This window comes from Stenotrophomonas geniculata ATCC 19374 = JCM 13324, from assembly GCF_001431625.1.
Taxonomy (GTDB): Bacteria; Pseudomonadota; Gammaproteobacteria; order Xanthomonadales; family Xanthomonadaceae; genus Stenotrophomonas; species Stenotrophomonas geniculata.
This window is the reverse complement of record NZ_LLXT01000035.1, coordinates 1-55,457: the sequence shown is the minus strand read 5'-3', so window position 1 is coordinate 55,457 and position 55,457 is coordinate 1. Positions and strand designations below refer to the sequence as shown.

The 55,457-nt window shown below is 67.2% G+C and carries 54 protein-coding genes and 1 pseudogene (1 of these 55 running past the window's edge); 33 read left to right on the top strand and 22 right to left on the bottom strand.

The window, feature by feature from the left end; all coding sequences use genetic code 11:
• The 7 genes from ARC63_RS02280 to ARC63_RS02250 form a co-directional block, all read left to right on the top strand.
• On the top strand, positions 1-723 hold the final stretch of the coding sequence (locus ARC63_RS02280) for an NADP-dependent isocitrate dehydrogenase (protein ID WP_057502419.1). It extends 1,500 nt beyond the left edge of the window; 723 of the gene's 2,223 nt are visible here — the last part of the coding sequence; its start codon lies off the left edge, out of view; its stop codon occupies positions 721-723.
• 278 nt (positions 724-1,001) lie between these two features.
• On the top strand, positions 1,002-1,967 hold the full coding sequence (locus tag ARC63_RS02275) for a hypothetical protein (protein ID WP_057502418.1): 966 nt from the start codon (positions 1,002-1,004) through the stop codon (positions 1,965-1,967).
• Positions 1,960-2,508, top strand: a complete 549-nt coding sequence (locus ARC63_RS02270) for a GTP-binding protein (RefSeq protein WP_010481027.1) — start codon at positions 1,960-1,962, stop codon at positions 2,506-2,508. Before ARC63_RS02275 ends, ARC63_RS02270 begins: the two co-directional genes overlap by 8 nt.
• Positions 2,501-2,917, top strand: coding sequence for a roadblock/LC7 domain-containing protein (locus ARC63_RS02265; protein ID WP_057502417.1), 417 nt, complete (start codon positions 2,501-2,503; stop codon positions 2,915-2,917). Before ARC63_RS02270 ends, ARC63_RS02265 begins: the two co-directional genes overlap by 8 nt.
• A gap of 53 nt (positions 2,918-2,970) precedes the next feature.
• The gene (locus ARC63_RS02260) at positions 2,971-3,330 is read left to right on the top strand and encodes a hypothetical protein (RefSeq protein ID WP_005419760.1); all 360 of its coding nucleotides are present in this window, start codon (positions 2,971-2,973) and stop codon (positions 3,328-3,330) included.
• Positions 3,331-3,494: 164 nt separating this feature from the next.
• Complete coding sequence (gene aceK / locus ARC63_RS02255; RefSeq protein ID WP_057502416.1) at positions 3,495-5,225, top strand: bifunctional isocitrate dehydrogenase kinase/phosphatase; 1,731 nt, start codon at positions 3,495-3,497, stop codon at positions 5,223-5,225.
• A 61-nt stretch (positions 5,226-5,286) separates the two neighbouring features.
• Positions 5,287-6,177 carry an energy transducer TonB gene (locus ARC63_RS02250; protein WP_029379722.1) on the top strand — a complete coding sequence of 297 codons (891 nt, stop codon included), beginning with the start codon at positions 5,287-5,289 and terminating at the stop codon, positions 6,175-6,177.
• Positions 6,178-6,211: 34 nt separating this feature from the next.
• Here the strand turns inward: ARC63_RS02250 and ARC63_RS02245 are convergent, their stop codons facing one another.
• The 3 genes from ARC63_RS02245 to trxA form a co-directional block, all read right to left on the bottom strand.
• Positions 6,212-7,786 carry a sensor domain-containing diguanylate cyclase gene (locus ARC63_RS02245; RefSeq protein ID WP_057502415.1) on the bottom strand — a complete coding sequence of 525 codons (1,575 nt, stop codon included), beginning with the start codon at positions 7,784-7,786 and terminating at the stop codon, positions 6,212-6,214.
• Positions 7,787-7,993: 207 nt separating this feature from the next.
• The gene (gene rho / locus ARC63_RS02240) at positions 7,994-9,736 is read right to left on the bottom strand and encodes a transcription termination factor Rho (protein ID WP_029379723.1); all 1,743 of its coding nucleotides are present in this window, start codon (positions 9,734-9,736) and stop codon (positions 7,994-7,996) included.
• 229 nt (positions 9,737-9,965) lie between these two features.
• Positions 9,966-10,295 (bottom strand): thioredoxin, encoded by a 330-nt coding sequence (trxA, locus tag ARC63_RS02235; protein WP_005411275.1) that lies wholly within the window; start codon positions 10,293-10,295, stop codon positions 9,966-9,968.
• A 510-nt stretch (positions 10,296-10,805) separates the two neighbouring features.
• Between trxA and rhlB the strand changes: the two genes are divergently transcribed.
• From rhlB to ARC63_RS02200, 8 genes are all read left to right on the top strand, one after another.
• The gene (gene rhlB / locus ARC63_RS02230) at positions 10,806-12,527 is read left to right on the top strand and encodes an ATP-dependent RNA helicase RhlB (protein ID WP_010481045.1); all 1,722 of its coding nucleotides are present in this window, start codon (positions 10,806-10,808) and stop codon (positions 12,525-12,527) included.
• Between the two features lie 169 nt (positions 12,528-12,696).
• Entirely contained in the window at positions 12,697-13,383 is a 687-nt protein-coding gene (gene ftsE / locus ARC63_RS02225; protein WP_005419728.1) for a cell division ATP-binding protein FtsE, read from the top strand.
• A gap of 3 nt (positions 13,384-13,386) precedes the next feature.
• Positions 13,387-14,334 carry a permease-like cell division protein FtsX gene (ftsX, locus tag ARC63_RS02220; protein WP_010481047.1) on the top strand — a complete coding sequence of 316 codons (948 nt, stop codon included), beginning with the start codon at positions 13,387-13,389 and terminating at the stop codon, positions 14,332-14,334.
• Positions 14,335-14,341: 7 nt separating this feature from the next.
• On the top strand, positions 14,342-15,184 hold the full coding sequence (locus tag ARC63_RS02215) for a response regulator (RefSeq protein ID WP_019338974.1): 843 nt from the start codon (positions 14,342-14,344) through the stop codon (positions 15,182-15,184).
• Positions 15,181-15,894, top strand: coding sequence for a uracil-DNA glycosylase (gene ung, locus ARC63_RS02210; protein WP_019338973.1), 714 nt, complete (start codon positions 15,181-15,183; stop codon positions 15,892-15,894). Before ARC63_RS02215 ends, ung begins: the two co-directional genes overlap by 4 nt.
• 279 nt (positions 15,895-16,173) lie before the next feature.
• Positions 16,174-17,049: an RNA polymerase sigma factor RpoH gene (gene rpoH / locus ARC63_RS02205; protein ID WP_006473441.1), complete on the top strand. Its 876-nt coding sequence runs from the start codon at positions 16,174-16,176 to the stop codon at positions 17,047-17,049.
• Positions 17,050-17,366: 317 nt separating this feature from the next.
• Positions 17,367-18,368: an RHS repeat domain-containing protein gene (locus ARC63_RS23540; protein ID WP_228354853.1), complete on the top strand. Its 1,002-nt coding sequence runs from the start codon at positions 17,367-17,369 to the stop codon at positions 18,366-18,368.
• Between the two features lie 59 nt (positions 18,369-18,427).
• Entirely contained in the window at positions 18,428-18,859 is a 432-nt protein-coding gene (locus ARC63_RS02200) for a DUF2247 family protein (protein WP_158003716.1), read from the top strand.
• A 149-nt stretch (positions 18,860-19,008) separates the two neighbouring features.
• Here ARC63_RS02200 and purD read toward each other — a convergent pair whose 3' ends face one another.
• The 3 genes from purD to purH are packed head-to-tail and all read right to left on the bottom strand — an operon-like array spanning position 19,009 to position 22,829.
• Positions 19,009-20,292: a phosphoribosylamine--glycine ligase gene (gene purD, locus ARC63_RS02195; protein WP_057502414.1), complete on the bottom strand. Its 1,284-nt coding sequence runs from the start codon at positions 20,290-20,292 to the stop codon at positions 19,009-19,011.
• 58 nt (positions 20,293-20,350) lie between these two features.
• On the bottom strand, positions 20,351-21,229 hold the full coding sequence (locus ARC63_RS02190; RefSeq protein ID WP_057502413.1) for a hypothetical protein: 879 nt from the start codon (positions 21,227-21,229) through the stop codon (positions 20,351-20,353).
• A 16-nt stretch (positions 21,230-21,245) separates the two neighbouring features.
• The gene (gene purH / locus ARC63_RS02185; RefSeq protein ID WP_057502412.1) at positions 21,246-22,829 is read right to left on the bottom strand and encodes a bifunctional phosphoribosylaminoimidazolecarboxamide formyltransferase/IMP cyclohydrolase; all 1,584 of its coding nucleotides are present in this window, start codon (positions 22,827-22,829) and stop codon (positions 21,246-21,248) included.
• 223 nt (positions 22,830-23,052) lie between these two features.
• Between purH and ARC63_RS02180 the strand changes: the two genes are divergently transcribed.
• Genes ARC63_RS02180 through ARC63_RS02155 form a run of 6 tightly spaced genes read left to right on the top strand, consistent with a single transcriptional unit; the run spans position 23,053 to position 28,853 of the window.
• Positions 23,053-23,670, top strand: a complete 618-nt coding sequence (locus ARC63_RS02180; protein WP_010481057.1) for a CDP-alcohol phosphatidyltransferase family protein — start codon at positions 23,053-23,055, stop codon at positions 23,668-23,670.
• 34 nt (positions 23,671-23,704) lie between these two features.
• Entirely contained in the window at positions 23,705-25,456 is a 1,752-nt protein-coding gene (locus tag ARC63_RS02175; RefSeq protein ID WP_057502411.1) for a bifunctional alpha/beta hydrolase/class I SAM-dependent methyltransferase, read from the top strand.
• On the top strand, positions 25,456-26,784 hold the full coding sequence (locus ARC63_RS02170) for a phosphatase PAP2/dual specificity phosphatase family protein (RefSeq protein WP_057502410.1): 1,329 nt from the start codon (positions 25,456-25,458) through the stop codon (positions 26,782-26,784). The genes ARC63_RS02175 and ARC63_RS02170 overlap by 1 nt, the downstream gene beginning before the upstream one ends.
• Positions 26,781-27,218 (top strand): hypothetical protein, encoded by a 438-nt coding sequence (locus ARC63_RS02165; RefSeq protein WP_057502409.1) that lies wholly within the window; start codon positions 26,781-26,783, stop codon positions 27,216-27,218. Before ARC63_RS02170 ends, ARC63_RS02165 begins: the two co-directional genes overlap by 4 nt.
• Before the next feature lie 13 nt (positions 27,219-27,231).
• Complete coding sequence (locus tag ARC63_RS02160; protein ID WP_010481067.1) at positions 27,232-27,861, top strand: lysophospholipid acyltransferase family protein; 630 nt, start codon at positions 27,232-27,234, stop codon at positions 27,859-27,861.
• Positions 27,858-28,853: a phosphatidate cytidylyltransferase gene (locus tag ARC63_RS02155; RefSeq protein WP_010481069.1), complete on the top strand. Its 996-nt coding sequence runs from the start codon at positions 27,858-27,860 to the stop codon at positions 28,851-28,853. The genes ARC63_RS02160 and ARC63_RS02155 overlap by 4 nt, the downstream gene beginning before the upstream one ends.
• A 148-nt stretch (positions 28,854-29,001) precedes the next feature.
• Here ARC63_RS02155 and fis read toward each other — a convergent pair whose 3' ends face one another.
• From fis to prmA, 3 genes are all read right to left on the bottom strand, one after another.
• Entirely contained in the window at positions 29,002-29,277 is a 276-nt protein-coding gene (fis, locus tag ARC63_RS02150; protein WP_005419706.1) for a DNA-binding transcriptional regulator Fis, read from the bottom strand.
• 113 nt (positions 29,278-29,390) lie between these two features.
• Positions 29,391-30,161: a DUF3426 domain-containing protein gene (locus ARC63_RS02145; protein ID WP_019338964.1), complete on the bottom strand. Its 771-nt coding sequence runs from the start codon at positions 30,159-30,161 to the stop codon at positions 29,391-29,393.
• Between the two features lie 42 nt (positions 30,162-30,203).
• Positions 30,204-31,124 (bottom strand): 50S ribosomal protein L11 methyltransferase, encoded by a 921-nt coding sequence (gene prmA, locus ARC63_RS02140; RefSeq protein ID WP_049452982.1) that lies wholly within the window; start codon positions 31,122-31,124, stop codon positions 30,204-30,206.
• Positions 31,125-31,287: 163 nt separating this feature from the next.
• Here prmA and ARC63_RS02135 point away from each other — a divergent pair, with 163 nt between their 5' ends.
• Positions 31,288-32,253 carry a hypothetical protein gene (locus ARC63_RS02135; RefSeq protein ID WP_010481077.1) on the top strand — a complete coding sequence of 322 codons (966 nt, stop codon included), beginning with the start codon at positions 31,288-31,290 and terminating at the stop codon, positions 32,251-32,253.
• Positions 32,250-32,624, top strand: a complete 375-nt coding sequence (locus ARC63_RS02130) for a hypothetical protein (protein ID WP_010481078.1) — start codon at positions 32,250-32,252, stop codon at positions 32,622-32,624. The genes ARC63_RS02135 and ARC63_RS02130 overlap by 4 nt, the downstream gene beginning before the upstream one ends.
• 128 nt (positions 32,625-32,752) lie before the next feature.
• On the opposite strand, the gene accC is transcribed toward ARC63_RS02130, so the two are convergent.
• The 5 genes from accC to ARC63_RS02105 form a co-directional block, all read right to left on the bottom strand.
• Positions 32,753-34,120, bottom strand: a complete 1,368-nt coding sequence (gene accC / locus ARC63_RS02125; RefSeq protein ID WP_010481079.1) for an acetyl-CoA carboxylase biotin carboxylase subunit — start codon at positions 34,118-34,120, stop codon at positions 32,753-32,755.
• 10 nt (positions 34,121-34,130) lie between these two features.
• Positions 34,131-34,610 (bottom strand): acetyl-CoA carboxylase biotin carboxyl carrier protein, encoded by a 480-nt coding sequence (gene accB, locus ARC63_RS02120; protein ID WP_032129560.1) that lies wholly within the window; start codon positions 34,608-34,610, stop codon positions 34,131-34,133.
• Positions 34,611-34,663: 53 nt separating this feature from the next.
• The gene (locus tag ARC63_RS02115) at positions 34,664-35,089 is read right to left on the bottom strand and encodes a lysozyme inhibitor LprI family protein (protein ID WP_049452977.1); all 426 of its coding nucleotides are present in this window, start codon (positions 35,087-35,089) and stop codon (positions 34,664-34,666) included.
• Positions 35,086-35,535: a type II 3-dehydroquinate dehydratase gene (gene aroQ / locus ARC63_RS02110; RefSeq protein WP_010481082.1), complete on the bottom strand. Its 450-nt coding sequence runs from the start codon at positions 35,533-35,535 to the stop codon at positions 35,086-35,088. The genes ARC63_RS02115 and aroQ overlap by 4 nt, the downstream gene beginning before the upstream one ends.
• A gap of 359 nt (positions 35,536-35,894) precedes the next feature.
• Complete coding sequence (locus ARC63_RS02105; RefSeq protein ID WP_049452973.1) at positions 35,895-36,623, bottom strand: DOPA 4,5-dioxygenase family protein; 729 nt, start codon at positions 36,621-36,623, stop codon at positions 35,895-35,897.
• 168 nt (positions 36,624-36,791) lie between these two features.
• Here ARC63_RS02105 and ARC63_RS02100 point away from each other — a divergent pair, with 168 nt between their 5' ends.
• On the top strand, positions 36,792-37,619 hold the full coding sequence (locus ARC63_RS02100) for an isocitrate lyase/PEP mutase family protein (RefSeq protein ID WP_057502408.1): 828 nt from the start codon (positions 36,792-36,794) through the stop codon (positions 37,617-37,619).
• A 69-nt stretch (positions 37,620-37,688) separates the two neighbouring features.
• Here the strand turns inward: ARC63_RS02100 and ARC63_RS02095 are convergent, their stop codons facing one another.
• Positions 37,689-38,222: a hypothetical protein gene (locus ARC63_RS02095; protein WP_010481085.1), complete on the bottom strand. Its 534-nt coding sequence runs from the start codon at positions 38,220-38,222 to the stop codon at positions 37,689-37,691.
• A gap of 127 nt (positions 38,223-38,349) precedes the next feature.
• Between ARC63_RS02095 and ARC63_RS02090 the strand changes: the two genes are divergently transcribed.
• The gene (locus ARC63_RS02090) at positions 38,350-38,946 is read left to right on the top strand and encodes an NAD(P)H-dependent oxidoreductase (protein WP_057502407.1); all 597 of its coding nucleotides are present in this window, start codon (positions 38,350-38,352) and stop codon (positions 38,944-38,946) included.
• Between the two features lie 16 nt (positions 38,947-38,962).
• Positions 38,963-39,556: a TetR/AcrR family transcriptional regulator gene (locus ARC63_RS02085; RefSeq protein WP_029379726.1), complete on the top strand. Its 594-nt coding sequence runs from the start codon at positions 38,963-38,965 to the stop codon at positions 39,554-39,556.
• A gap of 13 nt (positions 39,557-39,569) precedes the next feature.
• Here the strand turns inward: ARC63_RS02085 and ARC63_RS02080 are convergent, their stop codons facing one another.
• On the bottom strand, positions 39,570-40,364 hold the full coding sequence (locus ARC63_RS02080) for a D-alanyl-D-alanine carboxypeptidase family protein (RefSeq protein ID WP_053443589.1): 795 nt from the start codon (positions 40,362-40,364) through the stop codon (positions 39,570-39,572).
• 120 nt (positions 40,365-40,484) lie between these two features.
• On the opposite strand from ARC63_RS02080, the gene ARC63_RS02075 reads away from it, so the two are divergent.
• Positions 40,485-42,038 carry an alkaline phosphatase gene (locus ARC63_RS02075; protein ID WP_057502406.1) on the top strand — a complete coding sequence of 518 codons (1,554 nt, stop codon included), beginning with the start codon at positions 40,485-40,487 and terminating at the stop codon, positions 42,036-42,038.
• A gap of 42 nt (positions 42,039-42,080) precedes the next feature.
• A complete protein-coding gene (locus ARC63_RS02070; RefSeq protein WP_057502405.1) occupies positions 42,081-42,647 on the top strand; it encodes a GIY-YIG nuclease family protein in 567 nt (188 codons plus the stop codon).
• Positions 42,648-42,654: 7 nt separating this feature from the next.
• On the opposite strand, the gene ARC63_RS23480 is transcribed toward ARC63_RS02070, so the two are convergent.
• Positions 42,655-42,798: a hypothetical protein gene (locus ARC63_RS23480; RefSeq protein ID WP_167345302.1), complete on the bottom strand. Its 144-nt coding sequence runs from the start codon at positions 42,796-42,798 to the stop codon at positions 42,655-42,657.
• Positions 42,799-42,897: 99 nt separating this feature from the next.
• On the opposite strand from ARC63_RS23480, the gene ARC63_RS02065 reads away from it, so the two are divergent.
• Positions 42,898-43,797: a LysR substrate-binding domain-containing protein gene (locus ARC63_RS02065; protein WP_010481100.1), complete on the top strand. Its 900-nt coding sequence runs from the start codon at positions 42,898-42,900 to the stop codon at positions 43,795-43,797.
• A 91-nt stretch (positions 43,798-43,888) separates the two neighbouring features.
• On the opposite strand, the pseudogene ARC63_RS02060 reads toward ARC63_RS02065, so the two are convergent.
• From ARC63_RS02060 to ARC63_RS02050, 3 genes and pseudogenes are all read right to left on the bottom strand, one after another.
• Positions 43,889-44,565, bottom strand: a pseudogene (locus ARC63_RS02060) (transporter substrate-binding domain-containing protein).
• A gap of 62 nt (positions 44,566-44,627) precedes the next feature.
• Positions 44,628-46,151, bottom strand: a complete 1,524-nt coding sequence (locus ARC63_RS02055; RefSeq protein ID WP_057502404.1) for a carotenoid oxygenase family protein — start codon at positions 46,149-46,151, stop codon at positions 44,628-44,630.
• A 25-nt stretch (positions 46,152-46,176) separates the two neighbouring features.
• Complete coding sequence (locus ARC63_RS02050; RefSeq protein ID WP_057502403.1) at positions 46,177-46,599, bottom strand: DUF2141 domain-containing protein; 423 nt, start codon at positions 46,597-46,599, stop codon at positions 46,177-46,179.
• Between the two features lie 156 nt (positions 46,600-46,755).
• Here ARC63_RS02050 and ARC63_RS02045 point away from each other — a divergent pair, with 156 nt between their 5' ends.
• From ARC63_RS02045 to ARC63_RS02035, 3 genes are read left to right on the top strand one after another with little or no spacing between them, the layout of a single operon-like run.
• On the top strand, positions 46,756-47,856 hold the full coding sequence (locus tag ARC63_RS02045) for a sensor histidine kinase (RefSeq protein ID WP_057502402.1): 1,101 nt from the start codon (positions 46,756-46,758) through the stop codon (positions 47,854-47,856).
• Positions 47,853-48,491 carry a response regulator transcription factor gene (locus ARC63_RS02040; protein WP_029550907.1) on the top strand — a complete coding sequence of 213 codons (639 nt, stop codon included), beginning with the start codon at positions 47,853-47,855 and terminating at the stop codon, positions 48,489-48,491. The genes ARC63_RS02045 and ARC63_RS02040 overlap by 4 nt, the downstream gene beginning before the upstream one ends.
• Positions 48,492-48,513: 22 nt before the next feature.
• Entirely contained in the window at positions 48,514-48,885 is a 372-nt protein-coding gene (locus ARC63_RS02035) for a VOC family protein (RefSeq protein WP_019338950.1), read from the top strand.
• A gap of 64 nt (positions 48,886-48,949) precedes the next feature.
• On the opposite strand, the gene ARC63_RS02030 is transcribed toward ARC63_RS02035, so the two are convergent.
• The gene (locus ARC63_RS02030; RefSeq protein ID WP_057502401.1) at positions 48,950-49,789 is read right to left on the bottom strand and encodes an arylamine N-acetyltransferase family protein; all 840 of its coding nucleotides are present in this window, start codon (positions 49,787-49,789) and stop codon (positions 48,950-48,952) included.
• Between the two features lie 202 nt (positions 49,790-49,991).
• Here ARC63_RS02030 and ARC63_RS02025 point away from each other — a divergent pair, with 202 nt between their 5' ends.
• Positions 49,992-52,532, top strand: a complete 2,541-nt coding sequence (locus ARC63_RS02025) for a methyl-accepting chemotaxis protein (RefSeq protein ID WP_057502400.1) — start codon at positions 49,992-49,994, stop codon at positions 52,530-52,532.
• A gap of 121 nt (positions 52,533-52,653) precedes the next feature.
• Here the strand turns inward: ARC63_RS02025 and ARC63_RS02020 are convergent, their stop codons facing one another.
• Complete coding sequence (locus ARC63_RS02020) at positions 52,654-55,176, bottom strand: PepSY domain-containing protein (RefSeq protein WP_057502399.1); 2,523 nt, start codon at positions 55,174-55,176, stop codon at positions 52,654-52,656.
• Between the last annotated feature and the right edge of the window lie 281 nt (positions 55,177-55,457).

The window sequence follows — 55,457 nt, the reverse complement described above, 5'->3', positions numbered from 1 at the left end:
GAGCAGTACCTGAAGAACCACGACACCAACGGCCTGGACATCCGCATTCTGCCACCGGTGGAAGCGACCTCGTTCTCGCTGGCCCGCATCCGCAAGGGCGAGGACACCATCTCGGTGACGGGCAACGTGCTGCGCGACTACCTCACCGACCTGTTCCCGATCATGGAGCTGGGCACCAGCGCCAAGATGCTGTCGATCGTGCCGCTGATGGCCGGTGGTGGCCTGTTCGAGACCGGTGCCGGTGGTTCGGCGCCGAAGCACGTGCAGCAGTTCGTCGAAGAGGACTACCTGCGCTGGGATTCGCTGGGTGAGTTCCTGGCCCTGGCCGCCTCGCTGGAACACCTGGGCAGCCGCTACGACAACGCTGCCGCCCGTGTGCTGGCCAAGGCCCTGGACGAAGCCAACGGCCAGTTCCTGGACAACGACAAGTCGCCGTCGCGCAAGCTGGGTGGCATCGACAACCGTGGCAGCCACTTCTACATCGCGCTGTACTGGGCCCAGGCCCTGGCCGCGCAGGACGAAGATGCTGCACTGAAGGCGCGCTTCGCTCCGCTGGCCAAGGCACTGACCGACAACGAGCAGAAAATCGTTGAAGAGCTGATCGCGGTGCAGGGCAAGGCCGTGGACATCGGCGGCTACTACCGCCCGGACGTGGCCAAGGCCAGCAAGGCGATGCGCCCGAGCGCGACCCTCAACGCCGCGCTGGAGCAGCTGCGCGGCTGATCCGTCGCCGTTCGGTCGTGACCCCGGAACCCGCGCTTCGGCGCGGGTTTCTTTTTGGGCGGCCCCATTCGACCCGCGTCCAGAACCGTGACATCCGTTGGCGGTCGGAATGCCGTCAAAGCGGCATGAAACTTGCCCGCGATGGCTGTCGCAGAACCGATCGGACACCGTCTGCAACCGCTTCCGATCTGAGCAGTCGATCACGACGGCTGCCGCTGGCGATGTCCTAGCCTTGGCGACGCGAGGCCACCGGGGAGGTGGCCGCACGGGGAACACGGATGGCACGCGTGCTGGTAGTGGGAACCGACATCCAGGGCGAGCAGGCCCTGCTGCAGCGGCTACGCGTAGCATCGGCGCTGCCGGACGGCCAGATCCGCCGCAGCCAGGATCTGGACGATTGCGACCTGCTGGTCATCCGCGATACGCCGGCGCTGCGCAACGCGGCCCTGCGCATGCGCCAGCAACGCCCGCGACTGCAGTGCTGGATCGAGGATCTGAGGGGCCAGCTGCGCGACGGCGATGGCCATCAGGACATACTTGATGACGGTGCCATCGGCCGCGCCCTGCGCGGGATGCAGTTGGCAGTGGAGCCCCTGACCATGCACGCACCCGCACCGATCCGTCTTGCCGATGGTGCGCACGCCATCACCCGCCTGCTGCGCGAGCGGCTGCCCCTGCGCCAGGGGCAGGCACTGCTGAGTGACGCGGGTGATCCCGTCCTGCTGATGGACCTCGAGCATGACCAGGCCGTGCTGCTGCAGGAGCCCGCGAGCGTGCTGGTGGAGCGTTTGGCCGATGCCTTCGAACGCCTGCAGCTGGATGCGCTCACGCCGGCTCGCTTGCAGGCCCTGGCCGGCGAGCGGCCACGCCAACCACTGCGGCCGCTGCTGTGGCAGTGGGCGCAATGCAGCCGCCATTGGCAGGCACTGGACGAACGCCTGCGTGGCGCCTCGGTGAAGCTGCTGCGCTGGCCGGATTTCCGCGTGCTGGGTCACGACCACGATGGCTTCCGCCTGTGTTCGCTGCTGCTCAAGCGCGCGTGCACGGTTGAAGAATGCGCGATGCTGCTCGAGTTGCCGGCTGCGGCGGTGCGTGATTTCATCCATGCCGCCTATCTCTGCGGTTACGCACAGTTGCAGAGCGCCCCGGCGGCACCGATGACGGCACTACGCGGCAATGGCACCGACAACGGCCTGCTTGCTCGCCTGTGGCGCCACCTGCGTGGGAGCGAGCGCAATGCGTGAGCACAAGGTGGTCGTGCTCGGTGGCATGGGCAGCGGCAAGTCGACACTCGTGCGCAGCATCGCGGCCGGGGCGGTGATCGACACCGATGTGGCCAACAGTGATCGCCTCGGCGCCGACAAGGCCTCCACCACCGTCGCGCTGGACTACGCAGACATCGACCTGCCCAACGGCGAACGCCTGCGGCTCTACGGGACACCCGGCCAGCAGCGCTTTGATTTCCTGTGGCCGATCCTGCTGCAGGGGGCACGTGGTGCGGTGCTGCTGCTGGACGCGCGCCGTGCCGGGTTGGCCGGCGAGCTGGAGGACTACCTGCAGGTGCTGCAGCCGTTCGCAGCGTCATTGGCGCTGGTGGTGGCGGTCACCCATCTCGACCAGGCGCCGCACGCTGCGCTGGACGACTGGGCTGCACGCGCCAGCCTGGATGATCAACCGCTGCCTTTGCTGGCGGTGGATGCCCGCGACCGCGAACAGGGATTGCTGCTGATGGATGTACTGATGAGCGAAATGGAAGCGCACGCACTGGTGGCCGCGCATGGCTGACGGGCAGATGGCGGTGCTGCCCGATGCCGGCCAGCGTGCGCGCCTGCAGCCGCTGCTGCAGGACCTGCAGCAGCGGGTGGAAGGCGTGCGCACGGTAGTGCTGGCCAGTGTCGATGGCTTTGCCCTGGTCAGCGCTGGTGCCGAAGGGCGCGGCGAACGGCTGGCGGCAATGACCAGCGCGATGCTGGCGCTGGCCGCGGCGGTCGGGCGCGAACTGCTGCTGGGGGATCTGCAGACGCTGATGCTGGAGGCGGCCGGCGGCAAGGTGCTGATGCTGGCGATCCAGGCCGAGGGACGTGCACCGCTGCTGCTGATGGCAGCCTGCGACCAGCGCAGCGTGATCGGCCAGGTGCTGTGGCAGAGCAGGGAATGTGGCCAGGCGATCCTGGCCGAACTCGGCGGATCGTGAGCCCGGCCGCAGGGGAACGAGGGGCTCGAACCAACATCGACAAGGGGTGCGACGTGGCTGGATTGAATGAATCGTTGAACGCACTGATGGGCATCGACGGCGCGCAGGCAGTGGCGCTGGTCGACTACGAAAGCGGCATGCTGCTGGGCGAGGCCGGTGCCGGCATGGACATGGAAGTGGCCGCCGCCGGCAACACCGAAGTGATCCGCGCCAAGATGAAGACCGCCGCGTCGCTGAACCTCAACGACAGCATCGAGGACATCCTGATCTCGCTGGGCAAGGCGTACCACATCATGCGCCCGGTGGCGAAGAAGAAGGGCTTGTTCTTCTACATCGTGCTGGACCGTACCAAGTCCAACCTGGCGCTGGCCCGGCGCAAGGTGCAGGACGTGGAGGCCGAACTGGCGATCTGAGCCATTGGCTTCGGTAGAGTCGAGCCCGCCCGACTGCTCTTTGCAACTGTAGAGCCGAGCCATGCTCGGCTGCTTCTGCCTGGATCAGCCGAGCATGGCTCGACTCTACACAAGCAACCCCACGCCAGCGTATGGTAAAGCCGGTCCTCCCGGGTGAGCCATGCATGTCCAAGCCTGACATCGCTACCGAGCTGGCGCCGCGTATCGCCGGTGCCATCCGCGATGGTTTCGAGCAGTACCATGCCCGCTTCGCGGCGATCACCGCGCGGGCGCGGCAGCGCTTCGAGCAGCGCGACTGGGCCGGTGCGCGACAGGATGCAGTCGAGCGCATCGCCCTCTACGACCTGTGCATCGCCGAGCAGATGGATGCGTTGCGCCGCCTCGCCGGTGACGCGATCGGCGAGCGCGCGCTGTGGCTGCAGGTGCACGCTGGCTACAGCGCGCTGTTGCAGGGCCTGATCGACGCCGAGCTGTACAAGACCTTCTACAACACGCTGTCGCGGCGCCTGTTCGCTACCCGCGGCGTGGACCCGGCGCTGGAATTCATTGCTTTCGACGTCGAGCCTTCCGATGCAATCACCCATCCCGTCGCGCGCCATACCTATGCCGTCTCGCCGACGCGGCCGGTGGAGGCCCTGCAACGCGTATTGGCCGATTATCGTTTCGACATTCCGTACGTGCACCAGCTGCGCTGCGCGGCGGCCATCGCCGTTCGCCTGCAGGACGACCTCGCCCATTGGGGGGACACGCCGGTACGCAGCATCGAACTGCTCGACACCGTGTTCTACCGCGAGCGCCGCGCCTATCTGGTTGGACGTGTATTCGGCGAGCACCGCTTCTCACCCTGCGTGATTGCCCTGGTCAACGACGCGCGCGGCCTGCGTGCCGATGCGGTGCTGACCCGGCGCCGTGATGTTGCCCATCTGTTTGGCGTGTCGCGCAGCTACTTCCAGGCCGATCTGGGTACGGTGGGCGATGCCGTGGTGTTCCTGCGCAGCCTGCTGCCGGGCAAGCCCATCGATGAGATCTACACGGTGCTGGGACGTGCCAAGCAGGGCAAGACCGAGCGCTACCGCACGTTCTTCCGCCACTTCAACGAGCACCCGCAGGAGCGGCTGGTGCATGCCGAAGGCACGCCGGGCATGGTCATGGCGGTGTTCACCCTGCCCAGCTATCCGCTGGTGTTCAAGCTGATCCGCGACCGTTTCGCGTGGCCCAAGGCGATGTCGCGGCAGCAGGTGGAAGAGAAGTACGCGCTGGTGTTCAATCTCGATCGTGTCGGCCGCCTGCTCGATGCGCAGCCCTATCGTCATCTGCGCTTTCCGCGCGCGCGTTTCGCGCCGGCCCTGCTGGACGAACTGCTGCAGCAGTGCGCGCAGAGCGTACGCGTTGATGGCGATGAGGTGGAGATCGCACTGTGCTACGTGCAGCGCCGTTTCCGTCCATTGAACCTGTACCTGCGCGAGCAGGGCGGGGAGGCGGTACGTGCAGCGGTGCTCGACTACGCGCAGGCGATCACCGACATGGCGCGCAACAACATCTTCCCCGGTGACATGCTGCCGAAGAACTTCGGTGTATCACGGCACGGCCGGGCCGTGTTCTACGACTATGACGAGCTGTGCCTGGTCAGCGACTGCGTGTTCCGTGCGTGGCCGCAGCCGCGTACGCCGGAGGAGGCCATGGCCGACGAGCCCTGGTTCCATGTTGGCCCGCGCGATGTGTTTCCCGAGCGCTTCGGTCCATTCATGGGCCTGCCGGCTACGGAGCTGGCAGCCGTGCGCGAGCACTACCGGCACCTGTTCGACCCGGGCTGGTGGCAGGGCCTGCAGGAACGCTTCGCACGAGGGGACTATCCGGATACGCCGCCCTATGCGGGTGCACACCGGCTGGCCTGAGCCGGCTGTCATGGGTATTGGGACTGAGGTACGCTCGCTGTTCATCACCAAGGATCCGGCAATGATGCGTTCTCCACTGTTTCTCGCCCTCGCGCTGGCCGTCGGTGCCGGCGCCCCCCTGCTTGCAGGTGACGCCACTGCGCAGACCGCACGCGCTGTACGTGCGACTGCGGAAATGAGCATGGTGCTGTCCGGTCATATCGAGGTCACGCCGGAGGGCGCGGTCAGTTCGCTGGTGCTGGACCAGAAAGCCATGGTCGCCCCGAGCATCGCCTCCTTCGTCGAAGGCACCATCGGTGGCTGGCGCTTCGAGCCCACGCTGCGTGATGGCCAGGCGGTGGCCACGAGGGCCCCTTTGCGCGTTCGCCTGCGCGGCAAGGCTGCGGCCGACGGCGGTTATGAAATCAGCATGACCAGTGTCGACTTCAGCGAGTACGATCCTGAGGCCACTGGTTCGGTGACCCCGCTGCACATGACACCGCCGCGCTACCCGGAGGCGGCCTACCGTAACGGTGGCCAGGGTGAGGTGCTGCTGCTGGTCAAGGTGGCGCGTGACGGAACAGTGGCCGACGTGGCCGCCGAGCAGGTGAACATGGCTGTGGTCGCGTCCGAGCGGACCCTGGCCAAGATGCGCGACATCCTGGCCAGAGCCAGCGTCAGCACCGCCCGCACCTGGACCTTCAAGCCACCGACCACCGGCGAGGACAGCACCCGGGACAGCTGGACGGTTCGCATCCCGGTGAACTTCGCCCTGAACCATGATCCCAATGCAGAGGCGGAACGCTATGGCCGCTGGCGCGCTTTCATTCCGGGGCCGCGGCAGAGCGTGCCGTGGCACGAGGCCGACCCGGTCGAGCAGGCCGGCAGCGATCTGCTGCCGGAAGGCGGCGTCTACATGGTGGACGGCGCCAAGCGCGGCCTGCGCCTGCTGACCCCGCTGCAACAGAGCTGAGACCCGCTGCGGAGCCGGGCAGCCCGGCTCCGCGTCAGTCGGCGTACGGGTAGACCACCACCCGGTTGCGGCCCTGTTCCTTGGCCATGTACAGCGCCTTGTCGGCCAGCCGCAATGCCTGCTCGGCGTCGACATGGAAGCTGGGGAAGTGGGCCACGCCCAGCGATACGGTGATGGTGCCGACCGGTTCGAACCGATGGTCGGCGATGTGCTGGCGCAGGCGTTCACCGGCCTGACGGGCCGATTCAGTACTGATGCCCGGCAGCAGCAGCAGGAATTCCTCGCCACCAGCGCGGCAGAGGATATCGCTGTCGCGCGAGTAGCGGCGCATCTGGTCGGCGATGTGGACGATGGCGTTGTCGCCGACGTCATGCCCGTAACTGTCGTTGATCGACTTGAAGCGATCGATGTCCAGCGCCAGGATCGCAAACGGAATGCCCTGCACCTGCAGCGCGTCCAGCGCCTGCTGCAGCCCGCGGCGGTTGAGCAGGCCGGTCAGCGGGTCGGTGCGGCTGGCACGGTTGAGCGTGCCGATACGATCCTGCAGGGCATTGAAGCTGTGCAGCACGGCCTGCTTGAGCTGGGCGACCTCGAAGTACCAGGCGCGGATGCCGCTGACATGGTTGATCGCATTGCCGGTGTCCTCGCCGCCCTGCACATTGCGCGCCAGCTGCCACAGCGGCATCGAAATGCGGCGCGCGAACCACCAGGTAACCAGCAGCGACAGCAGGCCGAGCGGAATCGCATTCCAGATCACCGCGGTCATCAACCGTGACAGCGGCTGCAGGGTGGCCTCGGTCGGGCGCTGGGCAATGATGCCCCAGCCAGTGGCCGCCACCGGCGCATAGCCGGCCAGCATCGACACACCACGGTTGTTGCGTACCTGCTGTGCGCCACGCTCCCCGCGCACCACGGCCTTCACCGCCGGGTTGCCGACCACGTAGTCACCCACCCGCTTGCCATCGGCGTGGTACAGCAGGCGGCCATTGCGGTCCACCACGTACAGGTAGGAGCCGTCGCGGTAGTAGTGCTTGCCCAGCAGCGTGTGCAGTGCGCTGCGCTGGCGCAGGTACAGGGTGCCGCTTACATAGCCGCGATAGCGACCCTGGCGGTCGAAGATCGGGTGCGACAGCGACACCAGCAGCTTGCCCGTAGCCGACTGGTAGGGATCGCTGATCATCGGCTGGCGCGCCGCCAGTGCCGCGTTGTTGCCGACACTGTGCAGCACCTCACCCTGCAGCTGCAGGGTCTGCGGCGAGGTGGCGATCACCAGGCCGTCGGCGTCCACCACCAGCGAGGAGTTGAAGCTGCTGGACTGCAGTTGCAGGCGGCTGGCTTCATCCTGGGCCTGCTTCGGATCGAGGTCGTGCTCGCCCAGGCGGGTCGCGGCATAGGCCAGCTGCTGCTGCGCAGCCAGCAGGAAGTTCTGGGTGGTCTCGGCCAGCTTGGTGGCATAGACGCGGTTGGCTTCCAGGGTGTTGCCGACCAGCTGGTCGCGCTGCACCCGGTAGCTGGCCAGCAGGGTGTTGGCCAGGGCGATGATGGCACTGAGCAGGGCCAGGGCGAGGATCAGCTTGCCCAGGTTGAGGCGGGGAGACGGCGTTCGCATGCGTCGACGGATCCGGCAGGAGGCTGGACCCGACCGGTTCTCCGGAAGGGGCGACAGCGGGAATCGGTGGCCAGGCCGTCAGGGCCGGGCAGGGGCCGGCGGATTATCGCCAAAAGTGGGCGGCGGCGAAGTGAAGTGCGTCGCCCTGCAGGCAAAAGAAAACCTGCCGCAGCGAGCGGCAGGTTTCTTCCGATGCAGCGCCGTGGATCAGCGCTTCATCGAACCGAAGAACTCGTCGTTGGACTTGGTGTTCTTCATCTTGTCGAGCAGGAACTCCATCGCGGCCATTTCATCCATCGGATGCAGCAGCTTGCGCAGGATCCAGATCTTCTGCAGCAGTTCCGGCTCGATCAGCAGGTCTTCGCGGCGGGTGCCCGAACGGTTGATGTCGATGGCCGGGAACACGCGCTTTTCAGCGATACGGCGGCTCAGGTGCACTTCGCTGTTGCCGGTGCCCTTGAACTCTTCGTAGATCACCTCGTCCATCTTCGAGCCGGTGTCGACCAGCGCGGTGGCGATGATGGTCAGGCTGCCGCCTTCTTCCACGTTGCGCGCGGCACCGAAGAAGCGCTTCGGGCGGTGCAGGGCGTTGGCGTCCACGCCACCGGTCAGCACCTTGCCCGAGCTCGGCACCACGTTGTTGTAGGCACGGGCCAGGCGGGTGATCGAGTCGAGCAGGATCACCACGTCCTTCTTGTGCTCGACCAGGCGCTTGGCGCGCTCGATGACCATTTCGGCCACCTGCACGTGGCGCGCGGCCGGCTCGTCGAAGGTCGAGCTGATGACCTCGCCGCGCACGGTGCGCTGCATTTCGGTCACTTCTTCCGGGCGCTCGTCGATCAGCAGCACGATCAGGTGCACGTCCGGGTGGTTGGTGGTGATGGCAGTAGCGACCTGCTGCATCATCATGGTCTTGCCGGCCTTCGGCTGCGACACGATGAGCGAGCGCTGGCCCTTGCCCTGCGGGGCCATCAGGTCGAGGATGCGGCCGGTGATGTCTTCCGACGAACCGTTGCCACGCTCCAGGGTGAAGCGGCGGCGCGGGAACAGGGCGGTCAGGTTCTCGAACAGCACCTTGTTCTTCGACGCTTCGATCGGCTCACCGTTGATGGTGTCGACGATGTTCAGCGCGAAGTAGCGCTCGCCGTCCTTCGGGAAGCGGATGCGGCCGGAGATGTGGTCGCCGGTGCGCAGGTTGAAGCGGCGGATCTGGCTGGGCGAGATGTAGGTGTCGTCCGGGCCGGCCAGGTAGCTGGCTTCGGCCGCGCGCAGGAAGCCGAAGCCGTCCGGCAGGATTTCCAGCACGCCGTCGGCGGCGACGCCGTCACCGTGGCGGGTCAGCACCTTCAGCAGGGCGAAGATCACATCCTGCTTGCGGGCGCGGGCCACGCCTTCGGAGATCTGCAGCTGCTCGGCGATTTCCAGCAGCTTCTGTGCCGGCATGCGCTTGAGGTCGCTCAGCGAGTAGACCGGGAAGCCCTCGGGCACGTTGGCGTGCGGGCGCGGCACGAACGGCTGCTGCTCGCCTCCGTCGTTGGGCAGGCCATCGTCGCGGAAGCGGTTGTTGCGGTCACGGTCGCGGCGGTTGCGGAAGCGGTCGCGGCGGTTGCCCTGGCCTTGCCCCTGGCCCTGCTGGCCGTTCTGGTTGTACGGGTTCTGGCCCTGGTTCTGGCCGCCCCCCTGGTGGTTCTGCTGGCGCGGCTGGCCGGATTCGCGACCCTCACCGCCTTCGCCGCCGCCACTGCTGGCAGGGGCCTCGGCGGCGGGCGCGCTCGGTGCGGGGGCAGCAGCCGGTGCCTCGGGCGCGGCGGCCAGCGGCAGGGTCGGCTGCGCCGGAGCGGCGCTGGTTTCGGCGGCTGCCGGGGCGGCGGCCTTGCTCACGCGGGGCTTGCGCACGCGCTTTTCGGCGGGCGCATCGGCGCTGCCGGTTTCGGAAGTGTTATCGGACAAGAGCGTTATTCCTCGCTTGAAGGTGCGAGCGCCCGGCTGGGGCGGCGAACGTTGGGAATGGGTCTGGAGGAAACTGCGTCCAGAGGGTGCGGCACGCGAACGCGGCCGGATATGCCGACACTATCATCGGCCTGCGGCGCCGTGCAAGGGCTGCCGGGAACAGCATTCATCATGGGCGCGGGGCGCCCGCCGGCAGCCGCGGTCGGCGGCTGCCGGAGAACAGCAGGAATCAGGCCAGGGCCTTGTCCAGCAGGCCGGCCAGCTGGGCCTTGCCCACCGCACCGATCTGCTCGCCAACCTTCTCGCCGTCCTTGAACACGACCAGGTACGGAATCGAACGCACGTGGTACTTGGCGGCCAGCGCACGGTTGTGGTCGACGTTGACCTTGGCGATCTTGGCGCGGCCCTGGTAGGCGTCGGCCAGCTCGTCCAGCGCCGGGGCGATCATCTTGCACGGGCCACACCACTCGGCCCAGAAATCGACCAGCACCGGTTCCTTGGAATTCAGCACTGCACTATCAAAGTCGGCGTCGCCGACATGTACAACCTTGTCGCTCATCTTGGTTTCTCGTCTTGGATTGCACCCGGCCATGCCGGAGGTGGGTGAACTGGGCCATGCCCGGTGGCGCGACCCTCGTCGTTGCCTCGCGGCGCACTGCCGCGGTGCGTTCGGCGGGATGCCTGGACGCTCACGGCCGGCAGTGTACCCCTATCGCAGGGCAGGGACAGGCGCCGGCTGGAACCCAGCGTATCGTGATCGCTTCGATACCGGGTATGTGTCGGATTTCACTGTCTTCCTGTACATGGGGCTGGCAGTGGGCGACACCAGCGGGCCTGGCAGGGCCGTTCAAGTCCGGTGTGGCTGGGTGAAGGGCGCCGTCTCTTGACTTTATGAGACAGGTCATTCCGGTTTGCTGGCCCGAGTGCGTTAAACTGGGGCATTGTGCGGCGCACGGACCGGGTGGTCCCAGCCTGCCAACCCGCCGCAGGGGCCGCAGTTTGCGACGGTGCCCCTAGACGCTGAAGTGCCAGCCGCCCCACGGGCCGGCGGCCATACCAAGACGGACTCATGAGCGACAAACCGCTGACCGATTTGACCTTTTCCTCCTTCGAGCTGCACCCGGCCCTGCAGGCCGGTCTTGAAGGAGCCGGATTCACCCGTTGCACCCCGATCCAGGCGCTGACCCTGCCCGTCGCGCTGCCCGGTGGTGATGTTGCCGGCCAGGCTCAGACCGGCACCGGCAAGACCCTGGCCTTCCTGGTCGCTGTCGTGAACCGCCTGCTGACGCGTCCGGCCCTGGCCGACCGCAAGCCGGAAGATCCGCGCGCGCTGATCCTCGCCCCGACCCGCGAACTGGCCATCCAGATCCACAAGGATGCGGTCAAGTTCGGTTCCGATCTGGGCCTGCGTTTCGCGCTGGTCTACGGCGGCGTGGATTACGACAAGCAGCGCGAACTGCTGCAGCAGGGCGTGGACGTGATCATCGCCACCCCGGGCCGCCTGATCGACTACGTGAAACAGCACAAGGTGGTGTCGCTGCACGCCTGCGAGATCTGCGTGCTGGACGAAGCCGACCGCATGTTCGACCTGGGCTTCATCAAGGACATCCGCTTCCTGCTGCGCCGCATGCCCGAGCGCACCACCCGCCAGACCCTGCTGTTCAGTGCCACCCTCAGCCATCGCGTGCTGGAGCTGGCCTACGAGCACATGAACGAGCCGCAGAAGCTGGTGGTCGAAGCCGAGACCATCACCGCCGCGCGCGTGCGCCAGCGCATCTACTTCCCGGCCGACGACGAGAAGATCCCGCTGCTGCTGGGCCTGCTGTCGCGCAGCGAAGGCGCGCGCACCATGGTCTTCGTCAACACCAAGGTGTTCGTCGAGCGTGTGGCGCGTTCGCTGGAAAAGGCCGGCTACCGCGTGGGCGTGCTGTCCGGCGACGTGCCGCAGAAGAAGCGTGAGAGCCTGCTCAACCGCTTCCAGAAGGGCCAGCTGGAAATCCTGGTGGCCACCGACGTGGCTGCGCGCGGCCTGCACATCGACGGCATCAAGTACGTCTACAACTACGACCTGCCGTTCGATGCCGAAGACTACGTGCACCGCATCGGTCGTACCGCGCGCCTGGGTGAAGAGGGAGACGCGATCAGCTTCGCCTGTGAGCGCTATGCAATGGGCCTGCCGGACATCGAGGCCTATATCGAGCAGAAGATTCCGTCCGAGCCGGTGACCAAGGAACTGTTGACCCCGCTGCCGCGCCCGGAACGCCCGGCCCCCGCAGCAGGCGAGGAAGGCGAGGACAACGAAAGCGTCGGCCAGATCTTCCGCGAAGCGCGCGAAGCCCGCGCCGCCGAGGAAGAGCGTCGGGGCGGTGGCCGTAGTGGCGGCCGTTCAGGCGGTGGTGGCCGTGGTGGTCGCGACGGTGAGCGCAGCGGCGAGCGCCGCTCGCGTGGCCCGCGCAAGCCGCGCGTGGAGGGCGAACAAGGCGCTGCCGCCCCGGCCGCCGGTGCCGAAGGCGCCGTTGCCCAGGCCCCGCGTCCGCCGCGCCCGCCGCGCGCCGAAGGCGCACCGGAAGGTGCGGTGGACGGCGAGCACAAGCCGCGCAAGCGCCGTCGTCGTCGCCACGGCCGTCCGGTCGAAGGTGCCGAGGGCGTGCAGAGCGCTGCCGGCAATGGCGCCAGCCCGGTCACCCCGGTGCAGGTGGTGGCCAAGCCGGTGCGTACCGCCGCTGATACCGGTGATTCGTTCCTGACCCGCATTGGCCGCAAGATCCGCCGGATGCTGTCGGGCAACTAAGCCGCCGATGGTGGGTGCGGACCTTGGTCCGCACTGAGCCGAGCATGGGCTCGGCTCTACAGCCCCCATGCCGCCCTGTAGAGCCGAGCCTACGCTCGGCTGCTCCCGCGGCTATCACCAATCGCGCCACCATCTCCACGACGTCGCGCCGGTCCTGCATAATCGGGGCATGAGTGTCCTGCGCTTCGACAATGTCAGCAAACAGTACGCCGGTGGCCACGAGGCACTGACCGATGTCAGCTTCGAGGTCGCGCCGGGCGAGATGCTGTTCGTCACCGGCCATTCCGGTGCGGGCAAAAGCACCCTGCTCAAGTTGATCCACCTGGACGAGCGGCCCAGCCGCGGTGCGGTGGTGTTCGACGAGCGCAACCTGCTGAAGGTGCGTGGCGGCGACGTGCCCCGCCACCGTCGCGCGGTGGGTGCGGTCTACCAGGACCATCGCCTGCTGATGGACCGCTCGATCGCCGAGAACGTGGCGTTGCCGCTGATCCTGCGCGGCACCCGCCGTGGCGACATCAACAAGCGCGTGCGCTCGGTGCTGGAGCGGATGGGCCTGGGCCATCGCGAGAAGGCGCTGCCCTCGCAGCTGTCGGCCGGCGAGCAGCAGCGCGTCGGCATCGCCCGCGCCATCGTCGGCGAACCCAAGCTGCTGGTGGCCGATGAGCCGACCGGCAACCTCGACCCGACCCTGGCCGCGGAGATCATGGCCCTGTTCGCCGAGCTGCCCTCGCGCGGCACCAGCGTGCTGGTGGTCAGCCACGATCTGCCGCTGCTGCGTCGCATGCGCAAGCGCGTGCTGATCCTCGACCACGGCCGGCTGGTGGATGACATCTCGCCGCAGGACCTGGCGGAGTAACGCATGGCGAAGAACGAAAACAGCGAAGCCGCCGCGCCCTCGCGCGTGGGCGTCTGGTTCCAGCACCACGTGCACAGCGTGGTGTTCAGCCTTGGCCGCGCCTGCCGCAAGCCGTGGGCGACCCTGCTGACGGTGATGGTCATGGCGCTGGCACTGGCCCTGCCGCTTGGCCTGTCGATCGCGCTGGACAACCTCAAGCAGTTCGCCGGCAGCGTGCAGCAGTCGCGCGACATCAACGTGTTCCTGAAGGGCAACGTCGATGGTCCCGGCGCACTGCGCCTGGCCGGCCAGCTGCGCGACCGCGACGACGTGGCCGAAGTGAACGTGCGCACGCCCGAGCAGGGCCTGCAGGAACTGCGCGATGCCGGCCTCGGTGAGGCGATCGACGCACTCAACGACAATCCATTGCCCTCGCTGCTGGTGATCACCCCGGGCCAGGGCAAGGACGACGCACGCCTGGCGCGCGCGCTGGAGAGCCTGCCCGAGGCCGACCTGGTGCAGCACGACGCACTGTGGCGCCAGCGTCTGGATGCCTGGCTGGCGTTCGGCGCACGGCTGGTGCAGGTGCTGTCGGTACTGCTCGGCGTGGGCGCCGCGCTGGTGGTCGGCAACACCGTGCGCCTGGATATCCAGGCGCGTCGCGAAGAGATCGGCGTGCTGCAGCTGCTCGGCGCCAGTGATGGCTTCATTCGCCGCCCGTTCCTGTACCTGGGCGCGTGGTATGGACTGGGTGCCGGCGCGGTGGCGCTGGCCCTGATTGCTGCGGCCGGCGCCGCCCTGCGCGTGCCGCTGGCCGAACTCTCGCGCAGCTATGGCAGCCCGTTCGTGCTGCATGGCCTGGACCTGCTGCATGGCAGCCTGGTCCTGCTCGGCACGCTGCTGCTGGGTTGGCTGGGCGCGTGGCTGGTGACCGGCCATTTCCTGCGCCAGACCCGCCCGACCGACACCTGAGACCGGCATGCAACCGCAAGCGCTGAAGCACCTTGAAGGGCCCGCGACGCGGGTGATGGTGGTCGACGGGTCGAAGCTGGTCCGCAAGCTGATCGCCGACGTCCTGCAGCGTGACCTGCCTGGCGTGGAGGTGATCGGCTGCGACAGCATCGAAGACGCGCAGCAGGCGCTGGCGCAGGGCCCGGTCGACCTGGTGACGACCTCGCTGACCCTGCGCGATGGCGACGGCCTGGCGCTGGCGCGGATGGTGCGCGAAGCGGCGGGCCAGGCCTATGTGCCGGTGATCGTGGTCTCCGGCGATGCCCAGCAGCACCTGGAGCAGCGCCGCTTCACCGAGTACGTCACCGACTATTTCGACAAGGCGCTGGGCCACGAGGCACTGGCGACCTTCGTCCGTGGCTATGTGCAGCCGCAGACCATTCCCGGCGCCACCATCCTCTATATCGAGGACAGCCGCGTGGTCGCCGAGGCCACCAAGCGCATGCTTGAGCGACAGCAGTTGAACGTGCTGCACGTGGTCAGCGCCGAAGAGGCGTTCACCCTGCTCACCGCCGAGTCGCTGGGCCGCAGCCGCCATCGCATCGACCTGGTGCTGACCGACGTCACCCTGAAGGGCGAGCTGAGCGGCCGCGACGTGGTGCAGCGCGTGCGCGTGGACTTCGGCTACGGCAAGCGCCGCCTGCCGGTGCTGGTGATGACCGGCGATGGCAACCCGCACAACCAGACCGGGCTGCTGCAGTCCGGCGCCAACGACCTGGTGCTCAAGCCGATTGAAGAACGGCTGCTGGTCACCAAGGTGCTGTTCCAGCTGCGCCTGGCCCGATTGAACGATGGACCCCTGATTCGATGATGGATGAAGTAGCCGGCACCCCGACGATCCAGCTGGAACCGAGCTGGAAACAGCATGTCGGCGATTACCTGATGCAGCCGCAGATGCGTGAGCTGTCCAGCTTCCTGCGCCAGCGCAAGGCCAGTGGTGCGGCGGTGTTCCCGCCCGGTCCGCAGATCTTCGCCGCGTTCGATGCCACGCCATTCGAGCAGGTGAAGGTGGTGATCCTCGGCCAGGACCCGTACCACGGCCGTGGCCAGGCGCATGGCCTGAGTTTCTCGGTGCCGCCGGGCGTGCCGGTGCCGCCGTCGCTGCTGAACATCTACAAGGAAATCGAGAGCGATCTCGGTATCCCGCGCCCGGACCACGGCTGCCTGATCCCGTGGGCGCAGCGCGGCGTGCTGCTGCTCAATGCCGTGCTGACCGTGGAAGAGGGCAAGGCCGGTGCGCACCAGGGCCGTGGCTGGGAGGGCTTCACCGACCACGTGGTGGACGTGCTCAACCGCGAGCGCGAAGGCCTGGTGTTCATGCTCTGGGGCGCCTATGCGCAGCAGAAGGGCAAGGTCATCGATACCCGTCGCCATCGCGTGCTGAAGTCGCCGCACCCGTCGCCGTTGTCGGCCCACCGTGGCTTCCTGGGATGCCGGCATTTCTCGATGGCCAACGAGTACCTGCAGCGTCGCGGCCAGGCCCCGGTCGACTGGTCGCTGCCGCCGCGTTCGGCGCTCTGAGCGGCGGTGCCGGTCCGGGGCTGAACGCCGGGCAACGTTTCCGGCCCTGAATGGGCGTCCGGGGACGGCCTGTTCAGCTAACCTTGACCGGAATCGGCCGGTTTCCGGCAGGTAATTGATTGAATTCCAAGGGATTGTGAATCCCGAAAAGCGCGCTCGCCACTGTCATCAAATCGCGCTACGGTAGGGCTCTGTTTGGGACCAGTGTTGCATCAATAGGATGCTGGAACTTTTTCCTCCTTTAGCAGTCCAAATCCCGGACTGCTAAGATGGGTGCCTATGAGCCAGAACACCTCTACTGCCCTTGTGGCAAACAATCTCCCGATTCCCAGTGCGCTCGGTTCGCTGGACGCCTACATCGGTGCCGTGCACCAGATCCCGGTGCTGTCGGTCGATGACGAACAGGACCTGGCCCGTCGCTTCCGCGACGGCAACGATCTGGACGCCGCCCGCGAGCTGGTGCATTCGCACCTGCGCTTCGTGGTGCACGTGGCCCGCGGCTACAACGGCTACGGTCTTGCACTGGGCGACCTGATCCAGGAAGGCAACATCGGCCTGATGAAGGCGGTCAAGCGCTTCGACCCGGACATGGGCGTGCGCCTGGTCTCCTTCGCCGTGCACTGGATCCGTGCCGAGATGCACGAGTTCATCCTGAAGAACTGGCGCATCGTGAAGGTCGCCACCACCAAGGCGCAGCGCAAGCTGTTCTTCAACCTGCGCAAGTCGAAGACGCGCCTGGGCTGGATGAACGCGGCGGAAGTCAGCGCCGTCGCCAAGGACCTGAACGTGTCCGAGCGCGAGGTCATGGAAATGGAATCGCGCCTGTCCGGTCGCGATATCGGTTTCGATGCACCGACCGACGAGGACAACGAACACGCGCCGCCGTCGCCGGCCGCGTTCCTGGTTGCCAACGACGAAGATCCGTCGATGGCCTACGAACGTGCCGACAGCGAAGACAACCAGATGCAGCTGCTGCGCGAAGGCCTGGCCGAGCTGGATGCGCGTTCGCGCGACATCATCCGCCGCCGCTGGCTGGATGCCGACAGCAAGGTGACGCTGCAGGAACTGGCCGACGAGTACGGCGTGTCGGCTGAGCGTATCCGCCAGGTTGAAGCGAACGCGCTGAAGAAGATGAAGGCGCTGTTCACCGCGTAAGGCATAGATCTTTGGTTCGGTTCCTGTTTCCGGCCCCGTTCTGATGAAAAGCCCCGGCGTTGGTCGGGGCTTTTCGTTTGACCGGCATGGCTGTTGGTAATGCGGGCCGCTGATCGGCTGCTTCAGTAGTACCAGCCCATGGCGGGCAGTCATGCGCTTCCGGTAGCCGTTCAATCCCTCGAGAGGTTTATAGCCAAGGGCCTGGTCCAATTCAGAATGGTCCCTCTGGCCTCAGTCCTGGAGTTGGACTCCGATGACTGCCTTCCTGTGCTATGAATGCCAAGCCTTGCTTCAAGGCTCTTTCATGGATTGGAATGATGCGCAGGTTCGGGGGAACTGCAGGCGGTGTGTCGACCCGCCTCGGGGGATTTGAAGATCGAACTCGCAAGCTGGGTGCCATAGGCGTCTGGCTGTGCTGCGTGCTGCTGATGGGCCTTGGCCTGTCACCATCCGCAATCGCCCAGACAACGATCACATACATTCACACTGATGCCCTCGGCTCGGTTGTGGCGGAAAGCGATGCCAACGGCAACGTCATCAAGCGATATGACTACGAACCCTACGGGGCCGTGGTAGGCGGTCAGGTCACGGATGGACCTGGGTACGCCGGACATGTGAGCGACTCGGCTACAGGGCTGAGCTACATGCAACAGCGCTACATGGATCCACAATTGGGCGTGTTTCTGTCGGTAGACCCAGTCACCGCTCACCAAATGCCAGTTGAGCAGTTCAATCGGTATCGGTACGCGAACGGGAATCCGTACAGGTTCGTCGATGCGGATGGAAGGCAGGCCGCAGAGCGATTCGTTGAGCAGCATCGGAGAGATATTGCTGCCGGAAATGGCGCCGTATACGAGCCGATGAGACCGGCCGCAATCGCCGTTACAGCGGCAATGGCTGCCCCAGTGCTGATCGAAGCTGGCATGGTTGCGATGGCCAATCCAAGTGTCGTATCGGCAGCTACCAGTATCGCTGCTGATATCGCAGGAGTTACAGGTGCCGGTGGAGCAGGTGTTGCGGCATCCAAAGCTCTGAGTGCAGAAGGTCGGGCACTTTTGAATTCCCGGCCTGTTGGAAGTGCACTCAAAGCGGACGCTGGGCACAATTCAGCGACCTTTATGCGAGAGACCGCTGCAGAAGCAGGTGTTCATACTCCATTGACAGGAGGCGACGGCGTGGTTCGCACTCTGACTCAGCTACCCGGTGAACTCAATGGAAAGGCTGGTCGGTTTGAATACATAGTCGACAAGGCTGGCGACTTGACCCATCAAAGATTTGTGGAAGGTGGCAGCATGAACGGAATACCAAACAAGAAGTGAGTGTCTACATGAGAACGTATGACTGTATTCAACCCTATGGGCCCTGGAGTCAGACCGAGGTGGCGTGGGCACTGGGGCGCCATCTGATTGACTTTGAGGTTGCGAAGCACTGCGCGTCGGAGCAGAAGGGACTGGAAGAGAAGTTCAATCTGAACTCCTTGATTGAAAGACTTGAAGGGGCTTTTCCCGATGAGCGTAATAGCGTAGCTGCGCAGTTGGCGGCATTCGACAAGAACTCAAACGAGGATGAGATTTTCAGAAGATGGCTGGTTGCATTTCTCGCGGACGCTTACGCTAAGCGCGATGAGATTGCTGATCCGCTCGGAGAGGTTGAGAGGATCTACGCTGATTTTGATTACCCGGAGTCTCTGGAGAGCTTTGTCAGGTACATGCCAGCTTCTGATGGGTATGATCCGGCTGCGCACTCACATGAGCAGAATGTTGCGCGGCTCTTCGAGAACTGGAAGCGTTATCTTGACTCGGCGAAGTAGCAGATTCACTCAGCGTAATTTCCTTCGCTTGACGTGCGTCGCTTCTTCCCGAAGCGCACCGTCCCGGCTTCCATGCCGAGGACGGTGAAGACTCCCAGAATCCGTGATCTGGTTCCATGCAGGAAGCTGTGTAGTGGATCTACCAGGTCTCACCCCTCGCGTGCGATCGCGCGCCAACCGATGTCGTTGCGGTGGAATTCGTTGGCCCAGGTCACCTTGGCCACGCCGGCATAGGCGTTCGCCTGCGCGTCGCGCACGCTGTCACCCAGTGCAGCCACGCACAGCACGCGGCCGCCGGCACTGAGCACCTGGCCCTGTGCATCCAATGCCGTACCGGCATGGAACACCTTGGCACTGGCCGGCACGTCGTCCAGGCCGGAAATCACGTCGCCGGTGATCGGCGCTTCCGGGTACGGCTTCGCCGCCAGCACCACGCCCAGCGACGGCCGCGGATCCCACTGTGCGTCGATCTGGTCCAGACGACCGTCGATGGCGGCTTCCACCAGTTCGACCAGATCCGACTGCAGGCGCAGCATCACCGGCTGGGTTTCCGGGTCGCCGAAGCGCACGTTGAACTCGATCACCTTCGGTGCGCCGCTGGCGTCGATCATCAGGCCGGCGTAGAGGAAACCGGTGAACGGGATACCGTCGGCGATCATGCCCTGCACGGTCGGGTTCACCACCTCGCGCATCACGCGGGCGTGCACCTCCGGGGTTACCACCGGCGCCGGCGAATACGCGCCCATGCCGCCGGTATTCGGGCCGGTGTCGCCGTCGCCGACGCGCTTGTGGTCCTGCGAGGTGGCCATCGGCAGTGCATGCACACCGTCCACCATCGAAATGAAGCTGGCTTCCTCGCCGTCGAGGAACTCTTCGATCACCACGCGCGCACCGGCGTCGCCGAAGGCGTTGCCCGACAGCATGTCACGCACCGCGTCCTCGGCTTCGGCCAGGGTCATTGCCACGATCACGCCCTTGCCGGCGGCCAGGCCATCGGCCTTGACCACGATCGGTGCGCCCTTCTCGCGGATGTAGGACAGGGCGGCGTCCACGTCGGTGTGCACGGCGTAGAACGCGGTGGGGATGTTGTGGCGGGCCAGGAAATCCTTGGCGTAGGCCTTGCTGCCTTCCAGCTGCGCGGCGGCGGCGGTCGGCCCGAAGATGCGCAGGCCGGCGGCACGGAAGCGGTCGACCACGCCGGCCACCAGCGGTACCTCCGGGCCGACCACGGTCAGCGCCACGCCTTCAGCCTGGGCCAGCGCCAGCAGGCCGTCGATGTCGGTCACTTTCACCGCCACGTTGCGGCACTTGTCTTCGCTGGCGGTGCCGGCGTTGCCGGGCGCCACGATCACTTCGGTGACACGGGAGGACTGGGCCAGCTTCCATGCCAGGGCGTGTTCGCGGCCGCCAGAGCCGATGACAAGTACGTTCATCACGAGATTCCAGATTGCGTGGGAGGGGAAAGTCGATGTCCCCGGCGGCGCAGGTGCTTCACTCGCAGCCTTCGCGTCGCAGCGATTCGGGGAAGGAATAGGCCCAGGTCTTCGGGTCCAGGGTAAAGCGGTGCTGCTGCCGGACCTGCTTGCCGCCGCAGGTGGTGCCGGTTTCCTCGATCAGCAGCGGCCAGACGCGCGCGCTGCGATCGCTGTCGTCGAAACGCAGTGCGAAATCGATGCTGAAACGGCGGGTGCGGCAGTCCTCGACGGTGTCCGGGTCGCTGCTGGCCCCCAGGTTGTCGCACTCGTACTGGGCGTCATTGTCGATATGGCTGCGCACGCTGCCACTGGCAACCAGGCCCTTGGGGCCTGGTAGGATCAGCGACTGCGAGAGCAGCGAGAAGCCCTGCCCGAACCAGCCGTCCTCGACCCGGAAGCCATAGAAGTCGCTGCCGGCGCGGATGACGCTGACGGTGCCGGGCTGGCCGCCGCTGCCGAAGCGCTCGCCGGTCAGTTCGCTGGTCACCTCGAAGCCATCGCCCTTCGGGCGCAGCACGAAGAAGTCGATCGTTCCTGCGTCGATGTGCGCGCCCTCGGACAGTGCGCCGCAGACCGCCAGCAACTGCTGCCAGCTGTCGCCACTCACCACCGGTTGCTCGGCGCAGACGTGCCAGTCCATCGGGCGGGTTTCGCCGTCGTCGTTCCAGCTGCCGTGCCATTGCCCGGAGAGCCTGGCGTTCTTGCCGTAGCGCTGGACCAGGAAGGCCTGCAGCCGCGCGGTGCGGCTGACATGCTGTTCTGGCGCGGTGGGTGCCACCGCAGGCGCATCCACCTTCGGCGCCATGCTGGGCTCGGCAGCAGGCTTGCACCCGGCCAGCACGGCCGCGCCCGTGAGGGCGAGCACGGCCAGCGGTTTCATCGAAACTGCGGACATCCGTGTCGCTCCAGGATCAGTGGCGGAAGTGGCGCACGCCGGTGAACACCATGGCCAGGCCGTGTTCGTCGGCGGCGGCGATCACTTCGGCATCGCGCATCGAACCGCCCGGCTGGATGACCGCCTTGATGCCGGCGGCAGCAGCGGCATCGATGCCGTCGCGGAACGGGAAGAACGCGTCGGAGGCCATCACCGAACCCTCGACTACCAGGTTCGCATCGGCCGCCTTGATGCCGGCGATACGCGCGGAGTACACGCGGCTCATCTGCCCGGCGCCCACGCCAATCGTGCGGTTGTCCTTGGCGTACACAATCGCGTTGGACTTCACGAACTTGGCCACCTTCCAGGCGAACAGCAGGTCGATGAACTGCTTGTCGGTCGGCGCCAGCTTGCTGACCACCTTCAGTTCGTCGCGGGTCATGCCGCGGTTGTCCGAGGACTGCAGCAGGAGGCCCGAGCCGACGCGCTTGCTGTCGAAGTTGTTCAGGCCGTCGCCGTGCGGGATGCGCAGCACGCGCACGTTGGCCTTCTTCTGCGCGTATTCCAGCGCGGCCGGCTCGTAATCCGGGGCGATCAGCACTTCCACGAACTGGCGGTCCAGGATGACCTTGGCGGTGGCAGCGTCCAGCGGCTTGTTGAAGGCGATGATGCCGCCGAAGGCGCTGGTCGGGTCGGTGGCGTAGGCCAGCTCGTAGGCATCGCCGTTGCCGGCACCGACGGCCACGCCGCACGGGTTGGCGTGCTTGACGATGACGCAGGCCGGCGCGTCGAACTGGCGCACGCACTCCCACGCCGCATCGGCATCGGCCAGGTTGTTGTAGCTCAGTTCCTTGCCCTGCAGCTGCTGGAACGTGGCCAGGGTGCCCGGCACCGGGTACAGGTCTCGGTAGAACGCGCCGCTCTGGTGCGGGTTCTCGCCGTAGCGCAGGTCCATCACCTTGACGAAGGTGGAGTTCATCTGCGCCGGGTACTCGGCACGGGCCGGCACGGCGGCGTCGGTGGCGGTGACCGCCGACAGGTAGTTGCTGATCGCCGCGTCGTACTGGGCGACGCGGTTGAACGCGGCCACCGAGAACGCGAAGCGGGTGGCGGCCGACAGCTGGCCGTCGTTGGCCGCCAGCGAGGCCAGCAGTTCGGCGTACTGCGACGGATCGGTGGCCACCGCCACGCGGGCGAAGTTCTTGGCCGCCGAGCGCAGCATGGCCGGGCCGCCGATGTCGATGTTCTCGACCGCGTCGGCCAGGGTGCAGTTGGCCTTGGCGGTGACCGACTCGAACGGGTACAGGTTCAGCACCAGCAGGTCGATGGCACCGATGCCATGCTCGGCCATCACCGCATCATCCAGGCCCGAACGGCCCAGCAGGCCACCGTGCACCATCGGGTGCAGGGTCTTGACGCGGCCGTCCATCATTTCCGGGAAACCGGTGACCTCGGCCACGTCCTTCACGGCCAGGCCCGCATCGCGGATCGCCTTGGCGGTGCCGCCGGTGGACAGCAGCTCCACGCCGCGTGCCGCCAGCGCAGTGGCCAGCTCGACCAGACCGGTCTTGTCGGAAACGGAGAGGAGGGCCCGGCGGACGGGCAACAGATCAGCAGTCATGGGACAGAATCGGCAGCGGAGCGGGGCCGATATTGTAGGCGGTGGGGGCCCGTGGCGGGCGCTGGAAGGGGTAATTTGCCGTGGCAATCGGCTTAAGGCCGGGTCGGGCACACCGATCCGGCCCGATCCGGAGTCTGGTCTGCGGACCAGAGCCGGGTTGTCGGAATCTGCCAACGATGGGGTAGGCTGTGCCCGCACTGCCAAGGATCAGCGGGTACGGATCATGTCGATCTATGCATTGAAGGGACGTTTCCAGGACCTGTTGCGTCCAGCCGTACGCGGTCTGTTCCGCATGGGGATCACTGCCAATACGGTGACCGTGGCCGCTGCCGTGGTCTCGCTGCTGGTGGCCGCGGCCGTGTGGTGCTGCGCGCCTGCCCAGCCTCTGCTGTATCTGCTGCTGCCGTTGTGGATGCTGCTGCGCATGGCGCTCAACGCGGTGGACGGCATGCTGGCGCGCGAATTCGGCCAGCAATCGCGGCTGGGCGCCTATCTGAACGAATTGTGCGATGTGATCGCCGATGCGGCGCTGTACCTGAGCCTGCTCAGCGTACCCGGCGTGCGCCCGGAGGCGCTGTGGCTGCTGGCCTGGACGGCGGCGCTGAGCGAGTACGCCGGCGTGCTGGGGCTGATGGTCGGTGCCAGCCGCCGCTATGACGGCCCGATGGGCAAGAGCGACCGCGCCTTCGTGATCGGTGCGCTGGGCTTGCTGCTGGCCTTCGGCTGGGGCGGTGCACTGACGGTCAGCGGCGTGGCTGCAGCCATGGCAGTGTTGTGCGTGCTGACGATGATCAACCGCGTCCGTCGCGGACTGCGGGAAGCGGCGGTTTCGCCGAATTAATCAAGCAGATACAAAAAGACAATCAGGAGATTGCATGCGTCAGGCGCAGGAACGGGAATTCCACAGCTTCGACCAGGTACCGCTGTTCTACCGGTACTGGGCGGGCACCACCGCAACCCCGGCCACCAAGGCCATCGTGCTGCTGCACCGCGGCCACGAGCACTCCGGCCGGGTCACCCACCTGGTCGATGAGCTGGACCTGCCCGACACCGCCTTCTTCGCCTGGGATGCGCGCGGCAATGGCCGTTCGCCGGGCGCACGTGGCGATGCACCGGGCTTCCCGGCGCTGGTGCGTGACCTGGACAGCTTCATTGCCCACATCGGCGCCGAGCACGGTATCGCGGTGGAAGACATCGTGGTGATCGCGCAGAGCGTGGGGGCGGTGGTCGCCGCGACCTGGGTGCACGATTACGCGCCGCGCCTGCGTGCGCTGGTGATGGCTTCGCCCGCCTTCAAGGTGAAGCTGTACGTGCCGTTCGCACGCGCTGGGTTGGCGCTGATGCAGAAGCTGCGCGGCAATTTCTTCGTCAACAGCTACGTCAAGCCGCAGTGGCTGACCCACGACCCGGCACGGGTGGAAAGCTATCGTACCGATCCGCTGATCACCCGCCCGATCTCGGTGCGCGTGCTGCTGGGCCTGTACGAAGCGGCCGACCGCATCGTCGCCGATGCGCAGGCGATCAGCGTGCCGGTGCAGCTGCTGGTGTCCGGCTCGGACTTCGTCGTGCATCGTGGCCCGCAGGACCGCTTCTACGAGCGCCTGTCCAGCCCGATCAAGGAGCGCGTGCACCTGCCGGGCTTCTTCCACGACACGTTGGGCGAGCGCGATCGGGCGTCGGCACTGGCGCGCATCCGCAGTTTCATCCAGGCGCGCTTCGCCGAACCGCTGCGCGAGTTGTCGCGTCGTGACGCACACCGGCATGGTCCGACCTTCGAGGAATCGGAGATCCTGGCCTGGCCACCGGAACGCAACAGCCTGGCCGACCTGCGCTGGCGCGTGGTGCGTGGCGGCCTGCGTTTCGGTGGCACGTTGTCCGAAGGCATCGCGCTGGGCCTGCAGACCGGTTTCGATTCCGGCAGCACGCTGGACTACATCTATCGCGACCAAGCGCGTGGCAAGGGCCCGCTGGGCCGCATGGTCGACCGCAACTATCTGGATGCAATCGGCTGGCGCGGCATCCGTGTGCGCGGCCAGCACCTGCAGGAACTGCTGCGCGATGCTGCGCAGCGACTGCGCGGGCGGGGCACGCCGGTGCGCGTGCTGGACGTGGCCGCCGGCCATGGCCGCTATGTGCTGGAAGCGCTGGGCCAGGGCGAACAGCGCGCCGACCGCATCGTGCTGCGTGATTTCAGCGATCTGAACGTGACCCAGGGCCAGGCCTTGATCGAGCGCCTCGGTGCAGCCGACATCGCCCACTTCGAGCAGGGCGATGCGTTCGATCCGGCGCAACTGGCGGCGGTGGACCCGGCGCCTACGCTGGCGGTGGTATCGGGCCTGTACGAACTATTCCCCGACAACGACGCCGTGCTGCGCTCGCTGCAGGGCATCGCCGCAACCGTACCGGTGGGCGGCTACCTGGCCTACACCGGCCAGCCCTGGCACCCGCAGCTGGAATTCATCGCCCGCGCGCTGACCAGCCATCGAGGCGGCGCCGCGTGGGTGATGCGCCGCCGTACCCAGCAGGAGATGGATGAGCTGGTGCGCCTGGCCGGGTTCGAGAAGGTGGCGCAGCGCATCGATGACTTCGGCATCTTCACCGTGTCGCTGGCGCGCCGGACCGCGTGATGGCGACGCTGGCCGCAACCCCACTGGCCGCGGAAGGGCGCCCTTGGCGGCGCGCCCTGCTGTGGCTGGCTCTGCTGGGTCCGTTCTTCTTCGCCAGCTACGGCTTCGCCAACTGGATGGCTGGTCGCCATCCCGAACTGCCGGTGATGGCGTTCGCCTGGGAGACGCGCATTCCCTTCGTGCCGTGGACGATCGTGCCGTACTGGTCGATCGACCTGTTCTACGCGGTCTCCTTCTTCCTGTGCCGGCAACGTCTGGAACTGGACCGGCATGCGCTGCGGCTGTTCAGTGCACAGCTGATCGCGGTCACTTGCTTCCTGCTGTGGCCGCTGCGCTTCAGTTTCGAGCGGCCGGAGATTGGCGGCGTGTTCGGTTGGCTGTTCGATGTGCTGCTGGGCTTCGACAAGCCGTTCAACCAGGCGCCATCGCTGCACATCGTGCTGCTGATCGTGCTGTGGGTGAAGTTCGCGCAGTACCTGCACGGCGTGTGGCGTTGGGTGCTGCATGTGTGGGCACTGCTGATCGGTGTCTCGGTGCTGACCACGTTCCAGCACCATTTCATCGACATCCCGACCGGGCTGCTGGCCGGCTGGCTGTGCGTATGGCTGTGGCCGGAGCAGGGCACGCCGCCGCTGCGCGCCTGGCGTACTGCGGGTGATGCCAAACGTTGGCGATTGGCCGCGCTGTACCTGCTGGCGGCCGCCGTATTGCTGGTGCCGGTGGTGCTTCTGCGTGGCGCGGCGTTGTGGCTGCTGTGGCCGGGGGTGTCGTTGCTGCTGGTGGCGCTGGCCTATGCCGGGCTGGGTACGGCGGTGTTCCAGAAGCGTGCCGATGGTCGCCTGACCATGGCGGCACGCTGGCTGCTGGCGCCGTACCTGGGCGCGGCCTGGATCAATTCGCGGTTGTGGACGCGACGCGTGCCGCAGCCGTTGCCGGTGCTGGACGGCGTGTGGCTGGGCCGGATTCCCTGCACGGCATTGCCGACACCTTTGGTGGGCGTGGTCGATGCCTGTGCCGAGCTGTCCTGCTGCGCGCCGGGTGCGGCGTACGCCGGTGTGCCGATGCTGGACCTGGTGGTGCCAGAACCGGAGCAGCTGCGCGAGGCAGCCGAGGCCATCGAGCGCCTTCGCACGCACGGGCCGGTGCTGGTGTGCTGCGCGCTGGGTTACTCGCGCAGTGCGGCCAGCGTGGCGACCTGGCTGCTGCGCAGCGGTCGTGCGGCGGGTGCCGATGCGGCGGTGGCGATCGTGCGTGCCGCGCGTCCGGGCATCGTGCTGGGCAAGGCGCACCTGCGTGCGATCACCGTTGCCGCCGGAGACCCTGCATGAGCACCACGCCTGATATTCCGACCATGCAGCTGCTGCTGCGGCAGGGGCGTTGGCCGGCAGGCCTGTCGCTGGGGCTGCTGCTGGTGGCGTTGCTGCTGCTCGGCATCGAGCCCGGGCTGGCGATGCTTGCCGCCGGACTGATGCTGCTCAGCGTGGTGGCAGGCGTCGCCCAGGCCTATCACGCGTGGCGGGTGGCACTCGATGCCAGCCTGCTGCAGCTGCTGCGCGATGAAGGCTTGAATGATGAGGCCGCGGCGCAACGCATCGACCGGCTGCTGCATGACAGTGGCCTGCGCCGCACACCGGGAGCGGAACCGTCGCGGGGATGGGATCTGCGATGGGCCGGCATGCGCCGCCTGCTGCTGCGTCAGTACCTGCTGACGGCGGTGCAGCTGGTGCTGGTGCTGCTGGCGGTGCTGTGGCCGCAGACGTGAACGGGAGGGATGGATGTTCGCCGAACTGATTGCCCGCGCCTGCAGTGGCGCGATCCATGTGGTGACCGGCGCGCGCGCGCTGTGGATCGGCTGCGCGCCGTCCAGCGAGCACCGCGTCTACTACGGCAACCACGCCAGCCACGGTGACTTCGTGCTGATCTGGTCGTCGATGCCACTGGCCCTGCGCCGCCAGGTGCGTCCGGTGGCGGCGGCGGAGTACTGGCAGCGCGACGGCCTGCGCCGCTACCTGATCGACGCGGTGTTCAACGGCGTGCTGGTCGAGCGCGAGGCCGGGCATCGCCAGCAGGACCCGTTGCAGGTGCTGCGCGAAGCGGTCGATGAAGGCTGTTCGCTGATCCTGTTCCCGGAAGGCACGCGCAATGTCGGCGACGAGCCGCTGCTGCCGTTCAAGAGCGGCATCTACCATCTGGCGCGGCAGCGGCCGGAACTGGAGTTCGTGCCGGTGTGGATCGACAACCTGAAGCGGGTGATGCCCAAGGGCCGCTTCCTGCCGCTGCCCTTGTTGTGCACGGCTACCTTCGGTACGCCGCTGCGACTGCAGGCCGACGAGGACAAGGCCGCCTTCCTGGCCCGCAGCCGGCAGGCGCTGCTGGACCTGGCGCCGAATGGAGGTCGTGCATGAGTTTCGTGTTGGATGTATCTGGCGATCTGGCAACGCAGAGTGTCGGCCAGCAGACTGGCCTGCTGTTTGCTGGTGTCGGCGCGGTGCTGGTGCTGGCCACGCTGGTGGCCGAGACCCTGCGCTGGCGCCAGCGCGGCCAGCCCAGTGCAGTCATCGCCAACCTGGTGTCACGCATCCGCGCCTGGTGGGTGATGGCGATCGTGGTCGGGCTGGCGCTGTTCTTCGGACGTGCCGGGGTGATCGTGCTGTTCGCGATCATCTCGCTGTTCGCGTTGCGCGAGTTCATCACCCTGGCGCCGACCCGCTCGGGCGACTACTACGCGCTGCTGGCCGCGTTCTACATCGTCCTGCCGTGGCAGTACTACCTGGTGTGGATCGACTGGTACGGCATGTACACGCTGCTGATTCCGGTCTATGCGTTCCTGTTCCTGCCGATCCTGTCGACCATCGGTGGTGATACCACGCACTACCTGGAGCGGACCGCGAAGGTCCAGTGGGGGCTGATGATCTGCGTGTTCTGCATCTCGCATGTGCCGCTGCTGCTGAACCTGCACGTGCCCGGCCATGATCCGTCGCGCAACGTGTTGCTGTTCGCCTTCCTGGTGATCGTGGTGCAGTCCTCGGACGTGCTGCAGTACATCTGGGGCAAGCTGCTGGGCAAGCACCTGATCGCGCCGAAGCTGTCGCCGTCGAAGACGGTGGAGGGCTTCGTGGGCGGCGTGCTGAGTGCCAGCGCGCTGGGTGCGGCGCTGTGGTGGATCACCCCGTTCACGCCGCTGCAGGCGTTCGGCCTGTCGCTGCTGATCAACCTGATGGGGTTCTGGGGCGGCCTGGTGATGTCGGCGATCAAGCGTGATCGTGGCATCAAGGACTGGGGCCACATGATCGAGGGCCATGGTGGCATGCTCGACCGGCTGGATTCGGTGTGCTTCGCCGCGCCGGTGTTCTTCCACGTGGTGCGGTATTACTGGAAGGCGGGCGGGGGTGGCTGATTCCGCCGGGCGTCCACCCACGCATGGCGTGGCTCTACTGGAACGGCATTGCCCCGCTTCTGTAGCGTCGAGCCATGCTCGACTGCCTTTCACGTGTTGCCCGGCGCAGGAGCAGTCGAGCATGGCTCGACTCTACACATCGGTGCGCTCAGGCGCTGATGCCGTATTCCTTCAGCTTCTTGCGCAGGGTGGCACGGTGGATGCCCAGCATCGCCGCGGCGCGGCTCTGGTTGCCTTCGCAGTGGTTGAGCACTTCCACGAACAGCGGGATCTCCATCTCGCGCAGCACGATCTCGTAGACATCGTCCGCATCGCAGCCATCAAGGTCACGCAGGTAGCGGCGCACGGACTGGGCGACGTGTTCACGCAGCGGTGGCCGGGGAGCGCCACGACTGTTGTCAGGACGAGAAAGGACAGCGTTCAAGGGGGTTCCCGATTCGGTTGGCCCGTGCGCGCGGAGCGCGCGGCCGGACGAGGTGGTGGCGGCCAGTCTAGCGCGAGCGTGCCCGGCCTGCCACGGCTGGTCGCCTCTCCCGGTCAGAGGAAGTCGAAGGTGAATGCGACGGTGGATGCGGCGGGCTCCTGTACCCGGAACGCGACGCGTGCGCTCTGGCCCGGTTCCAGCAGGGCTGCGCCGGGGTTCTCACCCAGGTACTGCGCGGGCGTGAACACGCCGCTGCCGATCACCCGGCCATCGGCATCGGACAGTGACAGGCGCAGGTCTGGCCACGCTTGTGCCCAACGTGCGTCGTTGCGGATGCTGGCCTGCACCTGCAGCACACCGGCCTGCCCGGGCAGCGGCCGGATCTCGCGGCTGGTCATGGTGAACGCCGTGGGTTCGTGCCAGGCCGGCAGGCTGCAGTGCAGGACGCCGCACAGCGTGCCCAGCCACGCGCGGTTGCCGGCGTCGGCGGCCAACCGCGCGCGGTCGGCCAGCACGCTCTGCAGTACCAGCAGCAATGCCAGCCCGGCGACCAGCAGCCAGTGCCAGCGGGGTGCTGGCAGCGTGCGTGCGCGCGTGCTGCCCAGGAAGCTGGGGGCATCACTGGCGGCCGCTGCTGCCTGCACCGCGAGCGGCGCCGGTTCGATGGCCGCTGCTTCATCAACGATGACAACGTCATCGTCGTGTCGCCTTTCTGTCGCCGGTGGGCCTGCCAGGTCGATGGGCTCGACGGGAATCTGCTCCACAGGCGCTGTGTGCCCGGCTTCGTCCTGCATGCGCGCATCGGTCGCAGGCGCGGGCTCACCTTCCGGCGCGGTGCGCAGGAAGGTGGCCAGGGGACGGCGCGGTGGGTTCGGCTCGGACATGCTCAGGGCGCGGGCTCGGATCCAGCGGTCATTCAACCACGATCAGGCGCGGCGCACGCCGGTGATGCGCATCCAGTCGCCATCCTGGGTGGCCTGCAGATCGTCGAACCAGGCCGCATAGCGCTGCAGCAGTTCACCTTCCTGGCCATGCAGGATGCCGGACAGGGCGATGCGGCCACCGGCAGCGACGCGCGCGGCCAGCAGTTCGGCCAGCGCATCCAGCGCCGAGGCGAGGATGTTGGCGACCACGATCGGATAGGTCGCGACCGGTTCGTCCTGCGGCAGGTACACGTGCATGCGGGCCTGTTCGCCGTTGCGTTCGGCATTGTCGGCGGTGGCGACCAGGGCCTGCGGATCGTTGTCCACGCCGATGGCTTCAGCGGCGCCCAGCTTCAGCGCGGCCAGTGCGAGGATGCCCGAGCCGCAACCGAAGTCGAGCACGCGCTGGCCCTGCAGCAGGCCATCGCCTGCCAACTGGTCCAGCCAGCGCAGGCACAGTGCGGTGGTCGGGTGGGTGCCCGAACCGAACGCCAGGCCCGGGTCCAGCCGCACCACGGCGGCATCGGCGGCCTGTGCGGCATCGGGCAGTTCATGGTTCCACGGCACGATCCAGGTACGGCTGCCGAAGTCCATCGGCTGGAACTGGTCGATCCAGGCGCGTTCCCAGTCTTCATCCTCGACCGCGCGGAAGCTGCCGCTGCTCCAGTCCAGTTCCGGATCGAAGGATTCCAGTGCGGCCAGCAGCAACAGCGCGTTGCTGTCGGCGGGGAACAGCGCGCTCAGCACCAGCGTGTCCCACAGCGGGGTCTCGCCCACGCCCGGCTCGAGGATGGCCTGTTCGTTGCTGGTATCGGCCTCGGCATCAAGCAGCGTGACGGCCAGTGCGCCGACGTCCTCCAGCGCATTCTCATAGCGGGGCTGGGTAGCTTCGGTGCAACGCAGGGTCAGTTCCAGAAACGGCATGGCGGTGGGGGCAATCGCGGGAAAGGGGGCCATGCTAGACCATCGGGGCGTCTCCGTATCGCCTGAGATGCCGCTCCGAGATGAACGAAGCCCGTTCAGACAGGCCCGTCGGGCCTTGCTAAACTTCGTGCTTTCCTGTCCGCCGCATCGCTCACCGCCGCCGATGGCCTTCGCTCCGACCCTGAAAACCTGGTTGCTCGTACTGCCGGCCGTGGCCGTGCTGGGCGTGGCCGGTTATCGGGCCAGCGGCCATGCCGCGACCTCTTCGCTGGCGTCGGCGGATCTGGCAGGTGGGGTGGCAGCCACTGACAGTGCGGCGCCGCTGCCGGTGATGCCGGAGGCGCTCGCGCGCCGCCTGGCACCCTTCGAGCGTGGCAATGCATTGCCGTCCGGGCTGCCCCTGGATCTCCGCGCCGATATCGAAGACGCCACCGACCTGTATGCCTATGCACAGCGGTTGCGTGTGCAGGCGGACGAAGGCAACCACGAGGCGCGCTGGATGCTCAGCCGTGTCTATGACTATTGCGCGCAGTACGCGGTCGATCCGGGTGGCTACCGCCTGGACAACAACGTGCTGGCCGGGCTGGGCCTGACCGCCGCGCCGGCGATGGTGCAGGCGCGCGAACGCGTCGCGCAGCGTTGTGGTGGTTTCGTGCCGGGCGACAAGCTGGGCACGGCCCTGGTGCTGTCCGAACGTCGCAAGGCGGCCGCACAAGGCAATCTGGCTGCAGAGGCTGCGTTGTTCGCCGAGGGAGAGCCGCTGCAGGACAGCCCCGAGTACCGCCGTGACCTGGTTGAACGGGTGCGCACCTCGCGCGACCCGGAGGCCTTCATGGCGATCGCACCGGGCATGGGCGTGCGCGCCTCGGGTGACCGTGCGCTCAACGGCCTGGTGGCGGGCGAGCAGCTCAGTGAACTCGCTTGGCGGCTTGCGGCCTGCGAACTCGGTCTACCGTGTGGGGCAGACAGTGTGCTGGTCAACAGTTTTTGTGCGAACGGAGGGATCTGTTCGCAGGATGGTACGCAGGATTTCCGGGATTTCGTGTATGACGCTGCGGTATCGCGGCAGGGCGCTGGGAAGATGAAGGAATGGATCAAGCGATTGGTTGGAAAGAGGAACGAGCAATGAACTACCGCCGATTCCTGCACGGGGCCAAGTTCTGGTTCTGGGTGGCCCTGTTCGTGGCCTACTCGGCCGGCGCGGTTGGCCTGTTGATGATCGATACCTATGAAGATCGCTACCGGCATCTGTCGAAGGTGGAACTGACCACGGTGAAGGCGCAGGAAGACGTGCGCCGTGCCGGTGCCAGCCAGGTGGCCGCGGTCTATCGCGCGCAGAGCGGCATGCCGTTCGCGTCGCTGCCGGCGGGCAGCACCTTCCAGGTGGTGTGGCCGGATGGTTCGACCGAGACCATGGTGATCGTCGACCCGACCTCGCCCAATGGCGTGCGTCCGCTGGCGAACTCGCAGATTCCGGCCGAAGCGGCCGACAAGCGCTGATGCGCCTGCTGTAGAGCCGAGCCCACGCTCGGCCGGGCTTCTGGCAAGCCGGGCAGGGACTCGGCCCTGCAGCAACAGAAAAGGGCGGGAATATCCCCGCCCTTTTCATGTCCAGCACCGGGCACCGATCAGGTCAGCGCGATCGGCTTGTTCTTGCGTTCGGCCAAACGCTTTTCCAGGTAGTGGATGTTCTGGCCACCGGCCTGGAAGCCCTTGTCGCGCATGATCCGCTGCTGCAGGGCGACGTTGGTCTTGATGCCATCGACCACCATTTCGCTCAGTGCCACGCGCATGCGGGCAATGGCGGTTTCGCGGTCCGGGCCGTGCACGATCAGCTTGCCGATCATCGAGTCGTAGTTCGACGGCACGCGGTAGCCACTGTAGATGTGGGTGTCCACGCGCACGCCGGGGCCGCCCGGCGGATGGAAGCCGGTGATGGTGCCCGGGCTCGGCACGAACGTTTCTGCATCTTCGGCGTTGATGCGGCATTCGATGGCATGGCCGGTCAGCACCACGTCACTCTGCTTGATCGACAGCTTCTGGCCGGCGGCGATCTTCAGCTGCTCGGCCACCAGGTCGATGCCGGTGACCATTTCGGTGACCGGATGTTCCACCTGGATGCGGGTGTTCATTTCGATGAAGTAGAAGCGGCCGTCCTCGTACAGGAACTCGAAAGTGCCGGCGCCGCGATAACCAATGCGGATGCAGGCTTCCACGCACACCTTGCCGATCTGCTCGCGCTGCTCGGCGGTGATGCCCGGGGCCGGCGCTTCTTCCACCACCTTCTGGTGGCGGCGCTGCATCGAGCAGTCGCGCTCACCCAGGTGGATGGCGTTGCCCTGGCCGTCGGCCAGCACCTGGATCTCCACGTGGCGCGGATTCTCCAGGAACTTCTCCATGTAGACCTCGCCATTGCCGAACGCGGCCTTGGCCTCGCTCTTGGTGGTTTCGATCGAGGTCTTCAGCGAGGCTTCGGCGTGCACCACGCGCATGCCGCGGCCACCGCCGCCACCGGCTGCCTTGATGATGACCGGGTAGCCGATCTCACGGGCGATCTTGGTGTTGGCGACGATGTCCTCGCCCAGCGGGCCGCCCGAGCCGGGCACGCACGGCACGCCGGCAGACTTCATCGCGCGGATGGCTTCGACCTTGTCACCCATCATGCGGATGGTGTCGGCCTTGGGGCCGATGAAGATGAAGCCGGACTCTTCCACCCGCTCGGCGAAGTCGGCGTTCTCCGACAGGAAGCCGTAGCCCGGGTGGATGGCCTGGGCGTCGGTGACTTCCGCTGCGGCGATCAGTGCCGGGATGTTGAGGTAGCTCTGCGGCGACGGCGCCGGGCCGATGCAGACCGACTCGTCGGCCATGGCCACGTGCTTGAGGTTGCGGTCGACCGTGGAGTGCACGGCCACCGTGCGGATGCCGAGGGTGTGGCACGCGCGCAGGATGCGCAGCGCGATTTCCCCTCGGTTGGCGATGACGACTTTGTCGAGCATGGCGTGCCCCTCAGCCGATCACGAACAGCGGCTGGTCGAATTCCACCGGCTGGCCGTTCTCGCCGAGGATGGCGACGATGGTGCCGGACTTGTCGGCTTCGATCGGGTTGAACATCTTCATCGCTTCGATGATGGCCAGGGTCTCGCCTTCCTTGACCTGCTGGCCCACGCTGACGAAGGCCGGCTTGTCCGGAGCGGACGAGGCGTAGAAGGTGCCGACCATCGGCGAGCGCAGCACGTGGCCTTCCGGCAGTGCCGGGCCCGGCTTGGCGGTGCCGCCGGTGGAAGCTTCGGTCGGCGACTGCATCGGCATCGCCTGCGGCGCCGGAGCAGCCGGAGCGGCATACACCGGGGCGGCGACCGGGGCGGCATAGCCGGCCACCGGGGCGCGCGACAGGCGCACCGACTCTTCGCCTTCCTTGATTTCGATTTCAGCCAGGTTCGACTCTTCCAGCAGGTCGATCAGCTTCTTGATTTTGCGGAGATCCATGGTGGCCTCTTTGCTCTTGATGTCAGTGTGGTGGGAAGCGCATCGCGCTCGGGTCAAAGCAGTTCGTAGAACTCGCGCAGCTGCCGTGTGCGGTCGCGCGCGAGGGTGATCAGGCAGCGCATCTGTGCGCCGTTGCGCGCCGTGCCATCGGAATTGAGGGCATAGACGGCGTTGCAGTCGTGGTCGCGCAGCTGCATCCAGGCACGCTGGGCCAGGACCAGCTGCTGCTCGGCATCGCCGCAATAGCTGCAGCCGCCACCGTTGGCGGGTGTGCGCAGCTGGCGCCGGGCTTGTGCATACACCGCATTGAGTTCGACATCAGCGGCTGCGGCCACGTCCGAGGCGCACAGGTCGCTCTCCATCGTGGTGGTCGGACGTGCGCAGTCGATGCCTTCGTCCTTGCGGTCGAACGCCGTGGCCGCACCGCAGAGACCGGCCCACGCCAGAACGCCGGCAAGCACGCGCGGCAGCACGTTCACGCGCGGGCCGCCTGCACGCGCAGCAGCGCCGCGTCCATCGCGTAGCGGTAGCTGTCGGCGCCGAAGCCGCAGACCACGCCCACGGCCTTGTCACTGAAGTAGCTGTGCTGGCGGAACGGTTCGCGGGTATGCGGATTGGACAGGTGGATCTCGATGAACGGCACCGCCACCGCCGCCAGCGCATCGCGCAGGGCCACCGAGGTATGGGTGAAGGCGGCGGGGTTGATCAGGATGAAAGCGGTTCCGTCGTCGCGCGCGGCCTGCACGCGGTCCACCAGTACGTGCTCGGCATTGGACTGCAGGCTCTCCATCGCGTGCCCGGCGGCCGAGGCCTGGGCCGCCAGCGCCTGGTCGATGTCGGCCAGCGTGGTGTGGCCGTAGACCTCCGGCTCGCGGGTGCCGAGCAGGTTGAGGTTGGGGCCGTGCAGGACCAGCAGCTTCGCCATGGGATCCGGAAGACGGGAAAGGGCGGCAGTCTGGCGGAACCGGCGGATGCTGTCCAGTTCGGCGAAGTTTGCTGCGTTTCAATCGTTTGTTTGAAACCTGCCGAAGCGCTTGCGGCCCTACGCGGGGCGGCGGATCAAGGCGCGCTGAACGCCGTGCGGGCGGGGGATGCGTGCACGTAGGGCGACGATGGCGGCAAGAGCCTTGCCGGGGGAGCCGCGCCACGCGTGGAAGAAGGAAGTTCGGTGCGCAGCAAGCTACGCACCCACCGGAGGGGGGCTCAAGGTGCGCAGCAAGCTACGCACCCACCGAAGGGCGTCCCAAGATGCGCAGCAAGCTACGCACCCACCGGAAAGGCGGGTCAGGTCTCCAGCGGCACCGTCGGTACCACGTTCGGGAACACCTCCTCCAGCGGCTCCCGTTCCCCCGGCTTCGGTGCCGGCCAGTTGTAGGCGTTCACCGGCTGCGCGCGGTTCACCCACAAGGCGTAATACAGGTGGTCGGCACGGCCATCACCGGTATTGGGGTGGATCAGGATGGTCAGGCCCAGGCTGTTGAGCTGCAGCCAGGGCACCAGCACCGGCAGCAGGTCGTTGGTGAAGCCGAAATAGAACGACGGGGTGACGTGTGGTCCGCGTGGCTCCAGGTTCCAGTTGCCCAGCTCCACCGGGAAGCGCTCGGCCGCCCAGCGTCGCAGCAGCGCAGCCTTCTCGAAGCTGTCCTCGTCGAAGTAGATATGCGCGTGATAGCTCTTGATGTCGGTGTAGGCGCGTGGGGTCGCGGGCAGGGTGGCTTCGCCGGGACGCACGCTGGCCGGGCGCAGGGTCGGTTCGCTGGCTGTGGCCTGGCCCCAGGGGCTGCGCCCTTCCGGCGCTGGCGGCACGATGACACGGAAGCCGGGGCGGCCAGGCTCGGTGGTATTCACCGCGTCGTTGCCGCGCGGTGCTGCGGTGCCGGTCGACGCACTGGCCAGGCCACCGGCGGCCAGACCCGCCGAAGCGATCAGGCGGCGCCGCGCCGGCGAGAGCAGGTCGGCCCAGTGGGCGTCATCATCGCCGGCGTCGATGAGGGGCTGCGGGTCAGGCTGCATGAAGGGCTCCGTGGCGGCACTGGTGTGGACAACCACGTACGCTCGGGCAGGGCTGCCGGTGGCGTCCAATAAGCAGGGGGCATCACTTCATGCATGGCCGGCTTCGATGCCATTGAGCGCGACCGCACGGCGGGCTAGGGTGCAGGTCTGCCGCCCCGGAGCCCTGCCATGACCTCGCCCGATGCCGACACACAGCACAAGCGCGCGTCTTTCCGCCAACTGCACGCGCAGGGGTGCTTCGTGCTGCCCAACCCGTGGGACGTGGGCAGTGCGCGCTACCTGCAGCGGCAAGGCTTCCTGGCGTTGGCCACCACCAGTGCCGGCTGCGCCTGGAGCGAAGGGCGGCCGGATGGCGCGGTTTCGTTGCCGGCCACGCTGGCGCATCTGCGCCTGATGGCGGCGGCGACCCCGTTGCCGTTGAATGCCGACTTCGGTGATGGCTTCGGCGCGACGCCGCAGGCGGTGGAGGAGGCGGTGGCTGCAGCGATCGACACCGGCATCGCGGCGTTGTCGATCGAGGATGCCAGCGGCGTCACCGATGCACCGCTGCGTTCGATCGACGAGGCGGTCGAGCGCCTGCGCGCTGCCCGTGCAGCCATCGACCGCGCAGGCGGTGACGTGCTGCTGGTCGGGCGTGCGGAGAATTTCTTCGTCGGCGTGCCGGATCTGCAGGACACCCTGCAGCGCCTGCGGGCCTATGCCGAGGCCGGTGCCGATGTGCTGTATGCGCCTGGCATCAGCACGCGCGAGCAGATCAGCGCGGTGGTTGCCACTGCAGGGTCAAAACCGGTGAGCCTGCTGGTTGGTGGACCGACACCGCTGAACCTGCAGGACATCGCAGCACTTGGTGTTCGCCGGGTCAGCCTGGGCGGTGCGCTTGCGCGTGCGGCATGGGGTGGGCTGATACAGGCCACACAGCCGATCGTGCAGGAGGGGCGTTTCGATGGGCTGCAGCAGGCGGCTTCCGGGGCCGCGTTGAACGCGTTGTTCCGCTAACGGACAGCCGGTAGATCCATGCCATGCGTAGATGGATGCGCCGGAGCGTACCGACGCCCAGCAATCGCGCTACAGCGTTTCCACTCCACCCCTGGGCAGCGTCACGCCAGGCTCCAGCGCTGGCAGCAGTTGCCAGAGCAGCTCAGGGTTGTCGAGCAACCCCGCGCCATCCAGATAGCTCCATTGCGCGGCGCCGACGCGGCGCACGGCGACCATGAACGAGGTGCTGCGGATCGGGGATTCACGTACGCGCAGCAACGAGTAGCGCGGGACGAAGCAGACCTCCTCGTCGCCGGCGGCATAGGTACGGGTCGGTACCCCAGCTTCGTCGCTGATGATGGTGACGCCGGCCTCGTGCAGCGCCTTGACCGTGTCGCGGGTTGATCGGGCGTATACCTCATCACCGCCGGCCAGGCGTTTCAGGCTGGGATGCGTGCGGGCGATGATCAGCTCGGCATCGCCGCGGGCGAACGCGGCCAGCATCCCCTGCACGTCCTGGCGCAGGGCGGCCGATTCGGATGGGGTGAGCTCGCCGGCTACGGCCGTCGGCGCCATCGTGGCCAGCAGCAGGAACAGCAGGGGAGCAAGCAGGCGTCGGTGCATCGTCGGGGACCTCCACGGGATGCGGCGCACTATACGGTGAACGCAAAAACAGCGTCCCATCGGTGGCGCTGGTGATCCTGAAATCATTACTTACTATTGGTAGGTAATGATTCCTGGAGATTTACCCATGCACAGTCTCATCGTCACCACCCACCCGGAAACCGGATCGCTCACCCATGCCATCGCCCAGCGCATAGGCGACGCCATCCGGGCCATCGGCGCCGGCAACACCGTAACCCACGCCGACCTGGTCGCCGAAGGCTTCGATCCGCGCTTCAACCGCGATGACCAGGCTCTGTTCCGCGGGACCGGCCCGGTTCCGCCCGATGTGGCGGCCGAGCATGCGCGGCTGGACGCCATCGATACGCTGGTGCTGGTCTACCCGCTGTACTGGTGGTCGTTCCCTGCCTTGCTGAAGGGATGGATCGATCGCGTGTTCACCCAGGGCTGGGCGTACCAGGACGGTGCCGATGGCAAGGTGCAGAAGAAGCTGCAGCGCCTGCGCGTGCATCTGGTCGGCGTTGGCGGTGCGGGCGCGGAAATGATCGAACGGCGCGGCTATGGCACGGCGATGAAGACCCAGATCGACATGGGCATCTTCGACTACTGTGGCGCGCGCGTGCTGTCGTCCGAACTGCTGCTCGACGCCGACAGCGGTGCCGCGCAGGCGCATCTGCAGACCGCCATGGAAATCGGCCGTAAAATCGGTACTCCGATGAGTTGATCACCGTGTTCCGCCGATGCCTGCCAACGCCGCTCCCACGCGCCGCCGATTGACCCGCGAGCAACGCGCCCGCCAGTTGCTGGACGTGGCCTGGGCGCTGGTTGGCGAAGAGGGCACCGACGCGTTGACGCTGGGACGGCTGGCCGAGGCGGCGGGCGTGACCAAGCCGGTGGCGTACGATCACTTCGTGACCCGCAACGGCCTGCTGGCCGCGCTCTACGATGACTATGACGGGCGGCAGACGGTGGTCTTCCACGAGCGTATCGGCCGCGCCCGGGCGCAGCTGGCCGACCGTGCGGCAGCCATCGCCTCCGGCTACATCGACTGCATCCTCAGCCAGGGCAGTGAAGTGCAGGGCATCCTCGCCGCGCTGGTGGGTGCGCCGGAACTGCACGAGGTGCGGCGGCGTTACCAGCAGGACTTCATCGACAACTGCGACGCCTGGCTGGGCCCGTTCGCCAGCGACGGCTCGGTGCCGCTGGCGGGACGCTGGGCGATCCTGGGTGCGGCTGAAACCCTGTCCGAGGGTGTGGCCGCGGGCGCGCTGGACAAGACCGACGCCGAGGCCGAGCTGCAGCGGCTGATCGTGGCGACGGTCAAGCGTCGCTGAGCCGCTTCGAAGGTCAGGCCCCGGCGGTACTGCCGGCCAGCGTGGCGAATCCTGCCGCCAGCTGATCGCGCACCCATGCGTCGCGCGCGTCGCGGCTCTCAGAGCCCAATACCACGGTGATCAGGCGTACCGGCTCGTCCCGCCCGTGTACCACCCGGCATGCGGTGGCGGCCAGGCAGAAGCCTGCGGCCTGGGTGTAGCCGGTCTTCAAGCCATCCACGCCGTCATCGCCAAGCAGGGCGTTCTGGTTGTTGCGGCTGAAGCTGCCGTGCGCGAACGCGCGCTGCGCGGTGACCGCCAGGATCTGCGGATGATCGTTCAACAGGCACGCGGCCAGCACCGCCATGTCGCGCGCGCTGGACGCATGATGCGGCGTGGTGATGCCGGAGACGCTGGCGAACCAAGTGCTGCGCAGGCCGAGCTGGCGCGCGTGCCGGTTCATGCGCTCCAGGAACGCAGGCTGCGATCCGTCCAGGTGGCGCGCGACCGCCAGCGCCGCGTCATTGCCGGAGACGATCATCAAGCCTTCCAGCAGGCGCGCGAGCGTGACCGTTTCGCCGGGCACCAGGCCCATGCGCGTTTCATCGTCGGCGACCGCATGCACGTCGTCGGCGGCGATGGTGACTTCGTCCTCCCACGAGCGCCCGCGCTCCTCGACACACTCGTAAGCCGCGTAGGCGGTCATCAGCTTGGTCAGCGAGGCCGGTTGCCTGGCGATGTCCGCGTTGTGCTGGTGAATCACTGCGAAGGTTGCCGCATCGAGGGTGATGGACGACAGCGGTGCACGCGCAGGAGCAGGAAGCGGCATGGAAACGACGATGACAGTGGGGGCCCTGGAGGATAGTGTGCGGCGGCTGCACGAAGCTGAAATATTGCAACGATATAACGTAACATCATTGCGGGCCGCCGATGGCCGACGGGACATCCGATGACTGCACGCATTCCACGCCGCTGGCTTCATTCTTCGTTGCTGCTCGCGCTGGCCGCACTTGGCGGCTGCCAGCCCAACCTGCGCACCGAGGCTGTTTCCTCCGCCGAAGCCGGTCCGCTCAATGTGATCGTGATGATCAACGACGGTGCCGGCTGGGGTACCTGGGACGCGGCGGCCTACTGGCAGTATGGCCGCCGCGAAGGCGCACCCTATGCGGATTTCCCGCTGCGCCTGGCGGTAACCACCTTCCCGTTGAATGCCAGCAGCCAGCCGACCCGCGACAACGCACAGACGCTTGGCTACGACCCGGGCAAGGCCTGGGATGACACGCCGGTTCCTGCGCAGGACCTGCCGTTTGCCGGCTACCAGTACCTGGCCGCGGTGGCTACCGACAGTGCGGCGGCGGGCACCGCGTTGTCCTCGGGCATCAAGACCTACAACAACGCCATCAACTACAACAACGATGGCCAGCCGGTCGAGTTCAATACGCTGCGCGCCAAGCGCCTGGGCATGGCGACCGGTGTAGTGACTTCGGTACCGTTCGCGCACGCCACACCGGCCGCATTCGCAGCGCAGAACGAATCGCGTAGCAGCTATCACGCCATTGCGCACCAGATGCTGGCGCAGGGCCACATGGACCTGGTGATGGGCACCGGAGGCCCGGGCTACAGCGTCGACGGCCGCGCCTGCAACGAAGGCACGGACGCCGCAAACGCAGAGGGCTGCGCGAATCCATGGGAGTGGGTGTCGCAGCAGGATTGGCAGCAGCTGGAAGCGGGCAGCACCATCGCCGGCAATCCGGCGGGACCGTGGCGCCTGATCCGCAGCAAGGAAGCGTTCGCCGCGCTGGCGCAGGGACGGTTGCCGGCCGACAGGCCGCTGATCGGTGTACCGCGCGTGGCCAACACCCTGCAGCAGGCGCGCCGCCTGCAGGTGCTGGGCAAGGATGCAGCCACGCCTTCGGGAGTGAGGAAGATCGACAGCGTCCCCGATCTGGCGACCATGACCCGCGGCGCGCTGCAGTTCCTGCAGCAGCGCTCGTCCAAGGGGCTGTACCTGATGGTGGAAGGTGGCGCCACCGACTGGGCCGCACACACCAGTGCCTGCGGCACCGAATGGCATTACGGCCAGTGCAGCGATCAGCCGCAGTATGGCCGGTTGATCGAAGAGACCATGGAGTTCAATAACGCGGTGACGGCGGTGGTCGACTGGATCGAGCGTAACGGTGGCTGGGAGCGCAACCTGCTGATCGTTACCACCGACCACGACAACAGCATGCCGATGGGCCCGGATGCACAGGCCGTTGCCTTCTCTCCGGTACGCAACAACGGCCGCGGCCGCATGCCCGGGATCAGTTTCCGTCCCACCGGCAACCATTCCAATGCACTGGTGCCATTGTGGGCCAAGGGCGCGGGGTCGGAACTGCTGGGCAAGCGCGTGCGCGGCGTTGATGCCGGCTACCGTCAGCACGTGCGCTGGAACGACGGCAGTTACATCGACAACACCGACGTGGCTGCGGCGGTGCAGGAGGCGCTGCAGCGTCCACGGTAACGCCCGGTTGCACCCGGGCTGTTGTCGAGGCAGCCTGCGCACATGCAGTCGGATATCCGCATCGACGGTCGTGTCTTCGCCTACGTCTTCCCCTGTGCGTGGGAAGACTACGCGAAGATCGGTTTCTCACGTGATCCGCTCGGACGCATCAGCGCATTGCACCGGCGTTGGTTCGAGTTCTTCGACCTCGACGCCGGTGCACTGGTGGAAGCGGAAAGCGAGCGCGATGCGCGAGATCTGGAGCTGCAGCTGCGTTCGCCGTTCAAGGCGCACCGCGCGCCGGCGCCGATGACGGTCCAGGACAAGGCTGGAGGTCGCACCGAATGGGTACGTGGTGCCAACCAGGCCTTGTCGCATGCAATTCTCGCGTTGGGCGAACAAGGCTATCGCTGCTATCCACTGAAGGCGTGGCTGCGGGCCGCCCTGTGCCTGCGCATGGACCAGCTGCACGACTGGGCTGCGGTGCAACTTCCGGAGGAGGAAGGCCTGCGGCTGCCCAGTGGCCCCGGCGAGCGCGCGCTGCGTGACACCCTCGACGGTTGTCGGGCATTGGATATCGATCCGATCCCGTGGCTGCCTGAACACGTCCAACGCTGGTACGCAGGGTGAGGAGCGTTCAACGGGTTCTCGGCGGCTGAACAGGCGCAGCCGGTTGCTGCGCGCACTGCGGGGCAGGTGTGGTAGGGCTGGCCAGCTGGCGTGCCAGCTCGGTGCTGGCCACGTGGCCCTGCAGGAACAACAAGCCGCCGAAGATGTTCATGAGCGTGCCTCCACTTGAGTGGATTGCACGATACGGGCAGCATGGACGGGGAAAAAAGCGACATTTCCGCAAGCGTGCCTTGAGAGGAATTCAAGCCTGATGTCCCGCCCACCGCTCCATGCCCTGCAGGGTTTCGTGGCCGCCGCCCGGCTCGGCAACCTGTCGCGCGCGGCGGCGTCGATGAACCTGACCGTCAGCGCGCTCAGCCATCAGATGCGGCAGCTGGAAGAACGGCTCGGGCAGCCGCTGCTGATCCGCCAGCCGCGTGGTGTCACCCTCACCCTGGAGGGCCAGCGCCTGCTCGACCAGGTGGGTCCGCATCTGGATGCGATCAACGAAGCCTTCCAGCCCTATGCCGCACGTGCCGAGCACGTGCTGACGATCAGCGCAGTACCGTCGATGGCGTCGGCCTGGCTGGTGCCGCGCCTGGGTCACTTCGTGGCAGAGCACCCACAGATCGAGATCAACCTGCAGTCGAGTGAACGCCTGATTGATTTCGAGCGGCAGCGCCAGTTCGACGCCGCGCTGCGGCTGGGCAGCGGGCAATGGCCAGGTCTGGTGGTGGAGCCGCTGTTCGACGAATGGCTGCTGCCAATGGCGAGCCCGGCGCTGATCGAACGCATGGGAGGCGTCGACCGTGTGCCGTTGACCCAGTGGCCGCTGCTGGGTGATCCGGACGGGGCATGGGGCGCCTGGTTCGCGTTGAGTGGGCAGAGCCCGCCGTCGCGCTTCGTGGCGGTGCTGGATGATTCGGAGGCACACCATCGCGCCGCTCTGGATGGCGTGGGCGTGGCCCTCGGGCGGGTGACGCGGGCGCGGCTGCTGCTGGATTCGGGCCAGTTGGTCGCGCTGTCCAGCCAGCGCCTGAAGACCGACTGGCCACATTGGCTGGTGTACCCGCAGCGCTCGGCCAGCCATCGTGGCTTCCTCGCGTTCCGCGACTGGCTGCATGCGCAGGCCGCCGAGCACGTGCGGCACATGGCAGACGCGCATCTGTAGCGTGGCGCGGTGCTCGATCTTGCATCTGTAGAGTCGAACCATGCTCGACTGGTCTTTCGAAGAAGCAGGCGAGCATGGCCCGACTCTACAGTCACCGCACCAGCGTGACTGCCTGCCCGGCACGCGCGAACGCTTCGCCCAGCAAGGGACCGGTCTTGATCGCTTCCACCTCGTCGAACAGCGTCTGCAGTGCCTCGGCTGGGCGCGACGCTGGCGCCGCCACGGCCTGCTGGATCGCGGTGAAACGGTCGGCCAGCACGCGATGGCCGGGATGCGCCTGTGCCCAGGCCACCAGCGGCTGGCGCACGCCGGCGGCGGCATCCAGACGCTGCTGATCGAACAGGGTGATGGCCGCCGCCGAGGTCTCCGCCCGCTCGATCGTGGCGTTGCGCAGTTCACGGCTCAGGAACAGGTCATAGGCCGCGCCACGCCCCACCGCGATGCGCAGCCCTCGCGAACCAGATAGGTGCCTTCGATCTCCACGTACGGGGCACTGAAGGCGATGCGGTCGGTGCGTGCCGGATCGATGGCCAGGAAAGCCAGGTCCCAGCCGTCTTCGCCCGCTGCGGCAACCACCGAGGCTGCGGCATCGTGGCAGGTGAAGCGTGCCTGCACCCCCATCCGTTGCGCCAATGCGGTAGCCAGTTCCAGCGAGGGGCCGCGCGGTGAGCGCGCATCGCCCTGTGCCAGCACCGGGTTGCCCAGGTTGATCGCCACGCGCAGGAAACCGTGCGGTGCCAGCGTACTTCGATGGTCGGCCAAGGACATGCAGGACTCCACGGGGCAGGGGAGACCCAGCATGCCAACAACGGTGTCCGCGTAGCGTGGACTCAGCCGTGCGCGGCGAAAGTGCCGTGGAAGCCCAGTGGCACCGCATACGGCAGCCAGGCCTGTGCCAGCGGGCCGTCATCCACATGGCGCGCATCCAGCACCGCCAGGCCACTGCGCTTGTTGACCGGGTCAAGCAGGGTGCCGATCAGCCAGCCATCATCAGCGTCGCGGCTGCCCGGGCGCGGTACGAACACATGCTCTTCGGCCATGATGTCCGGCCCGTAGTTCCACCGCTGGCGGCGCCCGCGATCGATGTCGAACGCAGCCACGGCGTTGAAGTACGGTGCGGTGGCCGGGCCGTCGATGGTCGGCGCATACAGCCGTGCGCCACGTGTGTTCGTCGAGCGCGGGTCGAACAACGGGAACTCCACCGCGCTGATGCCCAACGTCTCCCAGCGGGCCTGTCCACAACGCAGGTCCAGATGCAGCTCGACCAGGCTGGCGCCACTGTTGGCCGCATGTGCACCGTCACCGGCCATCGCTTCCTTCATCGGCGAGCGCGCCTCGTTGATGTCGTCATGGCGTACTGCGCGCAGCACGATGCCGCCATCGCGGGTGAACGCGTCGCCGAAGTGATAGATCGCCGCGAACGGGGCATCGAACCATTGCGCCTTGTCCGGCGCATCCTTGGCGACCACCGCGATACGCACAGGACGCTGCGGTGCGAACTGCATGCGCTCGAAGAAGCTGCCACCTGCGCCGGTGAAATCGAACGGCATCATCACGAACACCAGGTGCTGGTCGGTCATCGCGAAGGCATGCAGGTAGCCATGCTCGGGTGTTTCGATCACATTGGCGCTGCGCAGCTGGCCGTCCGCACCGATGTGCCAGACCAGCAGGCCATGGCCCCCCATCAGGCTGATCGAGCCGAAGTTCCAGAGGCTGCCGTCGCGATCGGTCAGCGGGTGCGCCGAGAACGGCAGCGCGGCCAGGTCCGGGCGCCAGGTGACCGGGCCGAGCGTCTGCAGCGAATCGGGGTCCACTTCGAACGCAGAACCGGATTCGCACAGCGCGAACAGGCGGCCATTGATCATCGTCACCGAGGTGTTGGCCACGTTGGCATCATCGTTGTTGCGTACCGCCAGCGCACCGGGAACGCTGGTGCCGGCAGCCGGATACTGGAAGCGGCCGGCCTTCTGTTCACGGGTGAATTTCGGCGTGGCGACCATGCGCCCGTGATGGGTCAGGCTGCCATCACTATTGAAACGCCAGCCATGCACCATGCCGTCGCCGTCGAACCAGTGGTCGTAGCGGAAGCCATCGCGCTCGGTCCACGCCGGGCCGTTGCGGTACAGCGTACCGGCCAGGCCTGACGGCAGCTTTCCCTGCAGCTGCACGGTGGCCGGGCCGAGGCTTTCGCTGCCGACGCTGCGCCAGCCGAGCAGCCAGGGGTGTTCCTGCATACCCTGCGCGAACCGCGCCGGGTCGCCGGCGAAGGCGGGAGCGCTGCGCAGCGCGGTGGCGCCCAGGGCCAGGCAGGCACTGCTGCTGAGCAAGGTACGAAGGAAGTGGCGACGGTCCATGGTGGCCTCGGGTCTGGATGCGGAATCAGCGCAGGGTGATGTCGATGGCGGCGCCAGCGGCTGGCACGTTGACGCGTGCTTCGTCGAAGGTCGGCTTGCGCATCACCTGCGGGTTGTTGCTGAAGCCGTAGCCTTCCACCGGCATGCCGACCAGGTTGATGTCGAGCTTGCCGTTGTCGTTCTCGTCGTGGGTGAGCAGCACGGCATAGCTGCCGGCCGGTATACCCTTGAACGTGAAGTGAGCGCTGTCGCCGCTGGGCGCCGCCTGCTGGGCCTGCACGGGCTTGGCCTTGCCGTCCCAGGCGGCACCGCTGTCGACCAGCGCAACGCGCAGGGTGCCGCTCTGCGCGTGGACGTCGTGCACGGTCACGGCCAGGTCGGCGGCGTGGGCACTGTCGGCCAGGGCCAGTGCAGTCAGGGCGGTGCTGAGCAGGGCGGTGCGGATCATGGCAGTGGCTCCGGAAGTGTGTGTGGCGGTGTGGCGCCAGTCTGGGTGGCGCGGTGCACGGGGTTCAGGGCCAGTGGTCATCGATTCGACGTGCCAGAAGTCACTTTCTGCGCTGGACCCATTGCCGCCGGCGTGTGCGGCGGTCAGCATCTGGCCATGCCCAGCCTGTTCCGCCATCTCTTGCGTCCTCTCAGCCTTGCCGGCCTGGTTACCGTGCTGGCGGTGGGCCTGTCGTTCGCTGTACAGCGCAACGGTGCCGGGCTGAGCCTGCTGCTGCTTGCCGTGTTCCTGTTGCTGTTCGTGGTGCACGGCTGGGCGTCGATGCCATCCCGCGTGCGCGCCGTCGCTGCGGTGTTGCAGGCGCTGCTGGCGGTTGCGCTGGTTGCGCTGCAGCCGCGTACCGGAACTGCTCCGGTGCTGCTGGTGGTGCTGGTCGCACAGCTGGCCGAGCACTGGCCGCCGCGCTTCGTGCTGGGCGTTGCGCTGCTGGCCAACCTGGCGGTGTATGCCGCGCTGCGCCACAGCGGCTTCAGCCAGCCGCTGCTGGTCGTGCTGCTCTATGGCGGCTTCCAGGCCTTCGCCGCACTGACCGCCCACTATGCCCGCAGCACGGCGCTGGCCCGCGATGACCTGGCCCGGGTCAACGCCGACCTGCTGGCTACCCGCGCGCTGCTGGCCGACAGCGCACGCGATGCCGAGCGCCTGCGCCTGGCGCGTGAGCTGCACGATGTGGCTGGGCACAAGCTCACCGCGATGCGGCTCAACCTGCGCGCCCTGGCCGCTGACCCAGCACTGGCCGGCCGCGAGGGACTGGTGCTGGCGGAACGGTTGTCCGGCGAGTTGCTGGCCGACATCCGCCAGGTGGTGCAATCGATGCGCGATGATCGCGGCCTCGATCTGGCCACCGCACTGCATGCGCTGGCCGCACCCTTCCCACGACCAAAGCTGCAGCTGCAGATCGGCGACGGGGTGCGCGTGGCTGACCCGTTGATGGCCGAGACCGTGCTGCGGCTGGTGCAGGAAGCCCTGACCAACGCCGCCCGCCACGGCAATGCAGACACCGTCTGGCTGACGATCAGTGAAGAGGATTCCCGGTTGCGTATCGATATCCGCGATGACGGCCAGCGCGCCGAACGCATCCGCGAGGGCAATGGCATCGCCGGCATGCGCGAGCGCCTGGCGGCCGTACAGGGGCGTTTGGAGCTGGCGCGAACCGCACAGGGCGGCATGCACCTGACCGCATGGTTGCCGGCATGAGTGGCGCCGCGATCCGCGTTGCCTTGGCCGATGACCAGGCGCTGGTGCGTGCGGGTCTGCGCGCGCTGCTGCAGGGCCTGGGGGTAGACGTGGTGCTGGAGGCCGAAGAGGGCCAGGCGCTGCTGGACGCGTTGGCTGCCCAGCGCGTGGATGTGGTGCTCAGTGACATCCGCATGCCCGGGATGGACGGCATCGAGGCACTGCGCCAGCTGCGCGCGCGCGGTGATGCCACGCCGTGCCTGCTGCTGACCACCTTCGATGAAAGTGATCTGCTGCTGCGTGCCAGCGAGGCCGGCGCACAGGGCTTCCTGCTCAAGGACGCCGTGCCCGCAGACCTGCGTGAAGCGATCGAGCGCGTCGCCGCGGGGGAAACCCTGCTGTTGCCGGTCAGCACCGAGCCGGTGCGCGCCCGTTACCGCTTCCACGACGAAGCACCGCCCACCGATACCTTCGGGGAACGCGAAGTGGCGATCCTGCGCCTGCTGGCTGGTGGATACAGCAACAAGGAAATCGCGCGCAGCCTGTTCCTGGCCGAAGGCACGGTGAAGAACTACGTGTCGGCCATACTCGACAAGCTGGGCACCCGCGATCGCACCCGTGCAGTGCTGAAGGCGATTACCCTGCGCATCATCTGAGTGGACCGAGCAAGGCGTGCCAGTGAACCCGATCCTGCATGTGGAAATCCCGGCCAGTGACCTGGACCGGGCCATCACGTTCTACCAGCGGTGGCTGCAGGTCGCGGTGGACGAACCTATCGTGCTGCACGACTGCCGGATGGCTTACCTGCCGTTCTCCGATGACGCCGCCGGTGCCAGCATTGCGCTGGTGCACGGCGCGGACTACCGGCCCTCCGAGCAGGGCGCCCGCATCTACATCGGCGTCGATGACCTGGATGCGAGCCTCGACCGTGCACTGCAATCGGGAGCTGAGCTGCGCTTCGGCCCGGCCGACGCGGGTGACTGGCGTGTGGCCGAGATCCGCGACAGCGAAGGCAACCGCATTGCGCTGCAGGCACGCGCAGCTCTGTAGAGCCCGCCCACGCTCGGCTGCTGTTGGCCCAGCCGCTCCAGCTCAGCCGAGCATGGGCTCGGCCCTACAAGGTCGCGGCGCGCGAGCGCTGCAGCCAGTCATTGATGGCCGGGTCCAGTCGCGGGTCGTCCGGCAGCTGCATGCCGAAGCGCTGCTGCAGCACGTCACGCACATCACCCACACCATGCAGCGGGCGCTTGTCCGGCGCCTGCCCGGGGCGGTACTCGGTGTAGTTGCCGCTGCCGATGGTGCGGCGCCAGTCCGGTCCGGTCAGCGACACGCGTAGCTGGCCCGGGAAGCTGGAATCGGGGTGGGTGCATACGTACCAGTTGCCCACCACGTTGTCGATCGGTGCAGGCGCCTGCAGATCGAAGCGGTACATCGCCCGCCAGCCGTCGCTGGATTCGGCTGACAGCACGAAGTCGCCCTCGTCAGGCAGACGCTGCAGCAGATAGCGCTCATGCGGCGTGGCCTGCGGCTGCGCATCGTGCAGCCGCAGCGGCACGGTCGGGGTCAGGCTGCCGAAACCGGCATCCACCAGCCAGTCGTCCCCATCCACATGCACGCGCAGCAGCAGATGGGTACGCGCGGTCAGTTCGCCGTCATGCGCTGCCAGCAGCACGCGCGCACTCAGCGGCTGCGCATCAAAGCCCAGTGCCTGCAGCAGGGCCAGCAGGCCGCCATTGAGTTCGAAGCAGTACCCACCGCGGCGGTCGTCAAGCAGCTTGCGTTGCACGCTGTCCAGGTCGATCGGCACCGCGTCGCGCAGCAGGCAGCTGAGGGTCTCGAAGGGCAGCAGTGCGTTGTGGCGCTGCTGCAGCAGGGTCAGGCCAGCCAGGGTCCGCGGTGGCGGCGCATCCAGCTGCAGGCGTTGCAGGTAGCGGGGGACATCGAGCGTCGTCATGGAGGCACCGGGCGGGGAGGAACGTCCACTGTGCTCCCCCAACCGGGGTTGAGGTCAAGCGCGGCGCCCGTGTCATGCCCCCGTCGCTTGCACCCTGTACAAAGGCCGCGTCCACCCGCGACGGGGGGACCCGGACGAAGAAGGCGCTAAAGTTGCCCTGAATCCGGCCGATACAGGTGCGTCTTTCCGCCTGGAGTCTGTCATGTCGGCCGTTGTCCCCCACCTCCGGTCCCTGCGCACGCGCCTTGCCGCGTTGCACTCGGCGTCCCCCGGCCTGCTGCGCTGGCTGCAGCCGCATCGGCTCAGCGTGGCCAACAAGCTCAAGGCGACCCTGTGGGTCTGTGGCCTGGGCCTGGTCGCGATCGCCGCTGTCTACGCCTGGACCGGCCATGCCAACGCACTGGCTGCGCGCAGCCAGGCCAGCTACCAGCGCGGCAGCGATCTGGCCGCCAGCCTGTCTACGCGGGTGGCCGAAGCGCGTCGCCTGCAGACCCAGTATGCACGCAGTTTCGATGATGCCGACCGCGCGCAGCTGCTGGCCACGCAGAAGGCACTGCAGGCCGATCTGCAGGCGCTGCGCGCGACGCCGATGGATACTGGCCGGCGCAAGGCCCTGCAGGCGCTGACCGAAGCCGCCGACGCGTTCTCGCAGGGTGTGGCCGCCCTGTTCGAACGTGTCGACGAGATGGGTCGTGGTGATGCCGGCCTCGCCGCGCAGCTGCAGCAGGCCGCCGATACCCTGCAGGTACAGGTGGATGCGCTGCAGCGGCCGTCGTTGGCGTTGTCACTGCAGAAGATGCGAAGGCAGGAGGCACTGCTGCTGCTCGACGGTGACTCCACTCACGCCGACCGCGCCAGCGAGGAAAAGCTGCCGTTCGACCTCGCGCTGGCGGGCCTTCCCGCAGATGCGCAGGACACCCTGCGCACCGGGATGGAGGCGTATCAGGCCGCATTGCTGGGGTATACCGCTGCCCGCGTCGGCCTGGATGTGGAAGCGCAGTCGCTGCTGGATACCGCCGCGGGCGTAGCACCGGCGCTGGCCGCCTTCCAGCAGGCGCAGGTGGCGGCGCTGGCCACGGCGCAGGCGCGCCAGCAGGCCGGTGCACGCACGATGAGCGTGCTGTTCGCACTGACCCTGCTGCTGGTGGCCGGCGTGCTGATCACCAGCCTGATGCTGGTGCTGCGTGCGGTGCGCCAGCCGATCCAGGACACCCTGCGCTTCGCCAGCGATATCGCTGACGACCGCCTCGACACCACCCTGCGCGTCTACAACGCCAATGATGAGATCGGCCAGCTGGCCCAGCGCCTGGTCGACATGCAGCAGCGCCTGCGTGCGCGCATCGAGACCGAGCGTGCCGTGGCGCGCGGCAATACCCGGGTGCGCCAGGCATTGGACAGCGCGCAGACCGGGCTGATGGTGATTGATGCGGAAGGGCAGGTCGCCTACGCCAATCCGGCGCTGCTGGAGCAGCTTGACCTCCAGGTTGAAGATCTGGTGGCGAGCGATGCGGTACGCCTGCATCCGGCACTGGCCAGCCTGGCCGGTGTGCGCCAGCGCGAGGAGCGCGAGATCGGCCATGCAGGGGTGCGCTACCAGCTGATTGCCAACGCCATCATCGACGAAGGTCAGTTCCTTGGTGTGGCGGTGGAGTGGCGCAGCCGTGCGCTGGAAACCCTGTTGGAAACCGAAGTGGCCGCACTGGTCGACGCCGCCGCGCACGGCGACCTGCACGGGCGCATCGCGCTGGAGGGAAAGCAGGGCTTTGTGCGTACGTTGTCGACCAGCATCAATCGCCTGTTGACCACCTTCGAGACCAACCTCGGCGATCTGCAGGCGCTTCTGGCCGCGCTGGCCCGCGGCGACCTCAGCGTGCGCATGGAAGGTGAGCTGCAGGGCGTGTTCGCACGCATGCGCGACGATGCCAACGCCACCGTCGCGCAACTGGGCCGCATCGTCACCCGCATCCAGCACGCCACGTCCAGCCTGGATGCCGGCGTTGGCGGGATCGTTGCCGGTCACCATGACCTGTCGCAGCGTACCGAACAGCAGGCGGCCAACCTGGAAGAGACGGCAGCGTCGATGCACGAGCTGACCGATACCGTTGGCCGCAATGCTGATGCCGCGGGCCGTGCCGACGTGCTGGTCAAGGGCGCGGCGGCAGTGGCCCAGCGCGGTGGCGAGGCCGTTGGCCAGGTGGCCGCGACCATGCAGGGCATCAGCGAGGCCTCGCGACGGATCGGCGACATCACCCAGCTGATCGATGGCATCGCTTTCCAGACCAACATCCTCGCGTTGAATGCTGCGGTGGAAGCCGCGCGCGCGGGTGAGCAGGGCCGCAGCTTCGCCGTGGTGGCCGCAGAAGTGCGCCTGCTGGCACAACGCAGCGCGGAGGCGGCCAAACAGATCAAGGGCCTGATCGAGGATTCGGTGGCGCGTGTGGGCCAGGGCAACCAGCAGGCCGAACAGGCCGGCACCACGATGGGCGAGATTGTCGGCAGCGTGCAGCAACTGGCGGATCTGCTGGCCGGTATCCGCAGCGCGTCGCAGGACCAGCATGCCGGCATCGCCCAGGTGAACCAGACCATCGTGCAGATGGAAGCCAGTACCCAGCGCAACGCCAGCCTGGTGGAAGAGGCGGGTGCTTCGACAGCGCAGATGCAGGCGCAGGTGCATGCGCTGGCGGAAGCGGTGGGCGCGTTCCGTCTGCAGTCGATGCCACAGGCGCGCGCTGCGGCGGCCTAGCCTGCGGTTCCTTGTCGGCTGGCCGGGAATCAGCCGAGCGTCGGCTCGGCTCTACATCGGCTGCAGGCACACTGTAGAGCCGAGCCCATGCTCGGCTCAGGCCAATGCGCGCTGGCAGGAATCAATACACGTCGCGACGGTAGCGGCCGTTCTCCAGCAGTGTTTCCACCGCCTCATCACCGAGTGCTTCACGCAGCACCTGGTCCACGCCTTCGGCCATGCCCTGCAGCGAACCGCACACGTGGATGACTGCACCACGCTGCATCCAGTTGCGCAGGGCATCGGCCGCCGCACGCAGGCGATCCTGTACATAGCCACCGTCGCCATCGCGCGAGAACGCCAGGTCCACCCGCGCAAGATGACCATTGGCCTGCCAGGCCTCGATCTCGTCGGCGAACAGGAAGTCATGCGCGCGCTGGCGTTCGCCGAACAGCAGCCAGTGCCCGTCCTCGCCTGCATGCGCGGCTTCGCGCAACAGGCTGCGCAGGCCCGCGATGCCGGTGCCGTTGCCGATCAGCACCATCGGTGCACCGGCGACGCGGTGGAACCCGGGATTGCGGTGCACGCGGGCGACGAGACTGGCACCGATCGGTGCATGCAGCGACAGCCAGCCCGAGCCGAGCCCGGCGCGGCCCGTGTCGTCGTGCACCAGTCGTACCACCAGTTCCACCGCGCCATCCTCGGTGCACGAGGCGATTGAATATTCGCGTCCGGGCAGCATCGGCAGGCCGGCCAGCCATAGGCACGGATCCTGCACCGCCAGCGCGGCGTCGGCCTCGGGCAGCTCGCGTTCACTGGCCAGCGCCAGCAGGGTGCGTGGGTGGCCGTCCACCAGCAGCGGCTGTAGCGGATCCAGCCCCTGTGCCTTCAACACCGCGCTGGCATGCCGCGCGTTGTGCCGGGGCGCGATATGCAGGATGTCGCCCGCCTGCCACTGCACCTCGGCCGGTGGCGCAAGACAGATGCGCCAGATGGCGCCGCCCACGCTGCCCGGGTTGAGCCGGTCGCGGCCGAGCAGCCGCCACTCATGCATCTGCGTGGCCGCCGGCAGCACGCTGTCATCGGTGGCGATGCCGGTCAGCGCGCCCAGCTGCAGCTGCCATTGGCGCAGCGCCGCGACCGAGGCGGCATCGACTTCGATGCGGTCGAACAACGGGCGCGCGCCGTTGCCGAGCAGCCAGCCATCAACCTGGCGGCCGAAGCCGCAGTAGTGCGGGTACTGTCGATCACCCAGCGCCAGCAGTCCAAACTGCAGGCCTGACAGGTCGAGTGTCTGTGCCATCAGCCGTCGTGCAGCACCTCGCGCCGCATCCGGTGGTTCGCCATCGCCGAAGGTGCTCAGTACCAACAGCGCCTGCGCGGTGCATGCCAGCTGCACGGCATCGACGCGGGCCAGCGGCAGCACCTGCACCGCATGACCGGATGCCTGCAGCTGCGCGGCTGCGCGCCATGCGAGTTGTTCGCCCAGTCCGCTCTGGCTGGCATGCACCACCAGCCACGGCGTGCCACCGCCATCGGCAGGCGTTGCTGGCAGCGACTGGCGCAGGCCACGCGCAGCGCGCTGGCTGCGTCGGCGGTCCAGATAGAGCATCCAGCCGCTGATGAAGAACAGGCTCATGCCCAAACTGCTGAGCATCACCACGACACGCCCGGGCACGCCGAAGTAGCTGCCCGAGTGGAGCGCGAACACGCTGGTGGCCAGCTGCGCGCCGACGCCCTGGCGTGCATAGGGGCGGGCATCGAGCGTGGCACCCGTGCCTGGGTCGAGCTGCAGCAGATCATGCGCGCGGTCATGCTGGCCGCCGCGCTGCGACGGATCACCGGCCATCACGCGTACATTCAGTGCCTGCCCGGGCTTCTCCGGCAGGCGCAGGTCGATGTAGCCGGTGCGCACGCCGGGCAGTGCGTACAGCGTGGCTTCGACGCGTTCCAGGTTCAGGGCGGCGCCGGTGGCGATCTTGTGCTTGGCGGCCGGTGCGACGCCAAGCAGGGTGTTGGCGGCGCTGCGATACCAGTCGAAGGACCACCACAGGCCGGTCAGCGCACTCATCAGGTAGATCAGCAGCACCCACGTGCCGACCACCGAGTGCAGGCTCCACAGGAAGCCACGGCCGCTGCGCTTCCATTCCACCGCCAACCAGCTGCGCCAGTGCCACCAGCGCCGCGGCCAGCGCAGATAGAGGCCGGACAGGGTGAAGAACAGCAGGGCGATCGCACAGCTGCCGGTGATCCATTTGCCGCGCTCGCCGGCGGCGAGGTGGCGATGCAGGTCCTCGACGAAATCGAAGAACGCCTGCCCGCGCAGGGCGCTGAATCGCTCGCCGCTGTACGGATCGAAGTAGACCCAGTGTTCCTTGCCACCGGCGAAGCGTGCCACCGAGGGCCGCAGCCCGGTGGCATCCACGCGCAGGCGCTGCAGGGGGCGATTACTGTCGGCCTGCAGCAGCGGCACCAGCTCGCTCAGTTCAAGCGGAAGCTGACCGTCGGCATGGTGCTCGGCAATCTCGGCGAAACCGGGATTGGCCGCCCGCAGCAGTTCATCCTCGAAGGACAGCACGGCGCCGCTGAGGCCCATCACGGCCAGTACGGCGCCGGCGGTGATGCCCAGCAGCCAGTGCAGTTGGAACAGGACGTTCTTGAACATCGAAGGAGGAGGGCCAGGAAGGCTGCCGCCCGCATCCTGCGCAACAGCAAATGAGAATTAGTCGCGGAATTCTCCGTGGCGGACGGGCTACGGTCAAGGAGGGTTTTGTTGCAGGGCTTTGCAGCCCTGCACCCGCTACAAGCCGGAGCAACGTCAACGTCAAAAGCTGGCTTTCCGTGGGTTGGCGGGGTGGGTCCGGTTGCGGGGGTGTCCGCGGCATGGATGCCGTGGCCAAGGCTACAGGGACGTACTTGCGCCGTCCCCCTCAACCGGACCCACCC

Bases quoted from the DNA above. Each gene is read 5' to 3' on its own strand.
- ARC63_RS02275 (WP_057502418.1), top strand. From the start codon at position 1,002: ATGGCACGCGTGCTGGTAGTGGGAACCGACATCCAGGGCGAGCAGGCC.
- ARC63_RS02270 (WP_010481027.1), top strand. From the start codon at position 1,960: ATGCGTGAGCACAAGGTGGTCGTGCTCGGTGGCATGGGCAGCGGCAAG.
- ARC63_RS02265 (WP_057502417.1), top strand. From the start codon at position 2,501: ATGGCTGACGGGCAGATGGCGGTGCTGCCCGATGCCGGCCAGCGTGCG.
- aceK (WP_057502416.1), top strand. From the start codon at position 3,495: ATGTCCAAGCCTGACATCGCTACCGAGCTGGCGCCGCGTATCGCCGGT.
- ARC63_RS02250 (WP_029379722.1), top strand. From the start codon at position 5,287: ATGATGCGTTCTCCACTGTTTCTCGCCCTCGCGCTGGCCGTCGGTGCC.
- ARC63_RS02245 (WP_057502415.1), bottom strand. From the start codon at position 7,786: ATGCGAACGCCGTCTCCCCGCCTCAACCTGGGCAAGCTGATCCTCGCC.
- trxA (WP_005411275.1), bottom strand. From the start codon at position 10,295: ATGAGCGACAAGGTTGTACATGTCGGCGACGCCGACTTTGATAGTGCA.
- rhlB (WP_010481045.1), top strand. From the start codon at position 10,806: ATGAGCGACAAACCGCTGACCGATTTGACCTTTTCCTCCTTCGAGCTG.
- ftsE (WP_005419728.1), top strand. From the start codon at position 12,697: ATGAGTGTCCTGCGCTTCGACAATGTCAGCAAACAGTACGCCGGTGGC.
- ftsX (WP_010481047.1), top strand. From the start codon at position 13,387: ATGGCGAAGAACGAAAACAGCGAAGCCGCCGCGCCCTCGCGCGTGGGC.
- ARC63_RS02215 (WP_019338974.1), top strand. From the start codon at position 14,342: ATGCAACCGCAAGCGCTGAAGCACCTTGAAGGGCCCGCGACGCGGGTG.
- ung (WP_019338973.1), top strand. From the start codon at position 15,181: ATGATGGATGAAGTAGCCGGCACCCCGACGATCCAGCTGGAACCGAGC.
- rpoH (WP_006473441.1), top strand. From the start codon at position 16,174: ATGAGCCAGAACACCTCTACTGCCCTTGTGGCAAACAATCTCCCGATT.
- ARC63_RS23540 (WP_228354853.1), top strand. From the start codon at position 17,367: ATGCGCAGGTTCGGGGGAACTGCAGGCGGTGTGTCGACCCGCCTCGGG.
- purD (WP_057502414.1), bottom strand. From the start codon at position 20,292: ATGAACGTACTTGTCATCGGCTCTGGCGGCCGCGAACACGCCCTGGCA.
- ARC63_RS02190 (WP_057502413.1), bottom strand. From the start codon at position 21,229: ATGTCCGCAGTTTCGATGAAACCGCTGGCCGTGCTCGCCCTCACGGGC.
- purH (WP_057502412.1), bottom strand. From the start codon at position 22,829: ATGACTGCTGATCTGTTGCCCGTCCGCCGGGCCCTCCTCTCCGTTTCC.
- ARC63_RS02180 (WP_010481057.1), top strand. From the start codon at position 23,053: ATGTCGATCTATGCATTGAAGGGACGTTTCCAGGACCTGTTGCGTCCA.
- ARC63_RS02175 (WP_057502411.1), top strand. From the start codon at position 23,705: ATGCGTCAGGCGCAGGAACGGGAATTCCACAGCTTCGACCAGGTACCG.
- ARC63_RS02170 (WP_057502410.1), top strand. From the start codon at position 25,456: ATGGCGACGCTGGCCGCAACCCCACTGGCCGCGGAAGGGCGCCCTTGG.
- ARC63_RS02165 (WP_057502409.1), top strand. From the start codon at position 26,781: ATGAGCACCACGCCTGATATTCCGACCATGCAGCTGCTGCTGCGGCAG.
- ARC63_RS02160 (WP_010481067.1), top strand. From the start codon at position 27,232: ATGTTCGCCGAACTGATTGCCCGCGCCTGCAGTGGCGCGATCCATGTG.
- ARC63_RS02155 (WP_010481069.1), top strand. From the start codon at position 27,858: ATGAGTTTCGTGTTGGATGTATCTGGCGATCTGGCAACGCAGAGTGTC.
- ARC63_RS02145 (WP_019338964.1), bottom strand. From the start codon at position 30,161: ATGTCCGAGCCGAACCCACCGCGCCGTCCCCTGGCCACCTTCCTGCGC.
- prmA (WP_049452982.1), bottom strand. From the start codon at position 31,124: ATGCCGTTTCTGGAACTGACCCTGCGTTGCACCGAAGCTACCCAGCCC.
- ARC63_RS02135 (WP_010481077.1), top strand. From the start codon at position 31,288: ATGGCCTTCGCTCCGACCCTGAAAACCTGGTTGCTCGTACTGCCGGCC.
- ARC63_RS02130 (WP_010481078.1), top strand. From the start codon at position 32,250: ATGAACTACCGCCGATTCCTGCACGGGGCCAAGTTCTGGTTCTGGGTG.
- accC (WP_010481079.1), bottom strand. From the start codon at position 34,120: ATGCTCGACAAAGTCGTCATCGCCAACCGAGGGGAAATCGCGCTGCGC.
- accB (WP_032129560.1), bottom strand. From the start codon at position 34,610: ATGGATCTCCGCAAAATCAAGAAGCTGATCGACCTGCTGGAAGAGTCG.
- aroQ (WP_010481082.1), bottom strand. From the start codon at position 35,535: ATGGCGAAGCTGCTGGTCCTGCACGGCCCCAACCTCAACCTGCTCGGC.
- ARC63_RS02105 (WP_049452973.1), bottom strand. From the start codon at position 36,623: ATGCAGCCTGACCCGCAGCCCCTCATCGACGCCGGCGATGATGACGCC.
- ARC63_RS02100 (WP_057502408.1), top strand. From the start codon at position 36,792: ATGACCTCGCCCGATGCCGACACACAGCACAAGCGCGCGTCTTTCCGC.
- ARC63_RS02095 (WP_010481085.1), bottom strand. From the start codon at position 38,222: ATGCACCGACGCCTGCTTGCTCCCCTGCTGTTCCTGCTGCTGGCCACG.
- ARC63_RS02090 (WP_057502407.1), top strand. From the start codon at position 38,350: ATGCACAGTCTCATCGTCACCACCCACCCGGAAACCGGATCGCTCACC.
- ARC63_RS02085 (WP_029379726.1), top strand. From the start codon at position 38,963: ATGCCTGCCAACGCCGCTCCCACGCGCCGCCGATTGACCCGCGAGCAA.
- ARC63_RS02080 (WP_053443589.1), bottom strand. From the start codon at position 40,364: ATGCCGCTTCCTGCTCCTGCGCGTGCACCGCTGTCGTCCATCACCCTC.
- ARC63_RS02075 (WP_057502406.1), top strand. From the start codon at position 40,485: ATGACTGCACGCATTCCACGCCGCTGGCTTCATTCTTCGTTGCTGCTC.
- ARC63_RS02070 (WP_057502405.1), top strand. From the start codon at position 42,081: ATGCAGTCGGATATCCGCATCGACGGTCGTGTCTTCGCCTACGTCTTC.
- ARC63_RS23480 (WP_167345302.1), bottom strand. From the start codon at position 42,798: ATGAACATCTTCGGCGGCTTGTTGTTCCTGCAGGGCCACGTGGCCAGC.
- ARC63_RS02065 (WP_010481100.1), top strand. From the start codon at position 42,898: ATGTCCCGCCCACCGCTCCATGCCCTGCAGGGTTTCGTGGCCGCCGCC.
- ARC63_RS02055 (WP_057502404.1), bottom strand. From the start codon at position 46,151: ATGGACCGTCGCCACTTCCTTCGTACCTTGCTCAGCAGCAGTGCCTGC.
- ARC63_RS02050 (WP_057502403.1), bottom strand. From the start codon at position 46,599: ATGATCCGCACCGCCCTGCTCAGCACCGCCCTGACTGCACTGGCCCTG.
- ARC63_RS02045 (WP_057502402.1), top strand. From the start codon at position 46,756: ATGCCCAGCCTGTTCCGCCATCTCTTGCGTCCTCTCAGCCTTGCCGGC.
- ARC63_RS02040 (WP_029550907.1), top strand. From the start codon at position 47,853: ATGAGTGGCGCCGCGATCCGCGTTGCCTTGGCCGATGACCAGGCGCTG.
- ARC63_RS02030 (WP_057502401.1), bottom strand. From the start codon at position 49,789: ATGACGACGCTCGATGTCCCCCGCTACCTGCAACGCCTGCAGCTGGAT.
- ARC63_RS02025 (WP_057502400.1), top strand. From the start codon at position 49,992: ATGTCGGCCGTTGTCCCCCACCTCCGGTCCCTGCGCACGCGCCTTGCC.
- ARC63_RS02020 (WP_057502399.1), bottom strand. From the start codon at position 55,176: ATGTTCAAGAACGTCCTGTTCCAACTGCACTGGCTGCTGGGCATCACC.